The sequence below is a fragment of the Stappia sp. P2PMeth1 genome (genome assembly GCF_900185735.1).
Taxonomy (GTDB): domain Bacteria; phylum Pseudomonadota; class Alphaproteobacteria; order Rhizobiales; family Stappiaceae; genus Stappia.
In genome coordinates this window covers 1-55,519 of sequence record NZ_FYAW01000019.1, presented here as the reverse complement: position 1 = coordinate 55,519, position 55,519 = coordinate 1, and the positions used below count along the sequence as shown (strand labels likewise).

Annotated in this window: 51 protein-coding genes (1 of these 51 cut by a window edge); 24 read left to right on the top strand and 27 right to left on the bottom strand. The window is 70.0% G+C overall.

From position 1 onward, the window contains the following. A protein-coding gene (gene cobA / locus P2PM1_RS11260; protein ID WP_186399128.1) for a uroporphyrinogen-III C-methyltransferase crosses the window boundary here: on the bottom strand, positions 1-189 show its beginning. The gene continues 750 nt to the left of window position 1, outside the view; only the first 189 of its 939 coding nucleotides appear in the window; its start codon is at positions 187-189; the stop codon falls past the left edge of the window. A 102-nt stretch (positions 190-291) separates the two neighbouring features. Here cobA and P2PM1_RS11255 point away from each other — a divergent pair, with 102 nt between their 5' ends. The 4 genes from P2PM1_RS11255 (at position 292) to P2PM1_RS11240 (ending at position 5,602) form a co-directional block, all read left to right on the top strand. Further along, complete coding sequence (locus P2PM1_RS11255) at positions 292-1,398, top strand: cobalt-precorrin-5B (C(1))-methyltransferase (RefSeq protein WP_186399127.1); 1,107 nt, start codon at positions 292-294, stop codon at positions 1,396-1,398. Beyond that, entirely contained in the window at positions 1,395-2,165 is a 771-nt protein-coding gene (locus tag P2PM1_RS11250; protein ID WP_208985256.1) for a cobalt-precorrin-6A reductase, read from the top strand. Before P2PM1_RS11255 ends, P2PM1_RS11250 begins: the two co-directional genes overlap by 4 nt. Before the next feature lie 91 nt (positions 2,166-2,256). Then, positions 2,257-4,329, top strand: coding sequence for a GumC family protein (locus P2PM1_RS11245; RefSeq protein WP_208985255.1), 2,073 nt, complete (start codon positions 2,257-2,259; stop codon positions 4,327-4,329). Next, a complete protein-coding gene (locus P2PM1_RS11240) occupies positions 4,310-5,602 on the top strand; it encodes a UDP-phosphate alpha N-acetylglucosaminyltransferase (protein WP_186399126.1) in 1,293 nt (430 codons plus the stop codon). The genes P2PM1_RS11245 and P2PM1_RS11240 overlap by 20 nt, the downstream gene beginning before the upstream one ends. Here P2PM1_RS11240 and P2PM1_RS11235 read toward each other — a convergent pair. Both P2PM1_RS11235 and P2PM1_RS11230 read right to left on the bottom strand, forming a co-directional pair. Then, positions 5,569-6,777 (bottom strand): glycosyltransferase family 4 protein, encoded by a 1,209-nt coding sequence (locus P2PM1_RS11235; RefSeq protein WP_186399125.1) that lies wholly within the window; start codon positions 6,775-6,777, stop codon positions 5,569-5,571. The genes P2PM1_RS11240 and P2PM1_RS11235 overlap by 34 nt on opposite strands. Next, the gene (locus tag P2PM1_RS11230; RefSeq protein ID WP_186399124.1) at positions 6,774-7,883 is read right to left on the bottom strand and encodes a polysaccharide deacetylase family protein; all 1,110 of its coding nucleotides are present in this window, start codon (positions 7,881-7,883) and stop codon (positions 6,774-6,776) included. Before P2PM1_RS11230 ends, P2PM1_RS11235 begins: the two co-directional genes overlap by 4 nt. Before the next feature lie 300 nt (positions 7,884-8,183). Here P2PM1_RS11230 and P2PM1_RS11225 point away from each other — a divergent pair, with 300 nt between their 5' ends. Genes P2PM1_RS11225 through P2PM1_RS11210 form a run of 4 tightly spaced genes read left to right on the top strand, consistent with a single transcriptional unit; the run spans position 8,184 to position 13,639 of the window. Next, positions 8,184-9,431 (top strand): glycosyltransferase family 4 protein, encoded by a 1,248-nt coding sequence (locus P2PM1_RS11225; RefSeq protein WP_186399123.1) that lies wholly within the window; start codon positions 8,184-8,186, stop codon positions 9,429-9,431. Next, on the top strand, positions 9,428-10,810 hold the full coding sequence (locus P2PM1_RS11220; RefSeq protein WP_186399122.1) for a lipopolysaccharide biosynthesis protein: 1,383 nt from the start codon (positions 9,428-9,430) through the stop codon (positions 10,808-10,810). Before P2PM1_RS11225 ends, P2PM1_RS11220 begins: the two co-directional genes overlap by 4 nt. Continuing rightward, positions 10,797-11,849: a glycoside hydrolase family 5 protein gene (locus tag P2PM1_RS11215; RefSeq protein WP_186399121.1), complete on the top strand. Its 1,053-nt coding sequence runs from the start codon at positions 10,797-10,799 to the stop codon at positions 11,847-11,849. Before P2PM1_RS11220 ends, P2PM1_RS11215 begins: the two co-directional genes overlap by 14 nt. Next, positions 11,846-13,639 (top strand): alpha/beta fold hydrolase, encoded by a 1,794-nt coding sequence (locus tag P2PM1_RS11210; protein ID WP_186399120.1) that lies wholly within the window; start codon positions 11,846-11,848, stop codon positions 13,637-13,639. The genes P2PM1_RS11215 and P2PM1_RS11210 overlap by 4 nt, the downstream gene beginning before the upstream one ends. On the opposite strand, the gene P2PM1_RS11205 is transcribed toward P2PM1_RS11210, so the two are convergent. The 5 genes from P2PM1_RS11205 to P2PM1_RS11185 are packed head-to-tail and all read right to left on the bottom strand — an operon-like array spanning position 13,624 to position 19,502. Continuing rightward, positions 13,624-16,101, bottom strand: a complete 2,478-nt coding sequence (locus P2PM1_RS11205) for a glycoside hydrolase family 2 protein (RefSeq protein ID WP_186399119.1) — start codon at positions 16,099-16,101, stop codon at positions 13,624-13,626. The genes P2PM1_RS11210 and P2PM1_RS11205 overlap by 16 nt on opposite strands. Positions 16,102-16,141: 40 nt before the next feature. Next, positions 16,142-17,137 (bottom strand): DUF1839 family protein, encoded by a 996-nt coding sequence (locus tag P2PM1_RS11200; RefSeq protein WP_186399118.1) that lies wholly within the window; start codon positions 17,135-17,137, stop codon positions 16,142-16,144. 2 nt (positions 17,138-17,139) lie between these two features. Beyond that, entirely contained in the window at positions 17,140-18,051 is a 912-nt protein-coding gene (locus P2PM1_RS11195) for an amino acid--[acyl-carrier-protein] ligase (RefSeq protein ID WP_186399117.1), read from the bottom strand. A gap of 12 nt (positions 18,052-18,063) precedes the next feature. Further along, on the bottom strand, positions 18,064-19,245 hold the full coding sequence (locus tag P2PM1_RS11190) for an acyl-CoA dehydrogenase family protein (RefSeq protein WP_186399433.1): 1,182 nt from the start codon (positions 19,243-19,245) through the stop codon (positions 18,064-18,066). Further along, positions 19,245-19,502: an acyl carrier protein gene (locus P2PM1_RS11185; protein ID WP_371636645.1), complete on the bottom strand. Its 258-nt coding sequence runs from the start codon at positions 19,500-19,502 to the stop codon at positions 19,245-19,247. The genes P2PM1_RS11190 and P2PM1_RS11185 overlap by 1 nt, the downstream gene beginning before the upstream one ends. 462 nt (positions 19,503-19,964) lie before the next feature. Between P2PM1_RS11185 and pcaF the strand changes: the two genes are divergently transcribed. Together pcaF and P2PM1_RS11175 are read left to right on the top strand one after the other, a co-directional pair. After that, positions 19,965-21,170, top strand: a complete 1,206-nt coding sequence (pcaF, locus tag P2PM1_RS11180; protein ID WP_186399116.1) for a 3-oxoadipyl-CoA thiolase — start codon at positions 19,965-19,967, stop codon at positions 21,168-21,170. Between the two features lie 224 nt (positions 21,171-21,394). After that, the gene (locus tag P2PM1_RS11175) at positions 21,395-21,685 is read left to right on the top strand and encodes a PilZ domain-containing protein (RefSeq protein ID WP_186388906.1); all 291 of its coding nucleotides are present in this window, start codon (positions 21,395-21,397) and stop codon (positions 21,683-21,685) included. A gap of 21 nt (positions 21,686-21,706) precedes the next feature. Here P2PM1_RS11175 and P2PM1_RS11170 read toward each other — a convergent pair whose 3' ends face one another. From P2PM1_RS11170 to P2PM1_RS11155, 4 genes are all read right to left on the bottom strand, one after another. Then, entirely contained in the window at positions 21,707-22,525 is an 819-nt protein-coding gene (locus P2PM1_RS11170) for a class I SAM-dependent methyltransferase (RefSeq protein ID WP_186399115.1), read from the bottom strand. Continuing rightward, complete coding sequence (locus P2PM1_RS11165) at positions 22,522-23,589, bottom strand: glycosyltransferase family 4 protein (RefSeq protein ID WP_186399114.1); 1,068 nt, start codon at positions 23,587-23,589, stop codon at positions 22,522-22,524. Before P2PM1_RS11165 ends, P2PM1_RS11170 begins: the two co-directional genes overlap by 4 nt. Further along, complete coding sequence (locus tag P2PM1_RS11160) at positions 23,589-23,987, bottom strand: 6-carboxytetrahydropterin synthase (protein WP_186399113.1); 399 nt, start codon at positions 23,985-23,987, stop codon at positions 23,589-23,591. Before P2PM1_RS11160 ends, P2PM1_RS11165 begins: the two co-directional genes overlap by 1 nt. A gap of 91 nt (positions 23,988-24,078) precedes the next feature. Beyond that, entirely contained in the window at positions 24,079-25,104 is a 1,026-nt protein-coding gene (locus tag P2PM1_RS11155) for a zinc-binding alcohol dehydrogenase (RefSeq protein WP_186399112.1), read from the bottom strand. A gap of 89 nt (positions 25,105-25,193) precedes the next feature. Between P2PM1_RS11155 and mdoH the strand changes: the two genes are divergently transcribed. Then, positions 25,194-27,104 (top strand): glucans biosynthesis glucosyltransferase MdoH, encoded by a 1,911-nt coding sequence (mdoH, locus tag P2PM1_RS11150; protein ID WP_186399111.1) that lies wholly within the window; start codon positions 25,194-25,196, stop codon positions 27,102-27,104. A 24-nt stretch (positions 27,105-27,128) separates the two neighbouring features. Here mdoH and P2PM1_RS25250 read toward each other — a convergent pair whose 3' ends face one another. Genes P2PM1_RS25250 through P2PM1_RS11140 form a run of 3 tightly spaced genes read right to left on the bottom strand, consistent with a single transcriptional unit; the run spans position 27,129 to position 29,671 of the window. Further along, entirely contained in the window at positions 27,129-27,251 is a 123-nt protein-coding gene (locus P2PM1_RS25250; protein WP_208985254.1) for a DUF2474 domain-containing protein, read from the bottom strand. Continuing rightward, positions 27,251-28,258 (bottom strand): cytochrome d ubiquinol oxidase subunit II, encoded by a 1,008-nt coding sequence (gene cydB, locus P2PM1_RS11145; protein WP_186399110.1) that lies wholly within the window; start codon positions 28,256-28,258, stop codon positions 27,251-27,253. The genes P2PM1_RS25250 and cydB overlap by 1 nt, the downstream gene beginning before the upstream one ends. A 3-nt stretch (positions 28,259-28,261) precedes the next feature. Further along, entirely contained in the window at positions 28,262-29,671 is a 1,410-nt protein-coding gene (locus tag P2PM1_RS11140) for a cytochrome ubiquinol oxidase subunit I (RefSeq protein ID WP_186399109.1), read from the bottom strand. Positions 29,672-30,037: 366 nt separating this feature from the next. On the opposite strand from P2PM1_RS11140, the gene P2PM1_RS11135 reads away from it, so the two are divergent. Then, a complete protein-coding gene (locus tag P2PM1_RS11135; RefSeq protein ID WP_186388915.1) occupies positions 30,038-30,328 on the top strand; it encodes a hypothetical protein in 291 nt (96 codons plus the stop codon). A gap of 10 nt (positions 30,329-30,338) precedes the next feature. On the opposite strand, the gene P2PM1_RS11130 is transcribed toward P2PM1_RS11135, so the two are convergent. The 4 genes from P2PM1_RS11130 to P2PM1_RS11115 all read right to left on the bottom strand — a co-directional run bounded on the left by P2PM1_RS11130 (position 30,339) and on the right by P2PM1_RS11115 (position 34,384). Continuing rightward, positions 30,339-31,388 (bottom strand): dipeptidase, encoded by a 1,050-nt coding sequence (locus tag P2PM1_RS11130; RefSeq protein WP_186399108.1) that lies wholly within the window; start codon positions 31,386-31,388, stop codon positions 30,339-30,341. Between the two features lie 88 nt (positions 31,389-31,476). Then, complete coding sequence (gene mtnA, locus P2PM1_RS11125) at positions 31,477-32,589, bottom strand: S-methyl-5-thioribose-1-phosphate isomerase (protein WP_186399107.1); 1,113 nt, start codon at positions 32,587-32,589, stop codon at positions 31,477-31,479. Between the two features lie 158 nt (positions 32,590-32,747). Next, a complete protein-coding gene (locus P2PM1_RS11120) occupies positions 32,748-33,062 on the bottom strand; it encodes an antibiotic biosynthesis monooxygenase (protein WP_186388918.1) in 315 nt (104 codons plus the stop codon). Next, a complete protein-coding gene (locus P2PM1_RS11115; RefSeq protein WP_186399106.1) occupies positions 33,062-34,384 on the bottom strand; it encodes a DUF2325 domain-containing protein in 1,323 nt (440 codons plus the stop codon). Before P2PM1_RS11115 ends, P2PM1_RS11120 begins: the two co-directional genes overlap by 1 nt. A 307-nt stretch (positions 34,385-34,691) precedes the next feature. Here P2PM1_RS11115 and hemP point away from each other — a divergent pair, with 307 nt between their 5' ends. The 5 genes from hemP (at position 34,692) to P2PM1_RS25800 (ending at position 40,776) form a co-directional block, all read left to right on the top strand. Then, a complete protein-coding gene (gene hemP, locus P2PM1_RS11110) occupies positions 34,692-34,922 on the top strand; it encodes a hemin uptake protein HemP (protein ID WP_186388920.1) in 231 nt (76 codons plus the stop codon). Positions 34,923-35,363: 441 nt separating this feature from the next. Beyond that, a complete protein-coding gene (pheS, locus tag P2PM1_RS11105) occupies positions 35,364-36,446 on the top strand; it encodes a phenylalanine--tRNA ligase subunit alpha (protein ID WP_186399105.1) in 1,083 nt (360 codons plus the stop codon). Beyond that, on the top strand, positions 36,443-37,108 hold the full coding sequence (locus P2PM1_RS11100; protein WP_186388922.1) for a phenylalanyl-tRNA synthetase subunit alpha: 666 nt from the start codon (positions 36,443-36,445) through the stop codon (positions 37,106-37,108). Before pheS ends, P2PM1_RS11100 begins: the two co-directional genes overlap by 4 nt. A 68-nt stretch (positions 37,109-37,176) precedes the next feature. Next, the gene (pheT, locus tag P2PM1_RS11095; RefSeq protein ID WP_186399104.1) at positions 37,177-39,597 is read left to right on the top strand and encodes a phenylalanine--tRNA ligase subunit beta; all 2,421 of its coding nucleotides are present in this window, start codon (positions 37,177-37,179) and stop codon (positions 39,595-39,597) included. Between the two features lie 156 nt (positions 39,598-39,753). Beyond that, entirely contained in the window at positions 39,754-40,776 is a 1,023-nt protein-coding gene (locus P2PM1_RS25800; RefSeq protein WP_186399103.1) for a nucleotidyltransferase family protein, read from the top strand. Here the strand turns inward: P2PM1_RS25800 and pabB are convergent. After that, complete coding sequence (gene pabB, locus P2PM1_RS11085) at positions 40,704-42,566, bottom strand: aminodeoxychorismate synthase component I (RefSeq protein WP_208985253.1); 1,863 nt, start codon at positions 42,564-42,566, stop codon at positions 40,704-40,706. The two genes, P2PM1_RS25800 and pabB, sit on opposite strands and share 73 nt — an antisense overlap. A gap of 180 nt (positions 42,567-42,746) precedes the next feature. Here pabB and P2PM1_RS11080 point away from each other — a divergent pair, with 180 nt between their 5' ends. Beyond that, on the top strand, positions 42,747-44,738 hold the full coding sequence (locus tag P2PM1_RS11080; protein ID WP_186399102.1) for an SLC13 family permease: 1,992 nt from the start codon (positions 42,747-42,749) through the stop codon (positions 44,736-44,738). 35 nt (positions 44,739-44,773) lie between these two features. Here P2PM1_RS11080 and P2PM1_RS11075 read toward each other — a convergent pair whose 3' ends face one another. Next, positions 44,774-45,238: a cupin domain-containing protein gene (locus P2PM1_RS11075; RefSeq protein WP_208985252.1), complete on the bottom strand. Its 465-nt coding sequence runs from the start codon at positions 45,236-45,238 to the stop codon at positions 44,774-44,776. Positions 45,239-45,324: 86 nt separating this feature from the next. On the opposite strand from P2PM1_RS11075, the gene P2PM1_RS11070 reads away from it, so the two are divergent. Further along, positions 45,325-45,921 (top strand): TetR/AcrR family transcriptional regulator, encoded by a 597-nt coding sequence (locus P2PM1_RS11070; RefSeq protein ID WP_186399101.1) that lies wholly within the window; start codon positions 45,325-45,327, stop codon positions 45,919-45,921. Positions 45,922-45,937: 16 nt separating this feature from the next. Here P2PM1_RS11070 and P2PM1_RS11065 read toward each other — a convergent pair whose 3' ends face one another. Continuing rightward, positions 45,938-46,576, bottom strand: a complete 639-nt coding sequence (locus P2PM1_RS11065; RefSeq protein WP_186399100.1) for a bifunctional 2-polyprenyl-6-hydroxyphenol methylase/3-demethylubiquinol 3-O-methyltransferase UbiG — start codon at positions 46,574-46,576, stop codon at positions 45,938-45,940. 101 nt (positions 46,577-46,677) lie between these two features. On the opposite strand from P2PM1_RS11065, the gene P2PM1_RS11060 reads away from it, so the two are divergent. Beyond that, positions 46,678-47,568 (top strand): LysR family transcriptional regulator, encoded by an 891-nt coding sequence (locus tag P2PM1_RS11060; protein WP_186399099.1) that lies wholly within the window; start codon positions 46,678-46,680, stop codon positions 47,566-47,568. 292 nt (positions 47,569-47,860) lie between these two features. On the opposite strand, the gene P2PM1_RS11055 is transcribed toward P2PM1_RS11060, so the two are convergent. Next, complete coding sequence (locus P2PM1_RS11055) at positions 47,861-48,757, bottom strand: LysR family transcriptional regulator (RefSeq protein ID WP_186399098.1); 897 nt, start codon at positions 48,755-48,757, stop codon at positions 47,861-47,863. Positions 48,758-49,015: 258 nt separating this feature from the next. Between P2PM1_RS11055 and P2PM1_RS11050 the strand changes: the two genes are divergently transcribed. After that, positions 49,016-49,903: an NAD(P)-dependent oxidoreductase gene (locus tag P2PM1_RS11050; protein WP_186399097.1), complete on the top strand. Its 888-nt coding sequence runs from the start codon at positions 49,016-49,018 to the stop codon at positions 49,901-49,903. A gap of 271 nt (positions 49,904-50,174) precedes the next feature. Here the strand turns inward: P2PM1_RS11050 and rplT are convergent, their stop codons facing one another. From rplT to P2PM1_RS11030, 4 genes are all read right to left on the bottom strand, one after another. Further along, positions 50,175-50,534 carry a 50S ribosomal protein L20 gene (gene rplT / locus P2PM1_RS11045; RefSeq protein WP_186397701.1) on the bottom strand — a complete coding sequence of 120 codons (360 nt, stop codon included), beginning with the start codon at positions 50,532-50,534 and terminating at the stop codon, positions 50,175-50,177. Between the two features lie 39 nt (positions 50,535-50,573). After that, positions 50,574-50,771 carry a 50S ribosomal protein L35 gene (gene rpmI, locus P2PM1_RS11040; protein WP_067223866.1) on the bottom strand — a complete coding sequence of 66 codons (198 nt, stop codon included), beginning with the start codon at positions 50,769-50,771 and terminating at the stop codon, positions 50,574-50,576. 318 nt (positions 50,772-51,089) lie between these two features. Next, complete coding sequence (gene infC, locus P2PM1_RS11035; RefSeq protein WP_186388983.1) at positions 51,090-51,632, bottom strand: translation initiation factor IF-3; 543 nt, start codon at positions 51,630-51,632, stop codon at positions 51,090-51,092. Positions 51,633-51,791: 159 nt separating this feature from the next. Then, positions 51,792-53,015 carry a glycosyltransferase family 4 protein gene (locus P2PM1_RS11030; RefSeq protein WP_186399096.1) on the bottom strand — a complete coding sequence of 408 codons (1,224 nt, stop codon included), beginning with the start codon at positions 53,013-53,015 and terminating at the stop codon, positions 51,792-51,794. Between the two features lie 129 nt (positions 53,016-53,144). Between P2PM1_RS11030 and P2PM1_RS11025 the strand changes: the two genes are divergently transcribed. The 3 genes from P2PM1_RS11025 to P2PM1_RS11015 all read left to right on the top strand — a co-directional run. Then, entirely contained in the window at positions 53,145-53,957 is an 813-nt protein-coding gene (locus P2PM1_RS11025; protein ID WP_186399095.1) for a carboxylesterase, read from the top strand. A gap of 153 nt (positions 53,958-54,110) precedes the next feature. Further along, positions 54,111-55,148, top strand: a complete 1,038-nt coding sequence (locus P2PM1_RS11020; protein ID WP_186399094.1) for a patatin-like phospholipase family protein — start codon at positions 54,111-54,113, stop codon at positions 55,146-55,148. A 113-nt stretch (positions 55,149-55,261) separates the two neighbouring features. Continuing rightward, on the top strand, positions 55,262-55,519 hold a 258-nt coding region (locus tag P2PM1_RS11015; protein WP_208985251.1), incomplete at its 3' end, for a hypothetical protein.

Genomic DNA, 55,519 nt, shown 5'->3' with positions numbered 1-55,519 from the left:
GTTGAGCACATGCAGCGTCAACAGGCCGGGATCGCCCGGCCCGGCGCCGGCCAGCCACACCGAGCCGGGGGCGAAGTCGGGAAGGCGGACGCCGCGCGGCAACAGCCCGCCGAGCGGGGTCTCGGGGGTGGCGGCGGGGCGGGGAGCGGCCGTGTCGGCAGCCTGGTCCGGGCGGTTCGTGTTTGACATTCCGATCATTTCTACGCCGCTCCGGCCGCCGCGCCAAGGTCGGTTGGCGTCGGCGTCCATAGCAATTGCGACCTTGCCGCGCCCGCCCCTATAGTCCGGCGCATGAGCCGCAAGGAAACATCCGCGCTTCGCCGGGGCTGGACCACCGGAACCTGTGCGACCGCCGCAACCAAGGCCGCCTATCAGGCCTTGCTGACCGGCGCGTTTCCCGATCCCGTCGAGGTGACCCTGCCGAAGGGCGAGCGGCCCGCCTTCGCGCTGGCGCTGGAGGAGTTGGGCGAGGGCTTTGCCCGCGCCGGCATCGTCAAGGACGCGGGCGACGATCCGGACGTCACTCATGGTGCGACGGTGATCGCCAGCGTGCGCCTCGCGCCGGCCGGCTCCGGGGTGCTGTTCCGCGCCGGCGAGGGCGTCGGGACGGTGACGCTGGCCGGCCTGCCGATCCCGCCCGGAGAACCGGCGATCAACCCGGTGCCGCGCGCCATGATCGCCGCCGCCATTGCCGAGGTGGCCGCCCGCTTCGGCGCGAGCGGCGATGTCGAGGTGGAGATCGCGATCCCCGGCGGCGAGGCGCTGGCGCAGCGCACCATGAACCCGCGCCTCGGCATCCTCGGCGGCCTGTCGGTGCTCGGCACCACCGGCATCGTCCGCCCGTTCTCCTGCGCCGCCTGGATCGCCTCGATCCATCGCGGCGTCGATGTGGCGCGCGCCGCCGGCCTGCCGCATGTGGTCGGCGCCACCGGCTCGACCTCCGAGGAGGCGGTGAAGGCGCGCCACGACCTGCCCGAGACGGCCTATCTCGACATGGGCGACTTCGCCGGCGGACTGCTCAAGTATCTGCGCGCTCACCCGGTGCCGAAGCTGACGCTGGCCGGCGGCTTTGCCAAATTCGTCAAGCTGGCGCAGGGCGCGCTCGACCTGCATTCGGCCCGCAGTCAGGTGGATTTCGCAGCGCTCGCCCTGCTGCTGGAGCGGGCAGGGGCCCCGAGCGAGATCGTCGAGGCGGCGAGGGGCGCCAACACCGCCAAGGAGGTGCTCGACCGCGCCGAAGCCGCCGGTATCGATGTCGCCGCCGAGGTGGCGCGCGGCGCCCATGCCGCCGCCCGTGCCGTACTGCGCGATGCGCCGGTCGATGTCGAGGTGCTGGTGGTCGACAGGGCCGGCGCCGTCGTTGCCTATCGCCCGTTCGATGCGGAAGGTTCCGCGTGAGCGCGCCGCTCCCCGTCCTGCCGCTCCCCGTCCTGCTGCTGGCCGGCACCGGCGAGGCGCGGGCGCTGGCCGGTCGGCTTGCCGATGATCCGCGCTTCCAAGTCACCGCCTCGCTGGCCGGCGCCGTCGAGCGGCCGCAGGCCTATCCGGGCCGCGTGCGCATCGGCGGCTTCGGTGGGGTGCTGGGGCTGGAAGAGTGGCTGCGGGGCGAGGGCATTGCCGCGGTGATCGACGCCACCCATCCCTTCGCGGCGCGCATCTCCGCCAATGCTGTCGCCGCCTCGCAAGCAGTTAGCCTTCCCCTGTTGCGGCTGGAGCGCCCGGCCTGGCAGGCCGGGCCGGGCGATAACTGGCAGGAGGTTGCCGATCTGGACGCGGCGGCGGCACTCCTGCCCCAGGGCGCCCGTCCGTTCCTCGCCGTCGGTCGCAAGGAGATCTCGCGCTTCGCAACGCGCCGCGATCTCGACTGTTTGACGCGGATGATCGACCCGCCGGAGCCGGAAACTGCGCTGCCGCCGGGCCGGCTGCTGCTGGCTCGCCCTTCCAGGGATGTCGACGCGGAAGCCGCCTTGCTGGAGCAGCACGGCGCGACTCATCTGGTGACCAAGAACAGCGGCGGCCCCTTCGGCGAGGCGAAGCTGCTCGCCGCCCGCCGTCTCGGCCTGCCGGTGATCATGGTGCGCCGGCCGGCTCTTGCCGGCGGCGAGGTGGTCGCGGATGTCCCGGCCGCGCTGGCCTGGCTGGAGGCGCGGGCCGCCTGTCGGTGAGGCCGGCGCTTGCCCCGCCGGCCTCGGCTGGTCGTGCCGAATGCACGACCACTTGAGGAAATGTTAACCATGACGGTCGAGACTTGCGAGCGTGCCCGCCCGTGGCGTGGTGCCGGGGCGCAATGCGACCCGTGAGACCAGCAGCGGCTTCCCGAGCATGATCGATATCTACCAGATCCCCGGCATTCTGAAGAAGCGCATGATCTGGTTGATCATTGTGCCTCTGGTCTTCATGACGCTGGCCGTCGTCTATCTGATGCTGCGCACGCCGACCTACAAGGCCTTGGCGGAACTGCTGATCGAGCCGCAGGCCCTGCAGATCGTCGGCAACGAGATCGTGTCGCGTCAGGGCGGCGACAATTTCCAGCGCCTGGCGATCGACAGCCAGACCTATGTCATCCTCTCGAACGCCACCCTCAACGAGCTCATCGACAAGCTGAACCTTGAGAACGATCCGGCGATCCTGCCGCCTTCCGGCGGGCTTCTGTCGAAGCTGCTGGGCGGCGGCACGGCGCCGTCGGCGGCGGATCGCAGATCCGCGACGATCGCCGGGTTGCGCGAGCGCCTCAAGGTGATGCGCATAGAGAATGCCTTCGTCTTCAACATCTTCATGGAGCATCCTGATCGCTTCCGGGCCGCCGAGATCGCCAACGAGGCGGCGCGCATCTATCTCGACGAGCAGCGCGTCCAGCGCACCGAAGCGACCCTGCGCGCCTCGGTCGAGCTGCAGGCCCAGGCGGACAACATGCGCCGGCGGGTGGAGGCGGCGGAGGCGAAGGTTGAGGCCTTCCGCGCCGAGAATGGCCTGATCCGCACCGCCGAGCGCGGCCTCGTCGTCGGCCAGCGGCTGCAGGAGCTGAACTCGCAACTGACCCAGGCGCGGGTCGAGCTGGAGGGCGCGCGCGCCAATGCCGATCTCCTCGCCGGGCTGACGGCCGGTGCCATCGAGGGCGGTGCCCTTCCCGTCCGGCTGCAGACCTCCACGCTCGGCTCGCTCCGCGTCCAATATGCCCGCATCGCCGAGCGCGAGGCGCAGGCCGCTACGACGCTCGGGGCCAATCATCCGCAGCTTCGGGAGCTTCGTTCGCAACTGGCCAACACCCGGCAGCTCATCGACGAGGAACTCAGCCGCGTCCGCCGCTCGGCCGATGCCGACCTGCAGCGGGCGGAAGCGAATGTCGTCGCGCTGGAAACCGAGGTGCAGCGCGTCACCTCGACCAGCGTCGACCAGAGCAGGGCGGAGATCCAGCTCCGCCAGTTGGAGAGCGAGGCGGACTCGCTCGCCTCGGTCTATCGCACCTTCCTGAGCCGGGCCAAGGAGCTGGACGAGCAGAGCAGCATCGACACCAGCAGCTCCCGCATCATTTCGCCGGCCGTGGCGCCGCTGCGCTCCACCGCCCCCTCCGGCCTCATCGTGCTGCTGGCCGCCGGTGTCTTCGGCACCATCATGGCGGCGGGGGCGGCCGTCGGCTGGGAGATCCTCAACGGCAAGCTCGGCTCGGAGCGCGAGCTGGTGGACGTCACCGGCGTGCCGCTGATCGCCAGCATTGCGGTTCCGGCCGGCCGGCGGGGGCTGCGCCGACGCGGCGACGACGGCGCGGCCGAGCGCCAGCTTGCCGTCACGCGCATCGCCTTCGCGCTGCGCCATGCGTTCGAGAACGAGCGTCCGGCCCATGTGCTGGTGCTGGCGACAGGCCCGGGCATCGACACCGCGCCGCTGTCGCGCGCCATCGCCGCCAGCCTCTACGATATGGGCGAGGACGTGCTGCTTGCCCGGCCCGGCGACGGCGCCGCGCGGCTCGCCGCACCCGCCGGCGGCACCGCCATGGCACAGTCGGGCGGTCGCTCCCGCCTGTCCGCCCGCCGCCGGGAGGCGGAGGCCACCGCCCTTGCGCCGACGGGGGCCCTCACGGTCGAACGGCTCGATGGCGAGTCCCGCCGGGCGGGGCTGGATGCCTTCGACACTGCCGGCAGCGAGTTCCTGATTGTCGACGGCGGCTCCGCGCTCGACAATTCTCATCTCCCCGTGCTTCTCGACTATAGCGACGCGATCCTGCTGGTGACCCAGGTGGGCGGAACCGCCCGGTCCGATCTCGACCGCACCCTCGCCCTGCTGAAGCCTTGGGAAGAGCGGATGATCGGCAATGTCGCACTGGCCGCCTGACGCCCGGCGCGCGCCTGCCTGGACACGCCTGCCGCCATCGCGGCCCGCCGCGGTTCGCCGGCCCGACACCTATGACCTGTGGCTCCTTGCCGCCGGCCTTCTGATCGTCGGCACGGTGGTCTTCAACTTTTTCCTGGCCTTCCTCAACACCCGGGTGATGGGCATTTCCCAGAACACGGTGATCCTGGCGGAACTGGTGCTGATCGCTGGCGCCATGCTGCTCGCCGCGGATCGCCGGGCCGGGCTCTACGCGCTGCTCGCCATCTATCTGTCCTATATGGCGCTGATCCTGGCGCTGCGACCGGAACTCGACCTCAAGGCGATCCGCGACGGGCTCATTCCCATCGTCTTCTACTTTCTCGGCCGCCGGGTCCGGGACATCGCCGGCGTCGATCGGATCGTGCTGCTCACCGCCGCCATCGTGGTGGCGGTCGGCCTGTTCGAGTATTTCCTGCTCGACGTCTTCATCGCCTATGTCAACGTGCTGCAATACTACGTCGCCCGTGGCTCGCTGGAGGTCGCCGAGCATATCGTCGAGGGATCCTCGCTGTTCATCAGCGGCATCCGCATGGAAGGGCGCAACATGCTGCCGTTCCTGGGCACGCACCGTGTCTCCTCGGTGTTCCTCGAACCCGTCGGCATGGGCAATTACGGTGCCTTCCTGGTGCTCTGGGCGGTGTTCCGCAAGGATATGGCGGGACGCGGCCTGCTGTTCATCGCCGGCTGCGTCGTCCTCATCCTGTGCGATGCCCGCTTCGGCACGATGGTCTGCTTCGCCAGTGTCGGGGCGATGCTTTTCTATCGGCTGGTGCCGTCCCTGATCTGGTTTCTGGTCCCGGCCCTCATCATCCTGGCGATGGCGATCTACGGCATGACCACGGATGCCTTGCGCTGGGACGACAATTTTGGCGGTCGCTGGCTGCATGCCTCGTGGCTGCTGCTCAAGCTCGATATCCAGGGCGTCTTCGGCATCTCCACCTATGACGGTTTCCTGGAGGACAATGGCTATGCCTATTCGCTCCACCAGTTCGGCCTCATCGGCGTCGCCGGCCTGTGGGCGCTCTACATTTTCGCGCCGCTGCGCTCGCTCGATGCCTGGCGCTTCCGTGTCCCGATCATCGTCTATATCTGCCTGCTGATGGTGGTCTCCGCCTCGCTCTATTCGATCAAGACCGCCGCCCTGTTCTGGTTCTGCGCCGGCGCCGTCGATGTCTGGCGGGGTTTTGCCTCCGGCCGGGCTCAGCCCGTCGCGCCCCCCAGCGCCTCCCGGTAGAAGTCGGCATAGCGCTCGGCGGTGCCGTCCCAGGAATAGATCCGCGCCACCGCCATGGCGTCCTGGCGCAGGGCCTGCGGCGCAGCCGCGAGCCGCGCATGGGCGGCCTCCAGCGCCTCCGCCGCCTGCTCGGCATTGGCGAAGTCCGCCAGCGTGATCCCGGCATGCCGCTGCGCGAAGGCGATGAAGGCGGAATTCGGCTCGATCACCGGGACGAGACCTGCGCTCATCGCCTCGATCAGGGCGAGGCCGAAGCCTTCATAGACCGAGGCGCTGGCGAAGAGGCTGGAGCGGCCGACGATCTCGCGCATCGCCGTATCGTCCGGCCCGACATGTAGCTGCGCCTTTCCGGTCAGCCCGCGCTCGGCGATCATCGTCTCCACGTCCGCGGCGCTCCAGTCGAAGGGCGTGCCGACGATGTCGAGCCGCCAGTCGGGATCGCGCCGGCACAGCAGGGCGAGCGCGTCGAGCACCCGGTCGATGCGCTTGTTGTGCGACAGCCGGCCGATGGTGACGATCCCCTTGACCGGCGCCTTCGATCCCGCGTCCCCCAGCTTGGCAAGGTCGACGCCGTTCTCGATCAGCCGGACCTTGCTGGGGGCGATGGCGGCGAAGCGGTCGTAGTCGCTCTGGCTGCAGCAGGCGAGGCCCCGATAGGCGGTGGCCGAGAGCCGGGTCAGCGTGTTGAACCAGACCGTCTTCAGCCCCCCCGCCGTGCCGCTGTGGAAGAAGCCGCCATGGGTGGTGGCGACCAGCGGCTTGCGGTGAAACGGGGCGGCGAGCGCCAGCGCGTCGAAGAAGAAGTCGATGGCGTGGACATGTACGAGATCCGCCTCGGCGATCGCCCGGAACACCCCCGGCGTCACCGGATAGCGGGTCGAACCGTGCCAGGGCAGGCGGATCACCTCGACCCCGTCGATCACCTCGCGCGCCGGCAGGCGCTCGCGCGTGCCGCCGCGGAACACCCGGTCGCAGGTGACGATCGTCACCCGCGCGAACCGATCCTTCTGGCGCGCCACAAGGCTTGCGACGAAATCCTCCAGCCCGCCGACGCTCGGCTTGTACTGGCGCACCACATGCACCAGCCGCAGGCGGTCCAGCGGGTCGCCGGTCGCCGCCTCGGTGAGGCTGCGGTTGGGGGCACTGCGGTCGGGGGCACTGACGGGAGCGCTCATGCGGCGGGCTCCGCGATGCCGGCCAGCGGACTGCCGCCGCGCGCGGCGATGGCGCGGAACAGCCCGTCGATGCCGCAGGCGGTATAGGCGGCGGAGTCCTCGGTGTATTCGGCGTTCTGCCGGGGCAGGGTGAAGAGATGGTGCGCGTGCTCGGGAAACAGCGAGCCCGGCATGGTGGTGACGGCGGTGCGGAAGCCCGCCTCGCGCACGATCCGCGGCTCGCGCTCGCCCGACAGGGACGGCGGGCCGTAGGGATAGGCGAAATGCGGCACCTCGCGGCCGAGCAGCGTTTCCAGATAGGCCTTGTTGTCGGAAATGTCGGCGCGCAGGTCGGCCTCGTTGAGCAGGGCAAGGGCGCGGTGGGTCGTGGTATGGGCGGCGATCTCGATCAAGGGATGCCGGTCGGCGGCGACGATGCCGGCCTCATCCAAAATGTGCCGGTCGATCGCATCGGCAAGCGAGATGCCGTGGGAGCGGAAGGTCGGGGCCAGCATCTCCGCCCGGCGGAAGTCGCCCCAGACCCAGGCGATGGCGCGCCGCAGGCCGGCGATCTTGCTGTCGAGGTCCGGGCACAGGAAGCGCGCGTCCATCGCCTCGATCTCGATCCGCTCGCGGGCGCGGAACAGTTCGGTGAGGCCGAGCCACCAGGCGTTGAGGGTGCGGGTCGTCATTTCGGTCGGCACATAGATCGTTGCCGGCGCGGCATATTTCTCCAGCACCGGCAGCGCCAGGTCGATGTTCGAGCGATAGCCGTCGTCGAAGGTCAGCACCGCGAAGGGGCGCGGGTCGTTCTCAGCCAGCCGGCGGATCGCCTCGTCCAGCGTCACCACCTCGCGGCCGCGCTGCCTCAGTCCGGCCAGGATCCGCTCGAAGTCGTCGATCCGGCATCCCTGGTCGAGCTGGGCGCGGGGATCGCGGGTGAAGTCGTGGAACATCAGGATGACGCCGGAGCCGCCATAGCGCCGGGCGAGGAGACGGGTGAGGCCGCTGTTCGCCAGCAGCCGCAGGCCGAGCGTCTTCGCCCGCCGGCGGCAATAGGCGGCGAGGTTCGGTCGCGGCCGTGTCGCGGGGCGTGCCTGCACGGTGTCCTCGGTCGTTGCCGTCATCTTCTTGCCATCCTGTCATGCAGGAAGTCTGCGCCGCGCATCGCGCTGCCGTCGCCCGCGAAGCTAGGATCAAGGTATGAACGGCCGGTTGCCGCTGGCCGGACAGGCCAGCGTTTTCGGCCCCATGGTAAAGCAAGATTGAAGCGGGGTCGCCGGACCGCCCTGTCCTTTTGCGGCAAGCTCCGATTAACTCAACCGGCCGGAAACGCGCTCGCACGACTGGCGAAACGGCCCCGAACACGGGCGATTAACATGTTTCCGCTATCAGGCGGGGTAGACTCACCGCCTAGGACAAGCTCCATGAACCCGCCCAGGCCGATGCGCATCTTGATGGCTTGCGCTGCCTTTCCGCCCTACATGGACGGCGGCGGGCCGATTTCCGCCCTGATGCTCGCGCGCATGCTCGCGGGCGAGGGGCATGTCTTGCGCGTCGTCAATGCGGCGGACGAGGAGGGGCTGGAGCGCCTCGACGGGTTCGAGGTCCGGCGCATCCGCCCGACCAATGTCTACTGGAACTATCGCCGGCCCCGCCCGACCTGGAAGAAGGCCGTCTGGCATCTGCTGGAAAACGGCAATCCGCGCGCCTTCCAGGTGATGCGCCGCGAGATCGCCGACTTCCGGCCCGATGTGCTGCTGACCGACAGTATCGAGAACATCAACGTCGCCTCCTGGGCGGCGGCCCGCTCGCTCGGCGTGCCGGTGGCGCATACGCTGCGCAGCGCCTTCCTGCTGTGCTGGCGCGGCGTCATGCAGAAGCCCGACGGACGCAACTGCGAAAGCCAGTGCACCGGCTGCTGGCTCACCTCGCTCGGCAAGCGCCATTTCACCCGCTATGTCGACGCGGTCTGCGGCGAGAGCCGGGAGGTGATCGAACGGCATGTCTCGGCCGGCTACTTCCCCAATGCCTTGAGCGCCCGCATTCCCGGCGCCGTCGACAAGGTTGCCGGCGCCGCGGCACGGCCCTTCCCGGCGGACCGTCCCTTGCGCGTCGGCTTTCTCAGCGTCCACACGCCGTTCAAGGGGCTGCAGGTGCTGGGCGAGGCGGCCTGTGCCGCCACCGGCCGGCCGGTGGACTATGTCATCGCCGGCACGGCGCCGGACGGCAGCGACGCACCGGCGCTCACCCGCGCCTTTCCCCCCGAGCGGACCCGCTTCCTCGGCTGGAGCGATCCGGCGGCGTTCTTCCCGCAGGTCGACCTGCTGGTGTTCCCCTCGCTCGGCCGCGAAGCCTTCGGCCGTGTCGCCATCGAGGCCTTCGCCCATGGCGTGCCGGTGCTCGGCTCCGATCTCGGCGGCATCGCCGAGACGGTGGCCGACGACCATAACGGCTTCCTGTTCCCGCCCGGCGATGTCGCCGCGCTCGCCGCGCTGATCGACCGGGTCGCCGGCGACGGTGCGCTTTACGAGCGTCTGTCGCGGGGGGCGCTGGCCTCCGCCGAGCCCTATTATCGGCCGCATGTCGCCGCCGCCTATACGAGGTTCCTGACGAGTGCCATCGACCATGCGGCGGCGCGCCTGGAGCGCGGGCGCGAGCAGGTGGCCTCATGATCGGGCGGATCCGCGCCATTATCGCCAGCAAGGGAGGTCGCAAGATCTTCTGGGCGCTGGTCAGCCGGGGCAGCAGCACGGTGCTGAGCTTCGCCCTGCTTCTGGTGGCGAGCCGGGTGCTCGATACCGACGAATACGGCCTCTACATCTTCCTGTTCTCGATCGGCTCCTCGCTCGGGCTGATCGCCGTCTTCGGCCAGCAGGTCCTGCTGATGAAGCACTTCCGCGTGGCCGAGCATGTGCGCGGGGAGACCAACCAGCCGATCCTCTTCTACAACGCGCTGTGGCTCGGCGTCGGCTGCGGCGGCCAGGTGCTGGCGGCGCTTGTCGTCTGGATCTTCTCCGACCGGCTCCCCTATCCTTACGACCACCTGCCGGTCGCCCTGCTGTTCGGGGCGATCTTCACCTTGAGCGAATATCTGCAGAGCTATTTCATCGTCCATGCGCGCATCGTGCTGGCCCTGGTGCCGCGCGAGAATCTCTGGCGCCTGGTGTCCAGCCTGACGCTGGTGGGCCTTGCCTGGGCCGGCCTGCTGCACACCGGCGCTGCGGCGATCGAGATCGTCACCGGCCTGCTCGCGCTGATGGTCGGCTACCAGTTCGTCCGCTTCGTCGGCCGGGAGGGGCTGTCGTTCCTGGGTTCCGCCGAGGCCCGGGCGCAGGTCCCCTCGCGCGCCTGGCGCCGCGAGACGCTGACCTTCTCGGCCAACGGCTTCTTCTCGGCCGCCGCGGTCTATTTCGAGACGATCCTGATCGGCATCGCCATCGGCCTGGACGTTGCGGCCTTCTATTTCGTCGCCACCCGCATCGCCTCCCTGTTGATCCTGCCGGTGCTGGCGATCGACACGGTCGGCGTGCCGCTGATTTCCGCCCGCTTCCAGGAGCGGGACTATGCCGGCGCGCAGAAGCTCGTCTCCATGCTGTCGGCGGGCAGTTTCGTGCTGGCCTTCATCGGCGGCCTCGCCCTGCTGGTGGTCGGGCCCTTCGTGCTGCATCTGTTCAATCCCGCCTTTGTCGAGCATTTCCCGGTGCTGGTGCTGCTGTCCATCGGGGCGATTGCCCATGCCTTCTTCGGGCCCGGCACCTGGCTGATGATGATCGGTGGCGGCGAGGCCTATCTGCTCAAGGCGCGCAGCCTGGTGTTCGCGGCCTATCTCGGCCTGCTCTTCCTGCTGGCCAGCCAGTTCGGACCGGAAGGCGTCGCCATGGCCGGCGTCATCGAACTGGTGACGCTGCACCTGATCTCGCGCCGCTGGGTGCTGCGCAAGTGGCAGGTCGACAATGCCGCCACCTCCTTCCTGGTCCTGCGCTGGCGCGAGAGGCGGGCGGCGGGCGAGGCCGCTCGGCAATTGGAGGCGGGGGACAATGGCCGTCTCTAGGATCATAGCCGGCGGCGTTCTCGCCGCCTTGCTGCTCGGCGCGCTGCCCGTGGGCGCGGCCGAGTGCCTGCGCGGCGCCAATGCGGCCGGCGCCGAGTTCGGCGAGGCGCTGCCCGGCGAGTTCGGCCGTCACTACATCTATCCCTCGGCCGAGACCCTGCGCTACCTGCGCTCGAAGGGGATGAATGTCGTGCGCCTGCCGTTCCGCTGGGAGCGGCTGCAGAAGCGGCAATTCGCCGAGTTCGATGCGGCCGAGCTGACGCGCCTGCGCGAGACGGTCGCGGCCGCCACCGGGCTCGGCATGACGGTCGTGCTCGATCCGCACAATTTCGCCATGTACTACCAGAAGACCATCGGCAGCGACGATGTGCCGATTGCCGCCTTCGCCGATTTCTGGCGTCGTCTCGCGCCGCTCTTTGCCGGGCGCGACGACGTCATCTACCTGCTCATGAACGAGCCGGCCTTGATCACGGCGCAGCACTGGCTGCCGTCCGCCAATGCCGCCATCGCCGAGATCCGCGCCGCCGGGGCCGACAATTTCATCCTCGTGCCGGGCACCATCTGGACCGGCGCCGTTCACTGGTATGCCGATCAGCCGGGCGGCTCCAATGCGCAGGTGATGCGCGGCGTCATCGACCCGCTCAATCACTATGGCTTCGACATCCACCAGTATCTCGACGACGACTATTCCGGCACCAGGACCGCCTGCAACAAGGTGGACGAGGCGATCGCCGCGCTGGAGCGCGTCACCGCCTGGATGGAGGAGACCGGCAACCGCGCCTTCCTCGGCGAGTTCGGCGGCCATGCCCGACCCGATTGCTATCGCGGCCTTGCGCGCCTCGTCGGCCTTGTCAACGCGCGCCCCGACATCTGGGCCGGCTGGGCGATCTGGGCCGCCGGCGACTGGTGGGGCGACCATCCGCTCTCGGTGCAGCCGCTCGAGGACGGGCTCGACCGGCCGCAGATGGTGGCGATCGAGCATTTCATCCCGCGCCGGACAGAGCAGGAGCGCACATGCGAGGCGTTGCGCCGCCGATGACGACGAGGGACCCCGCACCGCGCCTGCCGGTCGCCTTCGCCGGCACCTTCGGTCTGCTGGACATGGCCGGCGGCGATGTCGGCGTGGTCGTTTGCGAGCCCTGGGGCTACGAGGCGCTCTGCGCCCGCCGCGCCCTGCGCGTGCTGTCCGACCGCCTGTCGGCGCTGGGCTGTCCGGTGCTGCGCTACGACCAGCCCGGCGCGGGCGATTCGCTCGCCGGCATGGGAGAGATCGAGGGCCTCGCCCCGTTCGAGGCGGCGCTCGCGGCCGCCTGCGAGACGCTGCTGCGGCATACCAAGGCCACCCGCGTCGTGCTGCTCGGCCTCGGGCTCGGCGCGGCCCTGTGCCTGCGCCATGCCGGGACCCATCCGCACGGCATCACCGGCCTCGTGCTGCTGGCGCCGCCAGTCAAGGGGCGCCTCTGGCTGCGCGAGACCCAGGCCCGCGCCTCGATGATCGGCGAGATCACCGGCTCGGCCCCCGCACCCGGCCCCGGCGAGGCGCTGCAGATCGCCGGCCTGCCCCTGTCGGAGGCGCTTGCCGGCGAGCTTCGCGGCCTCGACCTCGGCTCCCTGACGCCGCCGGCCTGTCCGGTGCTGGCGCTGGCGCGCGAGGGACGCTCCGCGGAAATCGCCCTGTGCGAGGCGCTGGCCGGCGCCACCGGCGGCGAGGCCGGCATCATGGCCGGCTATGACGACCTGATGAGCGACCCGACCGGCTCGATCGTGCCGGAGGCCGACTTCGCGAAGGTCATGTCCTGGCTGCGCCGCCTCCTGCCGGAGGGCGGTCTGGCGGGCAGTGACGACCTTGCGCCGGCCGCAGCACCGGCCGCTCTCGCCGCTGCGGACTTCCAGGAAACCCTGTGCCTGTTCGGCCCGCGCGAGGCCCTGGTCGGGGTCTGGTGTGAGCCCTCCCGACCCGATCCGCAGGCCCTGCCGGTGATCCTGCTGAATGCCGGCGGCAATCCGCGCGCAGGCTGGGCCCGCGGCGCGGTGGAACTCGCCCGCGCCCTTGCCATGGCCGGCATCCCCTCCTTCCGCTTCGACCTTGCCGATATCGGCGACAGCCGACCTCTGCCCGCCGGCCCCGCCATCGTGCACTACGATCCCGCGCTTCCGGCGCAACTGTCCGCCGCCATCGATCTGTGCGAGGTGAGGGGCGGCGGCAGCCGCGTCGTCGTCACCGGCAATTGCGGCGGCGCCTATCTGGCGCTGAACGGCGCGGTGACGGACCCGCGCGTCGCCCAGGTGGTGGCGGTCAATCTCCAGCGCTTCCTGTGGGACCCGCGCGACGATGTCGCCGAGGTGCTGCGCTTCGGTCACAGTTCGGCGAGCGAGTATGGCCGCAAGCTGTTCAACCTGGAGAAATGGAAGCGGGTGCTGGCCGGCAAGTCCCACCCGATCGGCATCCTGCGCAATCTGACGATCCGGGCCTGGCGGGAGAGCGAGCGGCGTCTTGCGCCGTTCCTGTTCGGGCTGGCGCCGTTCTCGCGGCTCTACCGGCAGGTGCATGCCAACCTTGCGACCCTGACCCTGCGCCGCGTCGGCGTCGTCCTCGTCTTCAGCGAGGGCGATCCCGGCCTTGCCGAGCTGGAGACATTCTTCGGCGAAGGGTGGAAGCGGCTCGCCGCCTATCCGAACATCGCCGTCGTCCTCATTCCGGACGCCGACCACAACCTCACGCCGGCGGCGGCGCGGCTGGCGCTGCGCGACCAGGTGATCGCGGCGTCTCTGGGAACCCGTGCCGGGGCGGGAGAGGCCACGGCGGCGGAGGTTCAGCCCGCCGCGTAAGGCACCGGCAGCCCGCCGAGCGGCGCGACCTGCCCGCGCGGCCGTGCCTCGCCCGGCGCCCCGGCCCGCCGGCGCAGCTCGACGCGCTTCACCGCACCGGGAGCGAGGTGAAACCCGTTGTCGAGCGCCTGGAACGCCTCGTCGCGGATCGCGACGCTCTGCGCCACCCTGTCGGTCGACAGGTGCAGGCACCAGCCGCCCTCCGGCGCGGCGACGACCTCGGCGGCAACCTTCGCCCCTCGCGCGGCGCGGCCGCGTCCGAGCGGGAAGTGGAACGCCTCGTCCAGCACCGTGCCGGTCTGCGGATCAAGCGCCCGCACATGCACGCAGTCATGCGACGGCGGGCCGAAGCGGAAGGCGAAAGTCGTGTCGAAAAAGGCGCCGATCAGCCGCGTCGCCGGCAGGCTCAGGCTGCCATGCGCAGGCATCTCCACCACCTCCGCGCCGCTCGCCACCGCCATCTGCCCCTCGCGCAGGCACGCGATCTCGAGCCGCAGGGGGCGTGCGTCGGGCCCATCGTTCTGCAGGTGGATGTCGAGCCCGTTGGTGCCCTCGTCGGTGACGGTCAGGCGCAGCGGCGCGAACGCCCGGCGCAAGCCATGCCAGGCGGATTTCGGCGTGCCGTCATGGGCGACGACGCCCCAGCCGGCGCCCGGCATCAGATCCTGGAAGGTCCACACCAGCGCCCCGCCGCAGCCCGATCCCTGGCGCCGCCATTCCGCGAATGTCGCCTCCATCACCTCGGCGACGGCCGCCCGGCCGTGGTCGAGATAGGCGGCCGGATCGCCGTAGCGCAGGTCGAGCGGCTCGACCCCGTAGAGTTCGCGCAGATAGTGGTCGCGCACGTCCTCGAAATCCCAGCCGACATCCCGGTCGCGCGGCACGCCGCGCTTCCAGTCCGGATGGTGGCAGGGAGCGAGCTCGCAGACCGCGCCGGGCTCCGGCACGTTGGAAAAGGCAAGGCATTCGCCGGCAAAGCGCACATTTGCCCGCCTTGCATCCTCCAGCGGCCGGCGATAGGCGCCGACGCCGTAGTAATGGGCGATCCCTGAATTGGGCGAAAACGGCATTGCCCCGCCGCTCGGCGAGTTAGCCACATAGGGCACGTCGGGCCGCGCGCCTGCCGCCGCACCGGGCAGGATCTCCTCGCTCAAGGCCCCGCGCCAGCGCTCTTCCGGCAGGCCCATCATCGCGCCCTGCTGGTGCATCTCGCTGCCGCCGCAGATCACCGCAAGCGAGGGCGAGGCGCTGCTTGCGGCCAAAAGGTCCGCCGTCTCGCGGGCGACTTTCGCCGCGAAGTCGGGATCGCTCGCCGGATAGTCGAAATTGGCGAAGGGCAGGTCCTGCCACACGAGAATGCCGAACTCGTCGCACAGCTCGAAGAAGGCCGGGCTTTCCGGCGCCATCGTGCCGCCGATCCGCAGCATGTTCATATGTGCGTCGCGCGCCAGCTCCAGCCAGGGGCGATAGGCCTCGACCGTGCCGGGCAGGGCGCAGATGTCGGCGCTGGTCCACACCGCGCCGCGGCAGAACACCGGCACGCCGTTGACGAGAAGGGCGAAGCCTTCGCCGTCCGGCCCCCGGTCGACCTCGATCCGCCGGAAGCCGGTGCGTCCCAGCAACCGGTCGTGGCCGCCGCCGACAAGCCGGACCTCGTGCAGCGCGGGCGTTCCGTGCGTGTGCGGCCACCAGGGTTCGATATCGGGAAGCTCCAGCGTCGCCGCGAGCCTGCCGTCCGCCTGTTCGTGCAGCGGCGCCTCCACGCCGGCGCAGGCAATGCGCGCGCCGGCCGCAAAGGCCTCGCCGGGCCGCAGCGAAACAGTGAGCTCTCCGGTGCCGTCCGCGCGCAAGGCGGCGCGGACCGAAAGATCGTGCAGCAGGACGTCGGATGCGGCAGCGAGCGTCATCGCCCGCCAGGGCCCGACCGCATGCACGCTCGGGCACCAGCCCGGCATGTGGCCGAGCAGCGTGCTGCGCACCATCCTCAGGCCCGGCTCGTCGACGAGCCGCGTCCGCCAGCGGGCGCGGGGTCCCTTGCGGGCGAAATGCGGCGTCAGCGCGCGAAAGCAGAACACCAGCTCCGCCGGGCCGCCCAGATCGAACTCGACCTCCAGCGGCTGGTACATGCTGTCGGAGGCGAGCAGCGGCGCGCCGTCTATCCAGGCTTCGCAGACCGTCGCCAGCCCGTCGCAGCGCAGGACGTGGCGTCCGGTTCGCGCCGGTTCGATCCGGCAGCGATACCAGACGTCCTTGTCGTGCAGCGGCGTCGGTGCCTCGCGGGAAAACCGCCCCGCCGCCTCCAGCGCGGCCGCCGCCGTTCCCGGCACCTTTCCCGGCAGCCAGTCGGCGTCCGCGTCCATCTCGGCGGGCGTTGCCCAGGCATCCGCCGGGGTCACGCAGAGCCGCCAGTCGGCGCCGGCAAGGCGGTTGGCGGCTGCGGGCAGGGTGGCAAGGTCGATCATCTGGCTCCCCCGGGTCCGGCCGGGCCGCGCGGCCGCAGCGTCACGCCGCGCGGGTGCCGGCACGTGCCGCAAGATTCGCTTCCAGCCCGGTCATCAGCGTGTCCCAGGCCGTTGCTGCCGGCGTCAAGGCCTCGCCGAGCCCGGCGAAGCGCTTGCGCGCCAGCGCCCGCGCAAGCTGGAACTGCAGCGTCTTGCAGCATTCGGAGATGGCGCGCGCCGCGCCCGCTTCCCCCGCAAGGCTGCCGTCCGGCGCGAGCCAGTCGAGATGGCTTGCCGCCAGCTCGAAATTGGCGCCGGCCTGGCGCAGCGTGTTGAAGGCGTATTTGTGAAAGGCCTCGAAGGGCCGCTCCGACAGCGCCTCGATCTCGGCGGCAAAGCCCGATGCATAGGCGGCAAAGGGATTGTCCTTGGGCCGCCGCGCCAGATGTCCGGCAAGCAGCCGCCAGGCGATCTCGCGCGGGTTGCCGGCCGGGGCGGTCTCGGGGAATTTGGCGAATTCGGTATAGGGCAGGAACGGCAGCGGCTGGGCCTGGTCGCCGCGCTGGAACACCCCGTCGAAATCCTCGCCCTCCAGCTCGAAGAAGCCGGCATTGTGGAAGTAGCGCAGGCGCCTGGCATCTTCGTCGAGCGCGGTGATCGCCACCGTCGTCTTGCCGTGTTCGATGCGGTAGCTGACGCCCTGCGTGTCGGGCAGAAAATAGCTGTCGACCTCGACGAGGCACAGCCGGCCGCGGGCGATCTGCGTCGCCACATGCCGCTCGACCGGCTCGTAGACGGCAAGTTCCGTCGCCCGGATGCCGTAGAGCGCCTCCAGGTCCTCCAGCGGCACCTTGAAGAAGGTGAACTGGTCGCCCTCGAAATCCTGCGTCACGGTGAAGCCGAGCATTGCCTCCACCGGCAGGCCGAGCGCGTGCAGCACCTCGATCCACAGGTCGACATAGCAATTGGTCTCCGGCCACATCCTGCCTGCGTCATGCAGGGGATGCGGCCGGTAGCCGTCGGCCCGAAGGGCGGCGAGCCTGTCGAATGCGGGCATGGTCAGCCCCACAGCGCCTTGCGCACGTCGGCCGGCCAGTCGGCCGTGTCCAGCCCGTGCCGGGCGAACAGCGCGAGCGCGATCCGCTCCAGGCCGAAGCCGACACAGGCCGTATGCGCGGTCTCGCCGTCATGGGTGGTCAGGCCCCAGGTCGTGCCGAAATGGTCCTGGTGGTAGTTGAAGCTGAGGCAGGCGGTCTTCTTCGCCGACGAGGTCACCGGGATCAGCAGCTCGAATTTCAGCTTCTGCTCGCGCTGGCTGTTGCCCATCATCTTGCCGGCGCGGCCGAAGAACGGATCGTTCGCCGTGTCCAGTTCCACGTCCAGTCCGACGGCGGAGATCAGCGCCTGGCCGCGCTCCATCCAGTCCTCGCGGAACTCCGTCACCTGGTCCGGCGTGCCCATGCGCACGAATTCGCGCATGCGGAAGAGCTGCATGCGGGCCGGGTCCTTGGAGGGCTCATGGCGGAAGCAGTAGGACTGCAGGTCGAACAGCCCGCCGCCCTCCGGCAGCGGCCCGCGCTTGGCGATCACCGGATAGAGCGGATAGCAGGCCGCCGGGGTCAGCACCACGTCGGTCGCCTTCTGCCCCTCCGTCCAGTCGCCGCCCTCGGCGATACATTGCAGCAGGTTGGCGTGGTCGAGCTCGCAGCCGCAGAAACTGTGCACCGTGCCGGCCAGTTGCGGGAAGCTCTTCATGTAGCCGGACCCTTCGAAATGGGTGCGGTTCATGCCCGGCGGGAAGCGGATCACCTCGGGCCGCGCATCGGCCGGCGCGTGGACATCGATCAGCTTTTCGAAGCGCGCGATCACGTCCTCGAAGGCGCCGCTGCGGCCATAGAGGCCGTCGATGCCGGTGTCGATCAGCAGGCCGGCGGCGAGCAGCCGGTCGAGCAGCGAGCTCTGCATGTCCATTCTGTCCTCCCCTCAGCCGAAAAGGCTGGTGTCCTGCTTGTGCACGAGCAGCATGGTCGACGTGTTGCCGAGGATGCGGTCGTTGGAGATCATCAACTGGGCCGAATGCGCGTCGCGCAGGTGCCGGCCGAGGCTGTAGGGCGTGCCGTTCTTGTAGCCGAGGATGCCGCAGATCAGCATGCAGTGGTTGATGACCGACAGGATCGTCTGCGAACTGGCGATCTTCAGGTTGTTGATGGCGACGGCGAAGCTCATCGACGACAGCTTGTCCTCGTCCTGGCGGGCTTCCTCGTATTTCTCGACGGCGGCGACGATGCTGGCCTTCACCCCCTGCAGCAGGGTCGAGGCCTCGGCCAGCCGCAGCGCGCCGGGCGGCGCCTGGTCGGGTGTGCGGCGTGCGGCCGCGCGCACGAAGGCCTGGGCCCGGGCGAAGGCGTCGGCGGCGATGCCGTACCACACCGCGCTCCACAGGATATGCGCATGGGCGAGCATCGACTGTGCGGCGATCTCGGCGAAGGGCCGGGGCAGGATCTGCCTGGCCGGCGCCTCGCCCTTGAACAGGAAGCCGTCGGAGCAGGTGCCGCGCATGCCGAGCGTGTCCCACACATGGGTCTGCTCGAGCGTGTACTGGTCCTTCAGGAAGACGGTCATCACCTGGTCGCTGGAGGCGGCCTGGGGATGTGCCCGCGAGGTGATCAGGATGGCGTCGGCATCGAGGCCGTAGGAGATGACGGTGGCGTCCTTCTGCAGCCGGCAGGTGTCGCCCTCGACCTCGATCGCGCAGATCGAGTTGCGCAGGTTGCCGCCGATGCCGCCTTCGGTGGTGGCCGAGCCGAGCAGCAGTTGTTCGCTCGCCACCCTGGCCATGAAGCCGCGGTGCCAGTCGTCGCCCTCGCTATGGCTGACCAGGCTCGACGCCTTGATGTGGTGCATGGCGAAGATCATCGCCGCCGAGGCGCAGGCCTGGCCGAGGATCACGCAGAGTTCGGCGATCTGCGCCACCGTGGCGCCCTCGCCGCCGAGATCCACCGGGATCTGGCAGCCGAGCAGCCGTTCGTTGCGCATCGCCTCGACCGCTTCGCGCGGGAACCGCGCCTCGCTGTCGACCGCGTCCGCATGGGCGGCGGCGATGGTTGCGACCCGGCGCATGCGCTCGCAGAGCGTCGTCGCCAGAGCGGAGCCGAGCGCGTTCATCACGCCACCCGCTCTTGCGGGGCGAGCTCGGCGACCGCCGAAGAGATCGCACTGATGCTGGCGAAGGTCTTGCGGTTGAGCATCGTCTCCGGGAATTCGATGTCGAACCGCTCCTCCAGCGCCAGCATCAACTGGACGGAGGCGAAGGAAGACAGGCCGGCGGCATAGAGATCGGCGTCGTCGGCAAGGGTGGCGACATCCACCGGAAGCTTGCCGTGGCTGGCGATGATCTCGCGCACATCCTCGATGATTGACATTGTCACGCTCCTGTAAATGCGACACCAGCGAAAATACTTGTGTCCATGTGGTTCGGTTATGTCCGAAATGTGCTTCAGCGAGTGACGCAAAGGAATGCAGATGTCGGAGCCGAACCGTTTGGCGATCTCGTTGCCTGCGGTATCGCATGTCCGGATTGAAAATATCTAAAGATGATTGCAGACAAAAGCTGGAGATTTATTAAGGTTAATCCTGACCTGTGCAAGGCGTCGAACCCGACTGCGACGCTTTGACCATACGGCGCGCCGCGTGTCGGCGGGCCCGTGCCAGCTCGCGCCTTCCCCCCGCCCCTCTTCGTCCCGTCCGCCTGGATGCCGTCGGGCTTTTCGTTGACCGACCGGTCGATCAATTAGTATATGCCGGCGAGAGGCGTTGACGCCCGCCTGAGGGGCGGGGAAAAAGACGCCGGCAATAACGGTCCGGGCGGACCAGGGAGGTCTTTGATGCGCAATGCCTATATCGTCGACTATGTCCGCACGCCGATCGGCCGTTTCGGCGGCGTCCTGTCCCAGGTGCGGGCCGACGATCTCGGGGCGGTGCCGATCCGCGCGCTGATGGCGCGCAATGCCGGCGTCGACTGGGCGCGGGTGGACGATGTTCTGTATGGCTGCGCCAACCAGGCCGGCGAGGACAACCGCAATGTCGCCCGCATGGCCGCGCTTCTTGCCGGCCTGCCGGTCGAGGTGCCCGGCACCACGGTCAACCGCCTGTGCGGCTCGGGCATGGACGCGGTGATCATGGCCGCGCGCGCCATCCGCACCGGCGAGGCGGAGCTGATGATCGCTGGCGGCGTCGAGAGCATGTCGCGCGCGCCCTTCGTGCTGCCCAAGGCCGACAGCGCCTTTTCCCGCCATGCCGAGATCCACGACACCACCATCGGCTGGCGCTTCGTCAATCCCTTGATGAAGGCGCAATACGGCATCGATTCCATGCCGGAGACGGCGGAAAACGTCGCCGAGGACTACAGCATCGCGCGTGCCGACCAGGACGCCTTCGCCGCCCGCTCGCAGGACCGCGCCGTCGCGGCCCAGGAGAACGGCCGTCTCGCCCGCGAGATCGTCCCGGTGACCATTCCGCAGCGCAAGGGCGATCCGGTGGTGGTCGAGCGCGACGAGCACCCGCGCGCCGGCACCACGGCCGAAAAGCTCGCCAAGCTGCCGACCCCGTTCCGCCAGGGCGGGTCGGTCACCGCCGGCAATGCCTCCGGCGTCAACGACGGCGCCGCCGCGCTGCTCATCGCCTCGGAAGACGCCGTGCAGGCCTATGGCCTGACGCCGATTGCCCGCATCATTGGCGGTGCCACGGCCGGCGTGCCGCCGCGCGTCATGGGCATCGGCCCGGTGCCGGCGAGCCGCAAGCTGATGGCGCGGCTCGGCCTGTCGATCGGCAATTTCGATGTCGTCGAGCTGAACGAGGCCTTCGCCGCCCAGGGGCTGGCGGTGATGCGCGAGCTCGGGCTCGCGGACGATGCCGACCACGTCAACCCGAATGGCGGGGCCATCGCGCTTGGCCATCCGCTCGGCATGTCGGGCGCGCGCATCGTCGGCACGGCGGCGCTGGAACTGGCGCAGCGCGGCGCCGCCCGCGCCCTCGCCACCATGTGCATCGGCGTCGGCCAGGGCATTGCCTGCGCCATCGAGCGGGCCTGACGGGCCCCTTGCGACCCCTCTGGTGAGGTCCGGGGCGACGAACTGTCGCGCCCGGACCGGGAGAAAGTAGGAGAAAGGAAAGGGCTCGCCCTACACGATTTCTTGAGCCTTGGCCGCTACGATCCGTATCGTGAAGCTGTCCGGGGCAGGGCACGCTTCGCGTGTCCGAACCTGAGGCAGGGTCGGCGGTGTGTTCGCCGCCGCCGGAACAGGAGGTCGAGAACGTGGATGCTGAAAGGGAGGACGCGCGCCGCAGCAGCCGGGTGCGAACTCTCAAGCAGGGCCGGCTGGTGCTGGAGGGCAAGGGCGGGTTCGGCATCGACTGCCGGATCGTCAACCTGTCCCCCCATGGTGCCCGTCTCAAGCTGGAGACCCCGCTGACCCGCAGCGAGGCGATCGAGCTGATCTTCCTGCCCGAGAACATCCGCACCAGGGTGCGGATCGTCTGGCAGGACGGCAACCAGATGGGCGTCGAATTCTGCGAGCCGCTGTCCTGGCTGAAGAACCTGACCTGACCTGTTGAGGCCGCTGCGCCGTCAGGCGGGCGGCAGCGCCGCCAGGTCGCGGTGGCCGACATGGGCCGCGAGCTCCCTGCGGCCGACCTGCGCCTGGCGCAGGGCCAGCCAGTCGGCGAGCGCCGTATCCGCCGCGCCCCTGTCCCGCGCCGCCTCGGCCCAGCCCCCCACCAGCATCTTCAGGAAATCTGTTTCGCCGGGCAGCGCCTGCCAGTCGGCAGCGCCCTCGTGCGTGCGATATCCCTGCGCACGGAAGGTTGCGGTCGCATGCGCATGCGCGCCCGGCCCCAGCGCCGGGCCGAAGCCCTTGTCGCGGCCCTGATGGGTCCGCAGCGCCGCATGCACCGTCTCGTCGAAGGGGTGCTCTGGTGCCAGCGACTGCCGCCCGTCATAGGTCAGCATGGCGAGGAAGGGCAGGGCGCGGCGGGCCAGCGTCCGCGCCAGCCGGTCGATCCAACCGGCCGAGACGAGGTCGAGAAAGGCCGATGTCGTCACCGCGTCGATGCCGGACAGCAGTTCCGCGGAGAGGCCCGGCGCCAGGTCGGCGGCGACCACCTCGGCCGCCAGCCCGTCCCGCTCGGCCATCTCGCGGGCCAGTGCCAGCAGCGCCGGATCGTGTTCGGCGAGCCGCCAGCTCGTGGCAAAGCGCAGATGCGGATGCAGCGCCCGCATCGTCGCGCCGGTCCCCGCGCCAAGGTCGAGGATGACCAGCGGCGCGTCGCCCCTGGCCTTGGCGCGTCTCTCCAGATGATCGAGAAAGGCCTTGCGCACGGCCGTGTTGCGGGCGCGCAGGTCCGCCGGCTCGCGCGCCGACAGCCACACGCCGGAAAAGCCGCTCATCGCCCGATCTCCGCGATCAGCGCGGCGAGCCGCCGTGCCTGCTCCGGCCAGCCCGGCAGGCCTTGCGCATGGGCGCGCGCCGCCCGCGCCAGGCTCTGGCGCAGCGCCGCGTCTTCGGCGAGCCGCCGGATCGCCGCGCCGACAGAAGCCGCATCGCCCGCCTCGCACAGGATGCCCGCCGCCGCCGGCACGGTGTCGCGCACCGCGCCCGCGCCGGTCGCCACCACCGGCAGGCCGTGCGCCATCGCCTCGACAAAGGCCATGCCATAGCCCTCGTAGAGCGTGGTCAGCACGAACAGGTCCGCCTGGGCATAGAGCGCGTCGAGCGCCGCGCGGCCGAGCGCGCCATGCAGCCGCACCCGCTGCGACAGGCCAAGCCGTTCGATCGTCGCGCGCACGCTCGCCGCATGGGCGGGATCGAACTCGCCGCTGCCGGCGATGTCCAGCGTCACCGCCGGGTCGTCGATCTGCGCCAGCGCGGCCAGCAGCGTCGGGTGGTCCTTGCGCGGCACCAGCGAGCCGACCGACAGCAGGCAGAACGGCTCGCCCGGCCGCCGGACCCGCGCTACCGGCGCCGCGGGCAGCACCAGGCCCGGCTCCAGCACGCTCACCTTCGCGCTTGGCACGCCGAATTCGGCGGTGACGGCGGCGGCCGTCGCCGGGCTCGTCGTCACCACATGGCGGGCCAGCGCCAGCGCGCGCCGTTCGCTCGCCGCAAGCTCCGCCGCCCGCGCCGGCGGCAGGCCGCTCTCATGCGCCAGCGGATGGTGCACCAAGGCGATCAGCCGCAGCCGCCGCGCCTGCGGGGCGGCAATGGCGTCCATCACCCCGAAGGCCAGCCCGTCGATCATTACCGCTTCGCCGTCGGCGAGCCCGGAAAGCAGCGCCGCACCCGCCTCAAGCGTCGCCGGGGAGGGCGCCGGATAGCCCTCGCCCAGCGTTGCCGCCGTGACCTGCGTCCCCGTCGCCGCCAGCGCCGCCAGCAGCTCGCGGTCATAGACATAGCCGCCGGTCGGCGTCTCCAGCCGGCCGGGATAGAGGAAGGCGAGGCGCCCCGCCGGCATCACAGAGTGCCTTCGTACCAGGCCCGCGCCGCGTGGGATTCGTGCAGCGTCACCCGGATCGAGGACAGCTCGCCGGCGGGCCGGCCGAGCCGGTTCTCCCGCGCCGCCCGCGCCAGCGCCTCGAAGATATGCCGGCTCAGGAACTCCGTGGTGGTGTTCCGGCCCTTGAACTCCGGCACCTCGTCGAGGTTGCGGTAGTTCAGCGGCGCCAGCGTTTCCTTCAGCACCTCATGGGCGCGGCCGATGTCGATGACGATGCCGTTCGCGTCGAGCTCCGGCGAGAAGAACGCGGCATCGACGACGAAGGTCGCCCCGTGCAGCCGCTGCGCGGGGCCGAACACCTCGCCCGTGAACGAATGGGCGATCATGATGTGGTCGCGGACTTCGACGGCATGCATCTGTCGGGGTCTCCTGCTGAAAGGTGCGGCCGGACCGGCCGGGGGAGGGGGCGAGCGTGTCGGCGGGATCTTGCGGAAGAATGCGCCCTCTTCAGGGCGCTGCCGGCGGTGCCTCGTCGTCATGGCGGATCGGCTGGGCCAGCACCGGCACCCGGCCGGCGAAGATCTCCGGCAGCCGGGCGGGCGCCTCCTCGATGGAAATCGGCGGCGCGATCAGCGCGTCGAGCGCCGGGTCGCGCAGCAGCGCCAGCGCTGTCTCCAGGCGGCGGCGATAGGTCCAGCGCGCCTGCCGGTCGGGCGGCAGGCTGCCGACCTGGCTGGAGCGCAGCGTCAGCCGCCGGCTGTGGAAGCCGCCGCCCAGATGCGCCGTGACCGGGGCCGTGCCGTACCAGCTCATCTCCACCACCTTCGCTTCCGCTCCGGCCAGGGAAAGCGCCGTGTCGAGGCCGGACGGGTGGCCGGAGGCGTGGAAGACGAGGTCCTGGTCGGGCGGCGCCTCGCCGGGGCGGGCGAAATTCGCGCCGAGGCTGCGCGCCGGGCGCTCCTTCGCCGGATCGATGTCGACCACCGTCACCTGCGTCCCCGGCAGCCGGGCGGCGAGAGAGGCGACCAGCAGTCCGACGACCCCGCCGCCGACGACGGCGATGCGGTCTCCGGGCGCCGCGCCCCCGTCCCACAGTCCGTTGAGCGCGGTCTCCATATTGGCGGCAAGGATCGCGCGGAGCGGCGGCACGTCCGCCGGCACCGGCACCGCTGCCGTGCCGGCGACGACGAAGCGGTCCTGATGCGGATGCAGCACGAACACGGTCTCGCCGGCCCGCGCCGGATCGCCGCCGGCGATCTCGCCGACACAGGCATAGCCATACTTGACCGGAAACGGGAACTCGCCCGCCTGGAACGGCGCGCGCATGCGCTGCCATTCGCTTTCGGGCACCGCGCCGGTGAAGACCAGCCGCTCGGTCCCCAGACTGACGCCGCTCCACAGGCTGCGCACGACGACCTCGCCCGCCAGCGGCCGGCGCAGCGCTTCCTGGCGCAGTTCCAGCCGCCCCGGACCCGTGGTCCAGAGCGCCCGCGCGGAATACGGGTCCTTGCCGGGAGTGCTGCGCTGCGTCACAAATCCTCCTTAGTCCGGCGCAACGTATAGCGCAACGGACGGGGCGGGGCATCCGCCATCGCCGGCCTCGCACAACAGGGTTGCGTATCATGCGTCAGACCGGGTCGCCGACCTGCCTTGCGCCGGAGACCTCCGGCGACGCGGCCCCTGCGCCGGAGACCTCCGGCGACGCTGCCCCTGCGCCGGGTCCCGATGCCGCGCGGCTGGCGCGCCGGCGCGCGGTCTTCGCCGCCCTGGTGCTTGCCACCATCGCCGGATTGACCGCCCTGCTCGGCCTCGCCTTTGCCGGCGACGGCACGATCACCTGGGGCGAGTGGCTGATGATCGGCTGCTTCCTGCTGACCCTGCCCTGGACGGCGATCGGCTTCTGGAACGCGGTGATCGGCCTTGCCGTCCTGCGGCTGTCGCGCGATCCGCTCGCCAGCGTCTCGACCCTGCGCCCGGGCGATGCCGCCGGCGACAGCACCGCCTCCACCGCGATCCTCTCCTGCATCCGCAACGAGGACGTGGACGACGTCGCCGCCTCGCTCGATGCGATGGCGGCGGATCTGGTGCGCTCTGGCCGCGCCGCCGGCTTTGCCCTCTATGTCCTCAGCGACACCGATGACGCGGAGATCGCCGCCCGCGAGGAGCGCGCCTTTGCCGCGCTCGCCGCGCGCTGGGCGGGCCGTCTGCCGGTTCTCTACCGCCGCCGGGCGGAAAATCCCGGCTTCAAGGCCGGCAACATCCGCGATTTTCTCGAGCGCTGGGGCGCCGCGCATGACTATGCCATCGTGCTCGATGCCGACAGTTTCCTGTCGGCGCGGACGATGCTCGACCTCACCGCGCGGATGGATGCCAACCCGCGCGTCGGCATCCTGCAGACCCTCGTCGTCGGCCTGCCGGCGACGAGCGCCTTTGCCCGCATCTTCCAGTTCGGCATGCGCCTCGGCATGCGCTCCTACACGCTCGGCAGCGCCTGGTGGCAGGGCGATTGCGGTCCCTATTGGGGCCACAACGCCATCCTGCGCCTTGCCCCCTTCGCCGAACATTGCGACCTGCCGCGGCTGCCGGGCGCCGGGCCGCTGTCCGGCTGGGTGCTGAGCCACGACCAGGTCGAGGCGGTGCTGATGCGCCGCGCCGGCTACGAGGTCCGCGTGCTGCCGCTGGAGGGCGAGAGCTTCGAGGAGAACCCGCCCAACCTGCTGGAGTTCATCCGCCGCGAGCTGCGCTGGTGCCAGGGCAATCTGCAATATCTGAAGCTGCTCGGCCTGCCGGATCTCAAGCCGGTCAGCCGGGTGCAACTGGTGCTGGCGATCCTGATGTTCGTCTCCGCCCCGGCCTGGCTCGCCTTCATGGCGACCGGCGCGGCGCTGGTCGCCTTCGGCACCGGCGAACTGATCCGCGTCGACCTGACGGCGGGCTTCGCGCTGTTCGTCATCGTCCTGACGATGATCTTCGCGCCGAAGATTGCGACCTGTCTCGACATCCTGGCCGATCGCCGGCAGCGCGCCGCCTTTGGCGGCGGCCTGCGCGTTGCGGCAAGCTGGCTGACCGAGCTGGTCTTCTCCATGCTGATGGCGCCGGTCATTGCGGTTGCCGTCACCCTGTTCATCGCCGGCCTGCCCTTCGGCAAGGCCATCGGCTGGGGCGCGCAGATCCGCGACACCCGCACCCTGCCGCTCGGCCTGTGCGCGGCCAAGCTCTGGCCGCAGACCCTGTTCGGCCTGGCCGGCGTCGGCTTCGCCCTCGCGCTCACGCCGGGTCTCGTCTGGCCGCTGCTGCCGGTCGTCCTCGGCCCGGCGCTGGCGATCCCGCTGGCGCGCCTGACCTCGGGCAAGGCGGCCGGCCGGCTGGCGCTCGCCTCGCGCCTGTGGCGCCTGCCGGAGGAGATCGCCCCGCCGCCCTGCCTGCTGCCGCTGCGCCTTCCCGCCCATGCCCTGCTCGGCGTCGCCTTTGCCGGGTCGGAGGCCGCATCCGGCGCCGGCCTCTCCGTGGATCTGGTTCGCGCCGAGGGCTGAGGCGCGCCGCCCGCTGCCCTATCGCTACAGGATCGCCCAGCGGATCAGGCTCGCCACCGCGAACAGGGTCAAGACGCCGGCCAGCCACAGGCCGGCGAACCAGGCGAGCCGCAGATGGAGCGGCCGCTCCGGCCCGTTTCGCCTCATCAGTGATAGCCCTCGCCGGGGCGCACCTTGCCGCGAAACACCCAATAGGCATAGGCGGTATAGGCGAGGATCATCGGGATCAGCACCGCCGCCCCGACCAGCAGGAATTTCAGCGAACTGTCCGGCGCTGCGGCCTCCCACAGGGTGATCGAGGTCGGCACCACATAGGGGAACAGGCTCACGCCGAGCCCGATGAAGGTGACGAGGAACAGGCCGAGGCTCGCCAGGAACGGCACCGCGTCGCGGCCGGAGCGCAGGCTGGCGAACAGCAGCGCGGCGAGCGCCAGCACCATCAGCGGCACCGGCGCGGTGTAGACGATCTGCGGGAACTCGAACCAGCGCGCGGCGAATTGCGGATGCAGCGAGGGGGTCCACAGGCTGACGATGCCGATCATCACCAGCAGCAGGCTGCCGGTGACCATCGCCTTGCCGCGGAAATGTTCCTGCATCGGTCCCTCGCATTTCCACACCAGCCAGGTGGCGCCGAGCAGCGCGTAGCCGGTGGCGACGGCGATGCCGGTGAAGACCGAGAACGGCGTCAGCCAGTCCAGCCAGCCGCCGGCATAGGCCCGGCCCTCGACCTCGATCCCCTGGATGATGGCGCCGAGCGCGATACCCTGCGCCAGCGCCGCGATCAGCGATCCGAGGAAGAAGGCGATGTCCCAGATCCATTGCCGCTCGGGGCGCGCCTTGAAGCGGAATTCGAAGACGACGCCGCGGAACACCAGTCCGATCAGCATCGCCATGATCGGCGCGTAGAGCGCCGGCATCAGCACCGCATAGGCGAGCGGGAACACCGCATAGAGCCCGCCGCCGCCCAGCACCAGCCAGGTCTCGTTGCCGTCCCACACCGGCGCGACGGAGTTCATCATCACGTCGCGCTCGGTCTTGGAGCGGGCGAGCGGGAACAGGATCCCGAGGCCGAGGTCGAAGCCGTCGAGCACCACATAGAGGAACACCGCGGTGGCGATCAGCAGCGCCCAGATCAGGGCGAGATCGAAGATCATGGCTTACCTCCGCCGGTTCGGGTTGACGTCGGCGACATAGGCGGGGGCGGGGGTGACGCCGGCGGCGCGGGTCGGCTCGCCCGCCTCCGGCCCCTCGGCGTCGCCACCCGGTGTCTTGGCCATCGACCGCAGCAGGTAGCCGGTGCCGATGCCGAAGACGATGAAATAGACGACGATGAAGACCGCCAGCGAGGTCGCCACCGCCGGCGCGTCGACCGGCGAGATGCTGTCGCTGGTGCGCAGCAGCCCATAGACCGTATAGGGCTGGCGGCCGACCTCGGTGGTGATCCAGCCGGCCAGCACGGCGATGAAGCCGGTCGGCCCCATCGCCACCACCGCCCGGTGGAAGACCGGCGTGTCGGCGAGCCGCCCGCGCCGGCGCAGATAGAGGCTCCACAGCCCGATCGCCAGCATCAGGAAGCCGATGCCGACCATGATGCGGAAGGAGAAGAACACGATCGTCGCGTTTGGCCAGTCCTCGCGCGGGAAGTCCTTCAGCCCCGGCACCCGGCCGTCCAGCGAATGGGTGAGGATCAGGCTGCCGAGCTTCGGCACCTCGATCTTGTAGCGGGTTTCCGCCGCCGCCATGTCGGGAATGCCGAAGAGGATCAGCGGCGCGCCGGTCTCGCCGTCGAAATGGCCTTCCATCGCGGCGATCTTCGCCGGCTGGTGCTCCAGCGTGTTGAGCCCGTGCATGTCGCCGGCAACGATCTGCACCGGCGTCACCAGCACCGCCATCCACATCGCCATCGACAGCATCACCTTCGCGCCCTCGTTGGCGCGGTCCTTGAGCAGGTGCCAGGCGCCGACCGCGCCGACCACGAAGGCGGTGGTCAGATAGGCCGCCAGCATCATGTGGACGAAGCGATAGGGGAAGGAGGGGTTGAAGACGATCTCGAACCAGTTTTCCGGCACGAACTGGCCGGCCTCGTTGATCGCATAGCCGGCCGGCGTGTGCATCCAACTGTTGACCGACAGGATCCAGAAGCCCGACATCGCCGTGCCGATGGCGACCATCGCGGTCGCCATGAAATGCAGCCTCGGCCCCACCCGGTTGAGCCCGAACAGCATGATGCCGAGGAAGCCGGCCTCCAGGAAGAAGGCGGACAGCACCTCGTAGCCCATCAGCGGGCCGAGCACCGGGCCGGTCTTGTCGGAAAACACCGACCAGTTGGTGCCGAACTGATAGGTCATGACGATGCCGGAGACGACGCCCATGCCGAAGGCGACGGCGAAGATCTTCAGCCAGTATTTGAACAGGGTCAGGTAGATCGCGCGGCGGGTCGTCAGCCACAGCCCTTCCAGCACCATCAGATAGCTCGCAAGGCCGATGGTGAAGGACGGGAAGATGATGTGAAACGAGACGGTGAAGGCGAACTGGAAACGCGCCAGATCGACTGCGGAAAACTCCATCTGTCGGCTCCTTCGCGGCTCTTGCCGGGTCGCCGCGGCCCCCGCTCTGCCTCGGCGAAAACAGTGGTCAGGATCACGCTGTGCCCGAGAAACTTGCGACCTCGCCGGCACTTGACCATGCGACCGATTGAAGCCCGAGCCGTGCGCCAAGGCAACCCCCGGCGGGCGGGCCGGCCGGGCGCCCGGTCCCGCCTCCGGGTTCCCCCGCCATTCTCCCGCCGCGCCCTCTGCTTTGCCGGCAGAGGAAAACAGGCGGGCGGGCCGGTGCCTTGCGGGGTTTTGACTCTGGCGCGAATCGGCGCAAGACTTCGTTAACCATTTCGGCGGCGGCAGGTCCGGCCTGCCGCGGAATTGTTGGGGAACGTCATGTCCGCATTTGTTCAGTCACTGCCGACCCTGAACGACAGCCTGCGTTTTGCCGAGCAGCATGTCGGGGATATCCTCTACACGCCGAGGTCGCCGGACGGCGCCGCCTATCGCTTCATCGTCCGTGGCAGCGGCCGTTTCGGCAACGGTGCCCGCAGCAGCCGCCCCTGCGAGGTGCTGGCCGCCACCCGCCGCGAGGCGGAGCTGCGCCGGTTGCATGCGGTCGCCACCAGCATCGCGCAATATCTGGAAGAGCGGATCGCCGCCGAAAGCCCGCTCGCCGCCGAGTGAGGACCGTCCCTCAGGCCCAGGTCCGCTCCAGCACCGACAGCCAGTTCTTCCAGGCGATCTTCTCGATCAGCTCCTCGCCGTAGCCCGCCTCGCGGAAGGCCTGCAGCAGCGCCGGCAGGCCGGCGACGTCGCCGATGGCGCGCGGCACCATGCAGCCGTCGAAATCCGAGCCGAGCGCCACCCCGTCCTCGCCGAGCCGCGAGATCAGGTGGTCCATGTGCCGCACCATCACCGAAAGCGGCGTGTCGGAGACATTGGCCCCGTCCGGCCGCAGGAAGGCGACGTGGAAGTTGAGCCCGACGACGCCGCCGCTCTCGGCGATGGCGTCGAGCTGCCGGTCGGTCAGGTTGCGCGCCGAGGGGCAGACCGCATGGGCGTTGGAATGGGTGGCGACCAGCGGCCGGTCGGTGAGCGCGGCGACGTCCCAGAAGCCTTTCTCGGTGATATGCGACAGGTCGACCATGATCTTCAGCCGGTTGCAGGCGCGCACCAGCTCCTTGCCCGCCGCCGTCAGCCCCGGTCCGGTGTCGGGGGAGGAGGGGCAGGTCATCGGCACCCCGTCGCCGAAGATGTTCGGCCGGCTCCACACCGGCCCGAGCGAGCGCAGGCCGGCGGCGTGCAGCACCTCCAGGGCGGTCAGCTCGGCATCGATCGCCTCGGCGCCTTCCACATGCAGCACCATGGCGAGCTTTTTCGCCGCCATCGCCGCGCGGATCTCGGCCGCATCCCGGCAGATCGCCACCTCCCCGGCGCTCTCGCGTTCCAGCCGCAGCGCGCGGGCCAGCAGCCGCAGCGTGAAGGCCAGCGCCTCCGGCTGGGCGACTTCGGCGAAATTCGCCGGGTCGTCCGGGTCGTAGCGCAGCTTCAGCGCCTCGCCGAGCTGCGAGGGCACATACATGGCGAACAGCCCGCCGGCGAATCGGCCCTTTCGGGCGCGCGGCAGGTCGATATGGTCGCGCGCGGCGCGCTCGAAGAAGGAGCGCTCGCGGGCCGTGCCGGCGCCGAGCTCCAGCTTGAGCAGCGTGTCGTTATGGCCGTCGAAGACGGGGATCTGGCTCATGCGGATGCGGTCCTGGGAGAGGGCGGGTGGGCGGGTGGGCGGGCGCGAGTGTCGCCGCCCCGCCGCCGCAACGCAAGAGGGGGGGGCGTCAGGCGGCGCGCCGCTCCGGGAACAGGCTCGCGAGCCCGTCGGCGCTTGCCGCGCAGATGCCGCGCTCGGTGATCAGGCTGGTGACCAGCCGCGCCGGCGTCACGTCGAAGGCCGGGTTTGCCGCCTCCGTCGTCGGCGGGGTGACGGCGACGGTCTCGACCCGCCCGTCCTGCGTCAGGCCGGTCAGATGCGTCACCTCGCGCCCCGAGCGCTCCTCGATCGGGATCTCGCGCAAGCCGTCGCGGACGCTCCAGTCGATGGTCGAGGAGGGCAGGGCGACATGGAACGGCACGCCGTTGTCATGGGCGGCGAGCGCCTTGAGGTAGGTGCCGATCTTGTTGCAGACATCGCCCGTCGCCGTGGTGCGGTCGGTGCCGACGATCACCATGTCGACCAGCCCGTGCTGCATCAGGTGGCCGCCGGCATTGTCGACCACCAGCCGATGCGGCACTCCGTGCCGGCCGAGTTCCCAGGCGGTCAGCCCGGCGCCCTGGTTGCGCGGCCGCGTCTCGTCGACCCACACATGCACCGGAATGCCGGCATCGTGCGCCTGGTAGATCGGCGAGGTCGCCGTGCCCCAGTCGACGGTCGCCAGCCACCCGGCATTGCAATGGGTGAGGATGTTGACCGGCTCGCCTTTGCCCTTGTCCTGGTTCTTGCGCGCGGCGATCTCGCGGATGAGCGTCAGCCCGTGCCGGCCGATCGCGTGGTTGACCGCGACATCCTCCTCGCAGATCTCGCTAGCCTTCGCCCAGGCGGCGGCCGCGCGCTGGTCTTCGGCCAGCGGCGCCACCCGTGCGGTCACCGCGTCGAGCGCCCAGCGCAGGTTGATCGCCGTCGGCCGGGTCGCGGCCAGCAGGGCGGCGGCCTTTGCCAGGCCCGCATCGGAAGGATCGCGCGCCAGCGCCATGGCGAGGCCATAGGCGGCGGTGGCGCCGATCAGCGGCGCGCCGCGCACCCACATGTCGCGGATCGCCGTGGCGGCGGCGTCCAGCGTCGCCAGTTCCGTGGTGACGAAACCGTGCGGCAGCCGCGTCTGGTCGATGATATGCACCGACCGGCCATGCTCTGCCGGCCAGATGGAGCGGTGGGCAACGCCGTCGATCTTCATGACATCTCCGTACCGATGGGGCCGATCCCTGTCGGGGAGGTAAAGCATGTTTTCGCCGTGTCCACCACCTGCGGGCGAAAAGACGCCACTCAAAAGCGCATGCGAAAAGGGCGGGGTCCTCGCGAACCCCGCCCTTCTAATCCTTCGCGGCCGAGGCCTCAGGCGGTTTCGGTCAGCACCGCCTCGAAGCCCTCGAACTCCGGCGGCCCGAGATAGAGCGGCTTGTTGTCGCCCGCGCCCTTGTGCGCGTCGCGGAACGCCTGGCTCTTGGTCCAGGCGAGGAAGGCATCCTTGTCCCGCCAGATCGTGTGCGAGGCATAGAGCGTGTGGTCCTCGCGGTCCGGGCCCTTCAGCAGGTGGAACTCGACGAAGCCGTCCATCTCCGCAAGGCGCCGCTCGCGGTTGCGCCACACTTCCTCGAAGGCGTCCTCGTTGCCGGACTTCACGCGGAAGCGGTTCATCGCAATATACATCAGACAGTGTCTCCCTCTTCTGATCCTGGCCCCTGCGGGGCAAGGTGGACCGGTATCCGCGCGCCGACAAGGTGGTCCTGCAAGGCCTTGCGGAACGCGGTCTGGCCGGTGCTGCGCAGCGGCACGAACGGCTTGTTGAGCTTCTGGCAGATCTTCTTGGCCCGCAGGCAGGCGTCGTGGCTGACGCAATTCACCGGGCAGAAGACGCAGTCGACCGACGGCAGCAGGTGGTCGAGCCGCTGCGGCGCGTCCTCGACGCCGCCGTCATGATGGACGAAGGTGGTGTTGAACGCCTCGGCGATGCCGCGCAGCCGGTCGCGGTGGCCATGCATGCCGCCGACATAGAGGATCGCCTTGGGCCGTGCGGCCTCGCCCGCCGGCACCGGCGCGTTGTGCGCCATCGCCGCCCTGGCCGCCGCACTGGCCGCCCCACTGGCCGCCCCATTGACCATCATGCCTGTCGGCTGCGGCGCCGGGCGCCGCGTCTCGCCGCCGATCTCGCGTAGCCGCTCCTCGGCCTGGCGCGCCCGCACCCGCGCCGATTGCAGCGCCCGTCCGGCCTTCTCGAGCCGCCGGCGCAGCGTCGCCGCCTCCGGCGCGGTGTCGCCGGTCTCCGGCAGGCGTGCCTCCTCCGCCGCCCGTCCGGCCTTGAGCCTTGCCAGCGCCGCGCGCAAGTCGGCGAGCTCCCGGTCGCGCTGGACGAGCGCCTCGCGCAGGCCCGCCTCCACCCGCCGTGCCCGCTCCTCGGCCTCCTGCAACTGGTCGCGCAGGGTCGCCGCCTCCTCGTTCTTCTGGCGGAACGAGGCGCCGGCCAGGTGCGACCACATATGCACCTCGCCGAAGATCCGTGCGCGCAAGGCGCCCGGCACGTGCTGGTGGGTCATGAAGGCCCAATAGGCCGGGCCGACCTGGCCGCGGTCGCACATGTCGCGCCACAGCGCGTCCAGCTCCGCGGCGCTGCGGGCGCGGCCGACCCGGCGCAGTGCGCCCTCGTAACGGCCGTCGAGCAGTTTCTGGAAGGCGCGGGTGAAGGCGCAGTCGGTGGTCGACAGGCGCACGAAATGGCCGTGCACGTCGTAGTCGGGCGTGTCGGGGGCAACGTCGATGCCGACCTTGCGGGCGATGCGGCGCAGGTCCGCGACGCTGGCACAGGTGCCGACGATGGAACAGTGGACGCTGTCGCCCTGCTCCCACAGGCAGATCCGCCGGCGTCCGGCCTGGGCATCGCCCCCGGCCTCCTCGCAGGCGAAAGGGGCACGTCCCGAATGGGCGGCGACCGCATCCTCGATCGCCTTTCGCAGCTTGTCATCCCTGGCGCACATGGAGCCGTGCCCCTCCCGAAACAGGTTGAAAACGCTTGGTCACGATTTGGCTTGGTCAAGAGCGTGGCTTGCTGGCCGTCGAGGGAGTGGACGGGGAGCTGGCTGGCGCTTGGATCTCCGTTTGTCCTCTCCGGGCACAGCGAGAGGCGAAACGGACATTGCCTTTCCTATAAAACATGAGTATTTCAGTCAAGAATATTCTTGCGAACGGTTCGCAAGTTTAGAGCAATTCCAAACCGCGGACGGAAGAACCGGAGTTTCCGGCCATTTCGCCCAAGGACCAAGCGATCGAAGGAGCAAGTCGATCATGTCCCAGTCTGCGACCCCCGCCCATCAGGTCCAAGCTGCCGCTTATCGCCGGTCGCGCAGCCAGCAGCGCACCCTGACCCTGCCGAAAACGGCGAAGGTCGTCCAGGAACCGTTGGAACTCGACAGCTCCGCCCTGTTTCAGGGCGCCCGCGAGGTCCATATCCGTCACAAGGACATGGTCTACCGCCTCTCGATCACCCGATTCGAGAAGCTGCTGCTGACCAAATAGGCCTCCTGCCGCGAGCCCTCCCCCGCGAGTGCCGCCGGAGCCGGCGCCGGAAGCGTGTCCCGTCGCGCTTCCGGCGCTTGCCTTCCTTGCGCCGATCTGCGAAGGAAGAAGCCGTCGAACGGCAACCCGGCAGGACCAGACGTGAGCCTCGGTGACATTCCGGCCGCCCTTTTCGCGGCACCGACCGACCGGCCGTCCTCGGCCGGCCGCTCCGTGCTGCCCGGTGGGTGCCGCCTTGCCGGCCGGTCCTCCCCGTTCCAGGCCCTGCATCAGGGTCCGGCCTGCGGCCGATTTAGGCAGTTGCCGCACTGAGCCGTCTCTGCCGCCGGTCTTCGTCCTGCCGCTGGAAAGCGGCGGAAAGTCTGGTAAAAGACCCCCCGAACTCCCTTCTCACGTGCCGCGCCGGCATGCCGGCCGCGCGCTGCCAGTCACGACGGTGCCATGTCCGAATTGCAATCCCTTGAAACTGCGATCCTCGCGGCCGTCGCCGCCGCGTCGAACGAGGCCGAGCTGGAAGAGGTGCGCATCGCCGCCCTCGGCAAGAAAGGGTCCGTGTCCGAGAAGCTGAAGACCCTCGGCTCCCTGTCGCCGGACGAGCGGCGCGAGATGGGCCCGGCGATCAACGGCCTCAAGACCCGGGTCACCGATGCGCTCGCCGCCCGCCGCGAGCTGCTGCAGGACGCCGCCCTCGACGCGCGCCTCCAGCGCGAGCGCGTCGACGTCACCCTGCCGCTGCGTGCCGCGCCCGCCGAGGCCGGGCGCATCCATCCGGTCAGCCAGGTGATCGACGAACTCACCGCGATCTTCGCCGACATGGGCTTTTCCATCGCCGAAGGTCCGGACATCGAGACCGACCACCTCAACTTCACCCAGCTCAACTTCCCGCCCGACCATCCGGCGCGCGAGATGCACGACACGTTCTTCCTGCCCGAAAAGGCGGACGGCGAGCGCATGCTGCTGCGCACCCACACCTCGCCGGTGCAGATCCGCACGATGATGTCGCAACAGCCGCCGATCCGGGTGATCATCCCGGGCCGCACCTATCGCTGCGACAGCGACCAGACCCATACGCCGATGTTCCACCAGGTCGAGGGCCTGGTGATCGACAAGGAAAGCCATATCGGCCACCTGAAATGGGTGCTGGAGGAGTTCTGCAAGGCCTTCTTCGAGGTCGACGAGGTGCGCATGCGCTTCCGCCCGTCCTACTTCCCCTTCACCGAGCCGTCGATGGAGGTCGATATCGGCTGCGACCGCTCGGGCAACGAGGTGAAGATCGGCGAGGGCAACGACTGGCTGGAGATCCTCGGCTGCGGCATGGTCCATCCCAATGTCATCCGCAATTGCGGCCTCGACCCGGATGTCTACCAGGGCTTCGCCTGGGGCATGGGCATCGACCGTATCGCCATGCTGAAATACGGCATGCCGGACCTGCGCGCCTTCTTCGACGCGGATGTCCGCTGGATCGAGCATTACGGCTTCCGCCCGCTCGACCTGCCGACCCTGTTCGGAGGACTGTCGCGATGAGACCGCGGTCGATGATTGCCCGCCTGCGCGCGGCGCTGCTGCCGCTGCTGGCGCTCGCCGTGCTGGCGGCCGGCCTGCTGCCGCCGGCGCCCGTCGCGGCCCAGCCCGCCTCCTTCGTCGAGGTCTGCGCCGACAAGACCCAGGAGCGCGGCCGGCTGCGCTATTGCGATGCCTATTTCCGCGATGCGCTCGGCCCCCAGGCCGACACGGTTCTCTACCTGCGCGACCGCATCACCACCCTGCGCGCCAGCCAGGAGATGAACGCGGAGAGCAATTACGAGAGCTTCCTGACGGCGGTCGCCATCGTCGCCTTCCTGTCGATCGCCACCATGGTGCTGGTGTCGGCGGAGCGCCGCATCGACGGCATCGCCAAGTGGTCGTCGGTCACCTCGGCCGCCGCCGTGCTGGTGATGGTGGCGATCCTCACCTTCGGCTGGCTCGACAAGTACCGGGCGGAGGATGCGGCGATGCTGGAGCTCGGCCTGTTGCGCGATCAGGTGGAGGTCGAGGCCTCCCATGCCATCGCCAGCGGGCGCGGCCTCGACGAGGCGATGATCCGCCGCTGGACCGACCGGCTGCACGAGATCGGCCTGCGCTTCGCCAAGAATTACGGCGCCGCCTCCATCGTGCCGGACCTCGACCGCTTCACGCCGCAGAACTGACGCAGCCGCGCCGGCGCGCGGAGCCCCGCCGCGCCGGTCCCGTCACGATACCTGAAGAGACACGACCCATGAAGTTCACCCTGTCCTGGCTGAAGGAACATCTGGAGACCGACGCCACTCTCGACGAGATCGTCGAGGCGCTGACCCGTGTCGGCCTGGAGGTCGAGCATGTCGCCAATCCGGCCGACCGCCTGAAGCCCTTCACCATCGCCAGGGTGCTGGAGGCCCGCCAGCACCCCAATGCCGACCGCCTGCGCGTCCTCACCGTCGATGCCGGCGACGGCAAGGAGCCGCTGCAGATCGTCTGCGGCGCGCCCAATGCCCGCACCGGCCTTGTCGGCGTGCTCGCCCGGCCGGGCGACTATGTGCCGGGCATCGACGTCACCCTGTCGGTCGGCAAGATCCGCGATGTCGAAAGCTTCGGCATGATGTGTTCGGAGCGCGAGCTGGAACTGTCGGAGGCCCATGACGGCATCATCGACCTTCCCGAGGATGCGCCGGTCGGCACCTCCTATGCCGCCTATGTCGGGCTCGACGACCCGGTCATCGAGATCGGCCTGACGCCGAACCGTCCGGACTGCACCGGTGTTTCCGGCATCGCCCGCGACCTTGCCGCCGCCGGCCTCGGCAAGCTGAAGGAGAACCGCCCGGCGCAGGTGCCCGGCACCGGCCCGTGCCCGGTCGGGGTGCGGCTGGAGTTCGGCGACACGCCCTCGCTCTGCCCGGCCTTCGCCCTGCGCCTGGTGCGCGGCGTGAACAACGGCCCCTCGCCGGAGTGGATGCAGAAGCGGCTGCGGGCCATCGGCCTGCGCCCGATCAATGCGCTGGTCGACATCACCAATTACATCACCTTCGACCGCGGCCGGCCGCTGCATGTCTTCGACGCGGCCAAGGTCAAGGGCGATCTCGTCGTCCGCCGCGGCCGCGCGGGCGAGGAGCTGCTGGCGCTGGACGGGCGCACCTATCAGGTGGACGACAGCGTCTGCGTCATCGCCGACGACAACGGCCTGGAATCGCTCGCCGGCATCATGGGCGGCGAGCTGTCCGGCTGCACCGAGGACACCACCGACGTGCTGATCGAATCGGCGCTGTGGGACGAGACCAACCTTGCCCGCACCGGCCGCCGGCTCGGCATCAATTCCGATGCCCGCTACCGCTTCGAGCGCGGCGTCGATCCCGCCTTCTGCCTGCCGGGGCTGGAACTCGCCACCCGCATGGTCATGGACCTGTGCGGCGGCACGCCGAGTGAGGTGACGCTTGCCGGCCATGTGCCGGAGACCGACCGCACCATCGAGTTCCCTTTCGCCGAGGTCAAGCGCCTGTCGGGCCTCAAGCTCTCCGACGCGGAGATCAAGGGTGTGCTCACCCGTCTCGGCTTCTGGGTCACCGGCAGCGGCGAGGGGGTGCGCGTCGCCCCGCCGTCCTGGCGTCCGGACATTCACGGCAAGGCGGACCTGGTCGAGGAGGTCGTGCGCATCGTCGGCCTCGATTCGGTCGCCTCGACGCCGCTGCCGCGCGGCGCCACCGTCACCGGCCAGGTGCTCACCCCGGCGCAGGTCCGCCGCTCGCAGGCGCGCCGGGCGCTGGCCGTGCGCGGCATGAAGGAAGCCGTCACCTGGTCCTTCATCCCGCAGGACCAGGCCGAGGCCTTCGGCGGCGGCTCGCCGGCCCTGCGCCTTGCCAACCCGATCTCCGCCGACATGTCGGACATGCGCCCGAGCCTGGTGCCCGGCCTTGCCACGGCGGCGCAGCGCAATGCCGATCGCGGCTATCCGGATGTCGCCCTGTTCGAGGTCGGCCAGGTCTTCACGGACGACACGCCGCAGGGCCAGTCGATGGTTGCCGCCGGCCTGCGCCGCGGCACGGCGGTGATGACCGGCGCCGATCGCCACTGGGCCGGCAATGCGCCTGAGGTCGGCGTCTTCGATGCCCGCGCCGATGCGGAAGCCGCGCTCGCCGCCATCGGCGTGTCGGTCGACAAGCTGATGATCTTCTCCGAAAGCGCGCCCTGGCTGCATCCGGGCCGCTGCGGCGAATTGCGTCTCGGCCCCAAGACGGTGCTGGCCCGCTTCGGCGAGCTGCATCCGCGCATCGCCAGGGCGCTCGATCTCGACGGCCGGCTCGCCGTCTTCGAGGTCTATCTCGACGCGGTGCCGCTGCCCAAGGGCAAGTCCGGCCGCTCCAAGGGCGCCTTCGCCGCCTCGGACCTGATGCCGGTGCGCCGCGATTTCGCCTTCGTCGTCGAGGAGGCGGTGACCGCCGACCGGCTGATCAAGGCCGCGCGCGGCGCCGAGAAGACCTTGATCAGCGACGTCACGCTGTTCGACGTCTATCGCGGCGCCGGCATCGCGCAAGGGCACAAGTCGATGGCCATCGACGTGACGCTGCAGCCGCGCGAGCGCACCTTGACCGAGGAGGAGATCGACGCGGTCGGCGCCAAGATCCGCGCCGCGGTGGAAAAGGCGACCGGCGGCAGCCTGCGCACTTGATCGGGGCGCCCGAACCGGGCACCTGCCGCTGACGGGACTTGCGCCGCGCGCCCTTGCCCCCCATCCTTCGGGCCAGGGGCGACGCGCGGCGCGGCCTGTTGCGCGAGGGACTGCTCGCGCGAGGGACCGGGACGTGCAACAGGAGAGGGTCATGCGATGAAGCCGGCGCAAGCCGTGCCTCCCGCCCTTGGCCAGGGCCTTGCCTTCGGGCGCACCACGCTGGGCGATCCCTCGCTTGCCAGCGAGGATGACCGCAGGCGCGTGCTGGAGCTGATCCTGCGCATGGATCCGGTGGTGATGCGGGTGCTGCGGATCGCCCGCGGCCTTGCCCTGCCGGACTGGCGGCTCGCCAGCGGCGCCATCTACCAGACCGTCTGGAACGCGCTGACCGGCCGCCCCGCCGGCCATGGTATCCGCGATTTCGATCTGGTCTATTTCGACGGGGATACCAGCTACGAGGCCGAGGACCGGGTGATCACCCGCGCCCGCCCGCGCTTTTCCGGCCTGCCGGCGCCGGTGGAGATCCGCAACCAGGCGCGCGTGCCCCTCTGGTTCCGGCAAAAGCACGGCATCGACTATCCGCCGCTCGCCTGCACCGACGAGGCGCTGATCAACTATGCCGCGCGCACCCATGCGGTCGCCGTGCGGCTGGAGGCGGACGGCCGCCTGTCGCTCGCCGCGCCCTTCGGTCTCGCCGATATCTTCGCCATGCGGCTGGTGCCCAATCCGGCGCTCGACAATTCGGCGGCCTATCTGGACAAGGCGCTGCGGATGAAGGCCGCCTGGCCGGAGCTGGAAATCGTGCCCTGGCCGTCGTCCGGGCGGACGGGTGCCACACCGCGTGTCGACGAGCCCACTCCCGAGCCGGCCAACGAGGACGATCCGGGCGACACCCCGCCCGCCGCCTCGCCTCCTGCCACCCCCTCGCACACGCTCTCGCAGCGCCCCTCGCACCGGGAAGAGCTGCTGCGGCAGAGCCCGTTCCGCCGCCATCTGCCGGGCGACCGCTATGCGCGTCTGGTGAGCGGCGATTTCGGGGCGCGGCCGGACGCGCCCGCCGGCGAGCATGATGAAGGGCACGGCGAAGAGAGCGGCACCGCGGCGGATCAGCCGGCGGCGAGCGTTGCCCGCGACTGGATCCGCGTCTCGACCAGCCCGCGCAGCGAATTCCCCAGATAAATCTTGTCCGCGCTGGCGAGGTCTTCTGGCCGCAGGTCCGCCTCCACCGCCCGTCCGCTGTCGAGCAGCGCTTGCCGCAGCGTGCCCGGCAGCAGCCCGTGCCGCAGCGCCGGGGTCAGCAGCCGGCCGCCGCGCGCCACGAACAGGGTGGTGAAGCTCCCTTCCGTCAGATAGCCCTCGTCATTGGCGAAGATCACCTCGTCGCAGCCGGTCGCGGCCGAAAGCCGCGCCCGCGTGCCGTCATAGGTCTCGCGCCGCGTCGTCTTGTGCCACAGCATCGGATCGCCGGCCGCCATCGTCACATCGGCGAGGACCGCCGTCCACTGCTTCACCGCCGGCGGCAGCTCCCGGTCCTCCAGCGCCAGCCGCCCGTCGCCGGCCAGCTCCAGCCGCACCCGGCGAGGGCCTTCGAAAGCGCCGGCCCGCCGTGCCAGCAGCGCCCGCGCGGCCGTAACATCCAGCGGCAAGCCGAGCCGAGCCGCGCTGTTGCTAAGCCGGCTAATATGCCGCTCCAGCAGCAGATATCCCGCCAGCGGCTCGCCCGTCTCCGGCGGGTGCCAGGCCATCGTCTCGAACAGCGCGAAATCCGGCGCCTCGCGCTCCAGGAAGGCGAGCTTCAGCCGGCACTCGTCATATTCCGGCGTGCTGGCGGAATCGAACACCAGCCCCGATCCCGCGCCCGCCTCGAACCGGCCGTCCGCCTCCACCACCAGCGTGCGGATCGCCACGTTGAAGCGGAAATCGCCGGAGGGCTCCAGATGGCCGATACCGCCGGTATAGATGCCGCGCAGCCCGCTCTCCAGCCGATGGATGATCTGCATCGCCGAGAGCTTCGGCGCCCCGGTGATCGAGCCGCAGGGAAACAGCTCGCGCATGCAGGCGGCAAAGCCGGTCCCGGCCGGCACCTTTCCCTCCACCGTCGAGGTCATCTGGAACAGCGTCGCATAGGGCTCGACCTCGAAGAGGCGCGGCACCGCGACGCTGCCCGTTGCCGCGATGCGCGACAGGTCGTTGCGCATCAGGTCGACGATCATCACGTTCTCGGCTTGCGATTTCGGGTCGCTGGCGAGTGCCCGCGCGATCCGCCGGTCCTCCTCGCCCGTCCGCCCGCGCGGCGCCGTCCCCTTCATCGGCCGTGTGGTAACGCGCGTGCCGCGCCGCTCCAGGAACAGCTCCGGCGACAGCGACAGCACGGTGCGGCTCTCCGTTCTCAGGAACGCGGCATGGCCGACCGGCTGCGACAGCAGCAGCCGGGCGAACAGGAGCGCCGGATCGCCGGTGATCCGCCCGCGCGCCCGCATCGTCAGGTTGGCCTGGTAGATGTCGCCCCTGGCGAGATGCCCGCGCACGGCGGCAAAGGCCGCATCGTAGTCTTCGCGGCTCAGCTCGAAGCCGTCGACCCTGGCCTCGACCCCGCCGCATCCCGCTTGCGCGATGTCGCCGGCGCCGATTCGCGCCAGCGCCTCGCTCATCGTCAGCCTCTCGGCCTCCTCATAGACGCCGAAGCGCAGCAAGGGCAGCGCCGGGTCGTTCGGCGCAAGCCCCCGCAGCTTGTCCTCGAAGGCGAAGCCCGCCTCATAGGCGATGTATCCGGCGACAGCAAAGCCGTCGCGCGCCGCCGCCTCCGCCTCGGCGAGCGCCGCCGCAACGCCGCCGACCTCACGGCAGGCGATGATCCGCCGCGGGTGGGCGAACAGCAGCGCCGTTCCCGCGCCCGCGTCGAAAAGCGCCAGCATGTCGGCGGGTGCCTGGGGGGCTGCTGCCCGTCCCGTGTCGCCGCTCTCGTCCATCTGCTGCCGGTCTCGTCCTGCTCGCCCGTCCCCGTCGGCCGTCTTAAGTCAGTTGCCCTGCGTTGCATAGCCGCGCGCGCGACATGGGCCCGTCCGTTTTCGCCCCCGTCGCCATGTCCACGGTTTTCGTGCAACCTGCAAGGCGCTACAGACGTTTGCAAGGCACGAGCGGAGCACTGCATGACCGGCGACCAGATCGCGATCCTTGCCATTCTCGCCCTGGCGATGGCCGCCTTCCTGTCCGGCCGCCTGCGCCATGACATCGTGGCGATGGGCGCGCTGATCGCCTGTGTCGTCGCCGGATTGGTGCCTTCGCAGGAGGCGTTTGCCGGCTTCGGCCATCCGGCGGTGATCACGGTCGCCTGCGTGCTGGTGCTGAGCCGCGCGCTGCAGACCTCCGGCGCCGTCGATGTCCTGGCCCGCACGGTGCTGCCGGCGCGGGCCGGGCGCACCGTCAGCCTCGCCGCGCTGGTCGGCCTTGGCGCGGCGCTCTCCGGCTTCATGAACAATGTCGGCGCCATGGCGCTGTTGATGCCGGTGGCGCTGCAGCTTGCCCGCCGCCTCGACATGACGCCGGGCCGCATGCTGATGCCGCTCGCCTTCGGCACCATCCTCGGCGGCATGACGACGCTGATCGGCACCCCGCCGAACCTCATCGTCTCCGGCTTTCGCGTCTCCAATTCCGGCAGCGGCTTTTCGATGTTCGACTTCGCGCCGGTCGGCGTCGCCGTGGCGCTGGCCGGCATTGCCTTCGTCGTCACCATCGGCTGGCGGCTGGTGCCGGTCACCCGCGCCGCCGCCGGCGAGGCGTTCGAGGTCGGCTCCTATCTCACCGAGGTGCGGGTGGTCGACAAGGGCAAGGCCGACGGCATGACCCTGCACGAGATCGAGGCGGAGCTCGACAAGGCCGATGCCCAGGTCGTCGGTCTGGTGCGCGGCGGCCTGCGCATCAGCGCCCCGCGCGGCAATCGCCGGGTCCAGGGCGGCGACGTCCTGGTGCTGGAGGCCGATGTCGAGGGCATCGCCGAAGCGCTCTCCAAGCTCGACCTGAAGCTGGAGGAGCAGGTCAAGGCGCAGGACGAGGAGCGCGAGGAAAAGGAGCGCGCCCGCGAGCTGCAGGCCCGCCGCGCCGAAGACGAGGTGCGCCGCCGCGAGATCGACGAGGCCGCCGCCCTTGGCGACGTGGCGCTGGCGCCTCAGCCGCAGCCCCAGCCCCAGCCCCGGCCGGAGCCGGCGGCCGGCGGCAAGGGGCAGGGCACTGCCTCCCGGTCCGGCGAGGCGGAGCGGGGCGAGGTTCGCCGCGACGGGGAGGCGGACGAGGTGGTGCTGCGTGAGCTGGTGGTGCGGCCGGAATCGCAGCTTGTCGGCCGTTCGGCGCGCGATCTCGCCCTGCGCAGCCGCTACGGGCTGAACCTGCTCGGCGTCTCGCGCGACGGCCGCCGCGAGACCACGCGGCTGCGCACCCTGAGATTGCAGTCGGGCGATCTGCTGTTGATGCAGGGGCCGGCCGAGGTGCTGACCGTCTTCGCCTCGGAAATGGGCTGCGTGCCGCTGGCCGAGCGCGACTTGCGCATTCCCGACAAGCGCCTCGCCCTGCTGTCGGCGGTGATCCTGGCGCTGTCGATCCTGGTCGCGGCGGTCGGCCTGCTGCCGGCCTCCGTCGCCTTTGCCGCCGGCGTGCTCGCCTCCATGGTGCTGAAGACGATGCCGCTGCGCGCCGTCTACACCGCCATCGACTGGCCGGTGGTGGTGCTGCTCGCCGCGCTCATTCCCGTTGCCGGCGCCCTGGAGGCGACCGGCACGGCCGGGCTCATCGCCTCCTTTCTGGTCGGCAGCGTCGCCCAGGGCCATCCGGTCGCCGCGCTCGCCATGGTGCTGGTCGTCACCATGTTCCTGTCGGACGTGATGAACAACGCTGCGACCGCCGCCGTCATGTGCCCGATCGCCATCGGCATCGCCCTGGCGCTCGGGGTCAGCGCCGATGCCTTCCTGATGGCGGTGGCGATCGGCGCCTCCTGCGCCTTCCTCACCCCCATCGGCCACCAGAACAACACGCTGATCCTGGGTCCCGGCGGCTTCGGCTTCGGCGACTACTGGCGCCTCGGCCTGCCGCTGGAACTGCTGGTGATGGCCGTCGCCATGCCCCTGCTGCTGCTCGTCTGGCCGCTGTAGCAGCCGGCGAGGAGGGCTCCGGCTTCCCGCCCGCCTCAGGCCGGCGGCGGCAGGATGGTCATGCCGGTCGCGCCGGCCACCTGCATCACCTTCGCCACGTCCGGCGGCCCGTCCATCGGCGCCGGCGCGCGCGTCTCGTCGGCGACCGGCCGGCCCAGTTCGGTGAAGAAGCGCTCGTGCATGTGGCCCGGCGCGTTGAGGATCAGCACCCGTGCCGGCGCGTCTCCCCTTGCGGCGAAGGCATGCACCGCCCCGTCCGGGATCGCCACATGGCTGCCCGGTCCGGCGATCCGCGTTTCGCCGGCGACCATGAACTCGATCTCGCCCTCCAGCACGTAGAAGGCCTCGGTCTCGCCCGCATGGTGGTTGGGCGGCGCGCCGAGCCCCGGCGGCACCACCGCCTCGACAAGACAGAACTTGCCCATCGTCTCGCCGGGAAAGGCATGGAATTTCATCAGGATGCCGAGCGTTTCATAGGTTCTGGCGCGACTGTCTGCCACGGTCTGTCTCCACTTGTGAGAAGGAAGCGATGCCCTTATGATACACAAGTCTTTTTATGAGACAAGTGTCTTATTATGAGGAAGGCATGACAGCGACTCGCGAACGCATCTCCCAGAAATCCCGCACCCGCGAGGCGATCCTGGCCGGCGCCCGTGCGCTCATCGAGCGCGGCGAGCCGGTGACGGTGACGGCCGCCGCCGCCGAGAGCGGCATCTCCAAGGCGACGGCCTATCGCTATTTCTCCGATCCGGCGGTGCTGGCGGCGGAGGCGGGCCTTGCCGTGGAGGTGCGCGACTATGCCGAGATCGTGCAAGGTTGCGACACGCCGCGCGCGAAGGTGCTGGCCGTCAGCCTCTACATGTTCGATCTGGCGCTGGCGCATGAGCCGGCCTTTCGCCAGTTCCTGGCGCGCAGTCTCGACTGCTGGCTGGCGGAAGGCGGCACCAAGGCGCCGCTGCGGGGCGCGCGCCGCGTTGCCATGTTCGAGGCGGCCCTTGCCGGGCACCGCCCGGCCCTGCCGGCGGATCGGCTCGCCCTTTTGGTCGGCGCCCTGTCGGCGGCCACCGGCACCGAGGCGATGATCGCGCTCACCGATGTCGCCCGCCTGTCGCCGGACATGGCCCGTCAGGCTCTGCGCGAAATGACCGAGGCGATCCTCGACCGGTTCCTCGCCGCGCCGTGAGAGGCGCGCACGCGCCTCACACCTTCTGCGCCACCACGAAGCGCGCCTTGTGCGAGGCCGGCAGCAGGTCCGCCTCCACGATGCGGAACCCGGCGTCGGTGATCGTCCGGTCCAGCTCGGCGATGCTGAGAAAGCCGACATGCGGCGCCTTGCCGACAAGCTGCATCGCCGTGACCAGCGGGCGGATGTACCAGCCCCAGTTCTTCAGGCAGACCGTCTTGGAGATCAGCAGCCCGCCCGGCTTCAGCTTCTCGCGCAGCGCGGCGAGGGTGCCCGGCAGGTCCTCCAGCAGATGCAGCAGGTTGAAGGCCAGCACCGCGTCGAAGGGCGGCGCGCCGGCGGCGAGCTCCGCCCGTCCGGCCTCGCTCGCCGCCGTCTTCTGGAAGTCGACCGTGTCGATGCCGGCCGCCGCGGCCCGCTCGCGGGCAATGGCGATCATTTCGCCCGAGATGTCGGTGCCGAGATAGCGGCCCGCATGTCCGGCCAGCCGCAAGGCCGTCGTGCCGGTGCCGCAGCCGATCTCCAGCACCCGGTCCTGCGGCGTCAGATGTGCTGCCGTCGCCTCCAGCGTCCGCTGATAGGCCGCCTCGTTCCGGATCGGGCTGGCGGCGTATTTGCGCGCCGCCTTGTCCCAGAAGTCGTCCTGCCTGCGCATGTCGTCCGGCTCCGCTGTCGGTTTCGCTCGCGTCTCTGGCTTAGCGTGGCGGCGAACCAAATGAAATTGCATAAAAATGCAGTCTCGTTATACGTTTTTGCATGAATTTCCGTCCCCCCTTCGACTGGAACCGCCTGCGCGCCTTTCTCGTCACCGCCGAGGAGGGCTCGCTCTCGGCTGCCGCCCGCATCCTCAAGCTCACCCAGCCGACGCTCGGCCGCCAGGTCGCGGCGCTGGAAGCCGAACTCGGCGTCATCCTCTTCGAGCGGGTCGGCCGCTCCCTCAGCCTCACCCGCTCGGGGCTGGAACTGCTGGAGCATGCCCGCGCCATGGGCGAGGCGGCGAACCGCGTCTCGCTGGCCGCCTCCGGCCGGGTCGAGGCGGTCGAGGGCGAGGTCTCGATCGCCGCCAGCGACGTCACCGCCGCCTGGCTGCTGCCGCCGATGCTGGCGCGGCTGCGCGCGGCGGCGCCCGGCATCTCGGTCAACGTCGTTGCCTCCAACAGCCTGAGCGACCTGCTGCGCCGCGAGGCCGACATTGCCATCCGTCATGTCGAGCCGCAGGACGGCAACCTTATCGTCCGGCGGATGCCCGACATGCTGGCCCGGATCTATGCCTCGCGCGATCTCATCGCCCGGCAGGGCGGACACCCGCGCGATGCCGCCGCCCTGTCGGCCTGGCCCTTCATCGGCTTCGAGCGCTCCGAACGGTTCCGCCTGGCGCTGAACACGGAGGGCCTGTCGCTGACCCAGGGCAGCTTCCCCATCGTCAGCGAGAACGGCGTCGTCGCCTGGCACTATGTCCGGGCCGGGCTCGGCGTCGGCGTCATGGTCGAGGCGGTCGCCCGCCAGGCGCCGGAGGTCGAGTGCGTTCTGCCGGACATGCCGCCCTTTGTCGTCCCGGTCTTCCTGGTCACCCATCGCGAGCTGCACACCAGCCGGCGTATCAGGATCGTCTTCGACCTTATCACGGGCCTGCTGGCCGGGGATTAAATGACGAGCGGACGGGGATAGCGCCGAAGACAGGGCCGAAGACAGCGCCGAAGACAGGAAAGGGCGAGGGGCTTGCCTCGGGAGGCTGGTCCGGGGCCGGCGCGAGCTCCCGCCTCGCGCACTTGTCCCCGCCGCTATCCCCGTCCTGTCCCCGCTGGGCCTCCGCGCCGCGGTTTGGCGATTTTGCGACGATTGAGACGCGAAAGGCCGATTTCGAGACGGAATTTTGCAAAATCCGTCTCGAAATTTCTCAAAATCCGACAAGCGGTCGCGAGCCCTGAAAAACCCGGCGTCAGCCTTGCAGCTCGGCCCGCAGGAAGTCGATCATCGCCCGGGTCTTGGCCGGCAGGTAAGCCCGGCTCGGATAGACCAGCCAGGCGGCGGTGTCGAAATCCGTCGCCGTCGCCTGCCACTCAGTCAGGCAGTGCACCAGCCGGCCGCCGGCCAGATCGTCGTCGACCAGCCAGTCCGGCAGCAGCGCCGGCCCCAGCCCGCCACGTGCCGCCTCCAGCAGCGCCAGCGCCGGCGCCAGCACCAGATCGCCGCCGACCGGCTGCTCGGCGATCGCTCCGGCCCGGTCGCGAAACAGCCAGCGGTCGCGATAGCCGGCGAACGGAAAGCGCAGCACCCGGTGGCCGGCAAGGTCGGCGGGCGCCGCCAGCCTCGGGGCTCCGGCAAGATAGGCCGGCGAGGCCACCACCTTGTAGCGGGTCGTCATCAGGCGCGACACGATGAGGTCGCCGGAGACCGCCGGCGCCAGCCGGATGGCGAGGTCGATCCGCTCCGCCACCAGGTCGACATTGGCGTCGCTGAACAGGCCCTCTACCGTGATGGACGGGAAGGCGGCGCGAAAGGCCGCCAGCCGCGGCACGATCACCCGCTGGCCGAAGCTGACCGAGGCCGACAGCCGCAAATGGCCGCTCGGGCGGGTCGTGCTGTCGCGCGCCGCCGCGGCCACCGCTTCCAGCTCCTCGACCAGCGGCGCCATCCGGGCAAGGCAGGTCTCGCCCGCTTCGGTGAGCGACAGCCGGCGCGTCGTCCGCTCGAACAGCCGCAGGCCGAGCCGCATCTCCAGCCCGGCGACGGCCCGCGACACGGCCGAAGGGTCAAGGCCGCGCCGCCGCGCCGCCTCGGCGAAGCTGCCGCTGCGGGCGACCTCCAGGAAAAGGGCGATGTCCTGCGTGTTCATTGATGCGGATCCTGCATCAATGTCCGGATGAAATCATCATTTTTTCGGGGTTTACGCATCGATAGCCTTCCCTCTGCCGGCCCGTTTCCGCTTCGCGGCCGGCTCTGTCCTGCGAAAACCTGAAGGAAATCAACCGATGTCCGATTTTGTCCTGCATGATGCGACAACTGCCCCGGAAGCCTCGCAATCCCGCCTTGCCGCCAGGACGATCTCCGATCCTGTCAGCCCTCTGGCGGGACCGCTGGCGGAGCCTGTCCGATGAGCCGCGTTGCCGTGCTCGGGCTCGGCGCCATGGGCCGGCGGATGGCGGCCCGGCTGCTTGCCGCCGGTCATGAGCTCGTCGTCTGGAACCGCTCACCGGGACCGGCGGAGGAGCTGGCAGCGGAACTGGCGGTGTCGGGGGCGCGGGTCGCGGGCAGCCCGCGCGAGGCGGCAGCTTGGGCCTCCTTCGTCATTGCCATGGTCTATGACGATGCGGCCTCGCGGGCGGTCTGGCTCGATCCGCACAGCGGCGCCTTCGCCGGCCTGCGGCCCGGAGCGGTCGCGCTCGACTGCGCCACCCTGTCGCCCGATCACGTGCGCCGCCTCCATGACGAGGCGGGCGCGCGCGGCCTTGCCTTTCTCGATGCGCCGCTGGCCGGCTCCCGGCCGCAGGCCGAGGCGGGCGAGCTGGTCTTCATAGTCGGCGGCGCGGCAGAGCATCTGACGGCGGCGGAACCGGTGCTGCGCGCCATGGGCCGCGCCGTCCACCATGCCGGCGGCCCGGCTGCCGGCACCCTCGTCAAGCTGATGGTCAACGTGCTGCTGGCGTCCCAGGTGGCGACCCTGGCGGAATGTCTGGCCTTGGCGGCGCGCGCCGGGCTCGATCCCGCCACAGCCTTCGCCATCGTCGCGGACACGCCGGTCGCCGGCCCCTCGCTGCGCGGCGCGGGCGCGGCGATGCTCGCCCGCGACTGCCGCCCCCAGGCGCCTGTCGACCTGATCGTCAAGGATCTCGGGCTCGCCCGTGCCGCGGGCGAGGCGGCCGGCCTGTCGCTGCCGATGGCCGCTGCGGCCGAGCGGCTCTACCGGCAGGCTGCGGCCCTTGGCCTTGGGTCCGACAACCTCACCGGCATCGTCAAGCTGTATCTAGTCACCCGAAGCTGAAGTTCGTCACATTTGGCGGCATGCTCTCAACGAACTTCAGATTCAAGAGGGTGACTAGCAAGCTTATGTTTCTAGTGTGGTTTTCGAATTTGAAATACGTCCTGATGGTTGCTGCAAAAAAGAGGCGTAGTTCAAATTCACCACACTAGCGGGCGACTTGGTCGAGACAGGCTGAGCCGCACGGCTGCCGGCACGCAAAAGGCGCGCTCCTTGCGGGGCGCGCCTTCCGTTTGTCTGTCGATCCCGCGAGGGCGGATCGGGCTCTCGCGCCTCAGGCGGCGAGGGCGCCCTTTGCCTGATCGGTCAAGAGCTTGAACGCATCCGGCTCGCGGATGGCGATGTCGGAGAGGACCTTGCGGTCGATCTCGATGCCGGCCTTGTTGAGGCCGTCGATGAAGCGCCCGTAGGTCAGGCCGTGCTCACGGACAGCGGCGTTGATGCGCTGGATCCAGAGCGACCGGAAGTTCCGCTTGCGGACCTTGCGGTCGCGATAGGCGTACTGGCCGGCCTTCTCGACCGCCTGCTTGGCAACGCGGATCGTGTTCTTGCGACGACCGTAGTAGCCCTTGGCGGCCTTGAGGACCTTCTTGTGCTTGGCGTGGGCGGTAACGCCCCTTTTGACACGCGACATGGGATGTAACTCCTTGAAAAGTCTAGAACGTCGTCAGGTTCAGCCGTAGGGCAGGAACTTCTTGACGATACGGGCATCGGGCTCGGCCAGAGTGGTCGTGCCGCGTGCGTTGCGGATGAACTTGGCGGAACGCTTGATCATCCCGTGACGCTTGCCCGCCTGAGCGGTCTTGACCTTGCCGGTCGCGGTCAGTTTGAAGCGCTTCTTGGCGCCGGACTTCGTCTTCAGCTTGGGCATTTTGCATCCTTTCTTGGCCCGGCGGGGCTGAACCGCCGGCTTTTGTTGGAAGCCGTTTGTGAGCCGCCACGGCATGCCCTTTTGTCGCGGATGTCGGCCGAAACACGGCCGGTCCCGCGAAGCCGGGCGGCTCGGGACAGGGGCTTATAGGCAAAGCCGGGGCGAAACGCAAGCGCTCCGGCGAAGGGGCAGGGCCTCGTGCCGCCCCTTTGCGGCCCGTTCGCCGGCCCTTGCCGTGAAACTGCGAAACCCGGCCCTTTTCAAGGCCGGGTTTCACGAAAAACCGCCGCGTGTCGCGGCCGTGTCGGGTGGCAGGCGTCAGCGCGCGATCGGCGCCAGCACCATCACCATCTGGCGGCCTTCCAGCCGCGGGTGGGATTCGACCTTGGCGAACTCGGCCGTCTCGTCCCGCACCTTGTTGAGCAGCGCGACGCCCAGGTCCTGGTGCGCCATTTCGCGTCCGCGGAACCGCAGGGTGACCTTGACCTTGTCGCCCTCGTCGAAGAAACGCTTCATGTTCCGCATCTTCACCTCATAATCATGGGTGTCGATGTTCGGACGCATCTTGATTTCCTTGACCTCGACGATCTTCTGGTTCTTGCGCGCCTCTGCCGCCTTCTTCTGGCTCAGATACTTGTACTTGCCATAGTCAAGGATCTTGCAGACGGGCGGCGAAGAGTTCGGAGAAATCTCGACAAGATCCAGACCGGCCTCTTCGGCCATCCTCAAGGCGTCTTCCGTGGGCGTGACACCGAGGTTCTGTCCGTCCTGGTCGATGAGCTGGACTTCCCGAACGCGGATCTCTTGGTTTGTGCGCGGGCCTTCCTTGGTCGGCGGCGGGGCGCGGTATGGACGGCGAATGGTCGCAATCTCCTCTAACGTTTCAACGACTTGGCGAAGCCGGCGCGCGGCCGGCGGCTCTGCCCTGCAACGACAAATACCCCGAACGCCGGGCGCCGGGGAAAACTTGGCACGCCGCAGGGCGCCATGCCAAGAAAATCAAGCGAAACCGGCGCGGAGTCAACCGCTTTCGCGTTGCCGGCTGGCCGCCGCGCCAGGATCGTCCGGGGACAAGCCGGCGCCGAGCAGCCGTTCGTAGACGGCGAGCGTTGCCCCGCACATCGCCTCGACCGTGAAGTCGCGGCCCACATGGGCGCGCGCCCGTGCGGCCAGCGCCGCGCGGTCCTGCGGCGCGAGCGCCAGCATCTCGGAAAGCGTCCGGGCCAGCGCTGCGGCATCGTTCGCCGGCACGCGCCAGCCGGTGCGCTGGTCCTCCGCGACATCGGGCGGCGCCAGCACCGTCTCGGGCACGGCGCCAAGGTTGGTCGCGACCACCGGCACGCCGGCCGCCTGCGCCTCGACGGCGGCCCGGCCAAAGGCTTCCGGCTCGATCGAGGCAACGACCGCGACATCGGCAAGGGTGAGGGCTGCGGCGACATCGGCGCAGTGGCCGACCAGCCGCACCCGGTTCCCGAGGCCGGCATTGGCGATTCGCCAATTCAGCTCCGCCACATAGGCCTCGCGCCCCTGCGGGTCGCCGGCCAGGATCGCTGTCCAGCCGGCCGGCGCCTCGCCCGAGGCGGCAAGCCGCACCAGCGCGTCGATCAGCACCGCCTGGCCCTTCCAGGGGGTCAGGCGGGCAAGGTTGAGGATCACCCGCTCGCCGCCCTGAAGGCCCCAGGCATCGGCCAGCGCCTGCCGGCGCTCGGGCGAAACGACGGCCGGATCGAGCGCGGCAAGGTCGGAACCGCGATGGATGACGGTGAGGCGGTCTGTCGCGAAAGGGTGCCGCTCGGCGATCAGCGCGGCCGTGTAGCGGGAATTGGCGATCACCGCGTCGCCCCGCGCCATCACCGAATTGTAGAGCCCTTTCAAGGCGTTGGTCTGGTTGTAGATGCCGTGATAGGTGGTGACGAAGGCAAGATCCAGCCGCCGCGCGGCGATCAGCGCCGACCAGGCCGGTGCCCGCGAGCGGGCATGGATCAGATCGACCCCCTCCGCCCGCGCAAGGCGGGCCAGCGTGCCGGCATTGCGCCAGATCGCAATCGGCGACTTTCGTCCCACCGGCAGCGTCACATGCTCGCCGCCGGCCGCCTCAAGCTCCGCCACCAGCCGGCCGCCGCGGCTTGCGACGATCGCCCGGTGACCGGCCGCCACCAGCGCCCGCGCCACGTCGACCGTGGTGCGTTCGGCGCCGCCCGTGTCGAGGTCCGGGATGACTTGCAGCACGGTTCGGCGGGTCACGGCGGCTCCTGTCGGATGGGGCAAGCGAAAGCCCGGCGCGGAGTTTTCTGGCGCGGACTTTTCAAGGCTTGCGACCTGTGCCACATCGGGCGGCAATCAGGCAAGAGAGCGAGGCAGGCGGAGGCAGCGATGGACGGAGAGGCTCAGGATCAGGTGCGCCATATCGAGGTCGGCGCCGACAGGCGGCGCATCGCCGTGCTGCGCGAGGAGGGCGCGCCGGGGCGCTGCGGCGTGCTGTGGCTGTCCGGCTTCAAGTCCGACATGGCCGGCACCAAGGCCGAGGAACTGGCGGCCTGGGCGCGCGCCACCGGCCGCGCCGTCACCCGGCTCGACTATTCCGGCCACGGCCTCTCGGGCGGCGCGTTCGAGGATGGCACCATCTCGCGCTGGGCCGAGGAGGCGCGGGCGGTGCACGAGGCCTTCTGCCGCGAGCCGACCATCGTCGTCGGCTCGTCGATGGGCGGCTGGATCGCGCTGCTGCTGGCCCGCGCGCTGGCCGCCCGGCCGGTGGCGGCTGCGCCGCTCGCCGGCATGGTGCTGATCGCCCCGGCACCGGACTTCACCGAAGAGCTGATGTGGAAGCACGAGTTCACCGACGAGATCCGCGAGACGATCCTGCGCCAGGGCCGGTTCGAGCGCCCGTCGGAATATGACGACAGCCCCTATGTGATCACCCGGGCGCTGATCGAGGACGGTCGCGACAACCTGCTGCTCGGCGGCCTGATCGAGACCGGCTGCCCGGTCACCATCCTGCAGGGCCAGCGCGACGATGCCGTGCCCTGGCGCCACGCGCTGCGGCTGACCGAGTGCCTGGCGCTGGACGATGTGGTGCTGACCCTGATCAAGGACGGCGACCACCGGCTGTCGCGGCCGCAGGACATCGAGCGGCTGATCGCCGCCGTCGAGGTCCGCGCCGCCGAGGCCGAGGCGAAGGCCGGCTGATCCGTCGCACCCGCCTCCCTCCGCCAGCCTGTTCTTTCTGCCTCTCGGGTCATCGGTTTGTCGTATTTCGCGCAAAGGCTTGGCGCGGCATGATCGGCATCCGTTGACCGGTTCGGCGGGCGATACGGGGCAGCGAGCGGAGGCAAGCAATCCATGGCGGCAGCACGCAGGCGTTTCATCCTGGCGATCGACGGAGGCGGCATTCGCGGGCTGATTCCGCTGCGGATCCTGGAATCGCTGGAGGCGCGGCTGCGCATGCGCGGCAAGGGCCTGCCGCTGCACCGCTATGTCGACATGATCGGCGGCAGCTCCATCGGCGGGCTGATCGCCGCCGGCCTTGCCGCTCCGCGCCCCGACGACACCGGCGGCGCTCCGGCGGCCGGCATTTCCGAGCTGCGCCGCTTCTTCGAGGTGGAGGCGCGCGAGGTGTTCCGCCGCAAGAGCCTGTTCGAGCGGTTCGTCGCCAACCCGCGCGCGCTTCTCGACGAGCGCTATGACGAACGGCCGCTGGAGCGGATGCTCAAGGACCAGCTTGGCTGGACCTCGCTGCAATCGGCGCTGACCCGCGTCGTCTTGACCGCCTATGACATCGGCCGCCGCGAGGCGGTGTTCATGACCAACGGCCGCCAGAGCGACGGCAGCCGGCCGGACGACTATTATTTCTGGCAGGCGGTGCGGGCGACGACGGCCGCGCCGGTCTATTTCGAGCCGATGCGCGCGGAGAACCTGACCAAGGGCGACGAGCGGGTGCTGATCGACGGCGGCGTCGTCATGAACAACCCGACGCTGGCGGTCTGGCTGGAGGCGATGAAGCTCGACTGGGAGCCGGGCGGGATCACCATCCTGTCGCTCGGCACCGGCGCCGACAGGCACCGGTCCTGGAGCTTCCGCGAGGCGGCGTCCTGGGGCCCGCTCGGCTGGCTGCTGCCGGCCAACGGCGTGCCGCTGCTGTCGATTCTCGCGCATGGCCAGTCGACCACCGCCGCCTATCAGGCCGAGCGGCTGCTGCCGGCCGCCGGCATCGGCGAGATCGTGCGCCTCGACGGCGAACTGCCGGAGGGCGCGGAGGCGATCGATAACACCCGCCCCGGCAACATCATCGAGCTGAACGGCGTCGCCGACCGCATCATCCGCGACAACACGCTGCTGCTCGACCGGCTGGCGGAGGAGATGAGCGAGCGCGAGGACTGACCCGCGCGCCGCTTCGGTGCGGTATGGTTAACCAGGCGTAAACGCTCCGGCGCGACACTGTCCGGGGCACCACTGGCGGAAACCGTCGGTGCGGGCAGCGAAAGGAGCCGGCCATGACGCGCATGCATGCAGCAGCCATTGCCAGCCGGGGCCGACTGGTGCGCCTGTCGGGCCTGCCGGGTCTGTTGTCGGGCCTGTCGTTGGGCCTGTCGCGCCTGCCGCTGCTGGCCGGCGCCCTGGCGGCGCTCGCCGCCGTGTCGGCCGCCCATGCGACGCCGCTGCCGCGCGAGAAGCCGGCCGCCGCCGCGCCCCTGCAGCTTGCCGCCGCGCCCTCCGGCCTGCCGGCATCGGCGGTACGGCCCCGCGCCCTC

Excerpts from the sequence above, each read along its gene's own strand:
- P2PM1_RS11240 (WP_186399126.1), top strand. The coding sequence starts at position 4,310 with ATGTCGCACTGGCCGCCTGACGCCCGGCGCGCGCCTGCCTGGACACGC.
- P2PM1_RS11230 (WP_186399124.1), bottom strand. The coding sequence starts at position 7,883 with ATGACGGCAACGACCGAGGACACCGTGCAGGCACGCCCCGCGACACGG.
- P2PM1_RS11050 (WP_186399097.1), top strand. The coding sequence starts at position 49,016 with ATGAGCCGCGTTGCCGTGCTCGGGCTCGGCGCCATGGGCCGGCGGATG.
- P2PM1_RS11215 (WP_186399121.1), top strand. The coding sequence starts at position 10,797 with ATGGCCGTCTCTAGGATCATAGCCGGCGGCGTTCTCGCCGCCTTGCTG.
- pheT (WP_186399104.1), top strand. The coding sequence starts at position 37,177 with ATGAAGTTCACCCTGTCCTGGCTGAAGGAACATCTGGAGACCGACGCC.
- P2PM1_RS11130 (WP_186399108.1), bottom strand. The coding sequence starts at position 31,388 with ATGAGCCAGATCCCCGTCTTCGACGGCCATAACGACACGCTGCTCAAG.
- P2PM1_RS11195 (WP_186399117.1), bottom strand. The coding sequence starts at position 18,051 with ATGGACATGCAGAGCTCGCTGCTCGACCGGCTGCTCGCCGCCGGCCTG.
- P2PM1_RS11025 (WP_186399095.1), top strand. The coding sequence starts at position 53,145 with ATGGACGGAGAGGCTCAGGATCAGGTGCGCCATATCGAGGTCGGCGCC.
- pcaF (WP_186399116.1), top strand. The coding sequence starts at position 19,965 with ATGCGCAATGCCTATATCGTCGACTATGTCCGCACGCCGATCGGCCGT.
- P2PM1_RS11100 (WP_186388922.1), top strand. The coding sequence starts at position 36,443 with ATGAGACCGCGGTCGATGATTGCCCGCCTGCGCGCGGCGCTGCTGCCG.
- P2PM1_RS25250 (WP_208985254.1), bottom strand. The coding sequence starts at position 27,251 with ATGAGGCGAAACGGGCCGGAGCGGCCGCTCCATCTGCGGCTCGCCTGG.
- P2PM1_RS11115 (WP_186399106.1), bottom strand. The coding sequence starts at position 34,384 with ATGTGCGCCAGGGATGACAAGCTGCGAAAGGCGATCGAGGATGCGGTC.
- P2PM1_RS11220 (WP_186399122.1), top strand. The coding sequence starts at position 9,428 with ATGATCGGGCGGATCCGCGCCATTATCGCCAGCAAGGGAGGTCGCAAG.
- P2PM1_RS11065 (WP_186399100.1), bottom strand. The coding sequence starts at position 46,576 with ATGCGCAGGCAGGACGACTTCTGGGACAAGGCGGCGCGCAAATACGCC.
- P2PM1_RS11185 (WP_371636645.1), bottom strand. The coding sequence starts at position 19,502 with ATGTCAATCATCGAGGATGTGCGCGAGATCATCGCCAGCCACGGCAAG.
- hemP (WP_186388920.1), top strand. The coding sequence starts at position 34,692 with ATGTCCCAGTCTGCGACCCCCGCCCATCAGGTCCAAGCTGCCGCTTAT.
- pheS (WP_186399105.1), top strand. The coding sequence starts at position 35,364 with ATGTCCGAATTGCAATCCCTTGAAACTGCGATCCTCGCGGCCGTCGCC.
- P2PM1_RS11225 (WP_186399123.1), top strand. The coding sequence starts at position 8,184 with ATGAACCCGCCCAGGCCGATGCGCATCTTGATGGCTTGCGCTGCCTTT.
- mdoH (WP_186399111.1), top strand. The coding sequence starts at position 25,194 with ATGCGTCAGACCGGGTCGCCGACCTGCCTTGCGCCGGAGACCTCCGGC.
- cydB (WP_186399110.1), bottom strand. The coding sequence starts at position 28,258 with ATGATCTTCGATCTCGCCCTGATCTGGGCGCTGCTGATCGCCACCGCG.
- pabB (WP_208985253.1), bottom strand. The coding sequence starts at position 42,566 with ATGGACGAGAGCGGCGACACGGGACGGGCAGCAGCCCCCCAGGCACCC.
- P2PM1_RS11135 (WP_186388915.1), top strand. The coding sequence starts at position 30,038 with ATGTCCGCATTTGTTCAGTCACTGCCGACCCTGAACGACAGCCTGCGT.
- mtnA (WP_186399107.1), bottom strand. The coding sequence starts at position 32,589 with ATGAAGATCGACGGCGTTGCCCACCGCTCCATCTGGCCGGCAGAGCAT.
- P2PM1_RS11190 (WP_186399433.1), bottom strand. The coding sequence starts at position 19,245 with ATGAACGCGCTCGGCTCCGCTCTGGCGACGACGCTCTGCGAGCGCATG.
- P2PM1_RS11255 (WP_186399127.1), top strand. The coding sequence starts at position 292 with ATGAGCCGCAAGGAAACATCCGCGCTTCGCCGGGGCTGGACCACCGGA.
- P2PM1_RS11235 (WP_186399125.1), bottom strand. The coding sequence starts at position 6,777 with ATGAGCGCTCCCGTCAGTGCCCCCGACCGCAGTGCCCCCAACCGCAGC.
- P2PM1_RS11055 (WP_186399098.1), bottom strand. The coding sequence starts at position 48,757 with ATGAACACGCAGGACATCGCCCTTTTCCTGGAGGTCGCCCGCAGCGGC.
- P2PM1_RS11210 (WP_186399120.1), top strand. The coding sequence starts at position 11,846 with ATGACGACGAGGGACCCCGCACCGCGCCTGCCGGTCGCCTTCGCCGGC.
- P2PM1_RS25800 (WP_186399103.1), top strand. The coding sequence starts at position 39,754 with ATGAAGCCGGCGCAAGCCGTGCCTCCCGCCCTTGGCCAGGGCCTTGCC.
- P2PM1_RS11060 (WP_186399099.1), top strand. The coding sequence starts at position 46,678 with ATGAATTTCCGTCCCCCCTTCGACTGGAACCGCCTGCGCGCCTTTCTC.
- P2PM1_RS11080 (WP_186399102.1), top strand. The coding sequence starts at position 42,747 with ATGACCGGCGACCAGATCGCGATCCTTGCCATTCTCGCCCTGGCGATG.
- P2PM1_RS11020 (WP_186399094.1), top strand. The coding sequence starts at position 54,111 with ATGGCGGCAGCACGCAGGCGTTTCATCCTGGCGATCGACGGAGGCGGC.
- P2PM1_RS11140 (WP_186399109.1), bottom strand. The coding sequence starts at position 29,671 with ATGGAGTTTTCCGCAGTCGATCTGGCGCGTTTCCAGTTCGCCTTCACC.
- P2PM1_RS11200 (WP_186399118.1), bottom strand. The coding sequence starts at position 17,137 with ATGCCCGCATTCGACAGGCTCGCCGCCCTTCGGGCCGACGGCTACCGG.
- rpmI (WP_067223866.1), bottom strand. The coding sequence starts at position 50,771 with ATGCCCAAGCTGAAGACGAAGTCCGGCGCCAAGAAGCGCTTCAAACTG.
- P2PM1_RS11165 (WP_186399114.1), bottom strand. The coding sequence starts at position 23,589 with ATGCCGGCGGGGCGCCTCGCCTTCCTCTATCCCGGCCGGCTGGAGACG.
- P2PM1_RS11170 (WP_186399115.1), bottom strand. The coding sequence starts at position 22,525 with ATGAGCGGCTTTTCCGGCGTGTGGCTGTCGGCGCGCGAGCCGGCGGAC.
- P2PM1_RS11120 (WP_186388918.1), bottom strand. The coding sequence starts at position 33,062 with ATGTATATTGCGATGAACCGCTTCCGCGTGAAGTCCGGCAACGAGGAC.
- rplT (WP_186397701.1), bottom strand. The coding sequence starts at position 50,534 with ATGTCGCGTGTCAAAAGGGGCGTTACCGCCCACGCCAAGCACAAGAAG.
- P2PM1_RS11160 (WP_186399113.1), bottom strand. The coding sequence starts at position 23,987 with ATGCATGCCGTCGAAGTCCGCGACCACATCATGATCGCCCATTCGTTC.
- P2PM1_RS11205 (WP_186399119.1), bottom strand. The coding sequence starts at position 16,101 with ATGATCGACCTTGCCACCCTGCCCGCAGCCGCCAACCGCCTTGCCGGC.
- P2PM1_RS11070 (WP_186399101.1), top strand. The coding sequence starts at position 45,325 with ATGACAGCGACTCGCGAACGCATCTCCCAGAAATCCCGCACCCGCGAG.